The organism is Peptococcus simiae (assembly GCF_046569735.1).
Lineage (GTDB): Bacteria > Bacillota > Peptococcia > Peptococcales > Peptococcaceae > Peptococcus > Peptococcus simiae_A.
The window spans coordinates 1-42,666 of the sequence record NZ_JBKICG010000018.1 but is presented as its reverse complement, the minus strand read 5'-3'; the positions used below and the strand labels follow the sequence as shown (position 1 = coordinate 42,666).

Genomic DNA, 42,666 nt, shown 5'->3' with positions numbered 1-42,666 from the left:
TGCTGCCTGTACAGGGGTAGCACTGGCCAAGAGGGCTACTGCTAATACAGCTGCTGTTGCTTTTTTAGTTAAGCTTCCTTTCATGGGTAATCCTCCTTTGCTTGGTTAGCGATTATTCGTTAGATATATAATACCACGCACACTAGATATAGTCAACTAACAATGTATATTACTACATGTAGTACAAAGGGATTATTTGAGGCTAGGGATAGCGGCATAGAAAAAGAGCCGGGCAAATGCTCGGCTCTTGGTGTTTCTTAGATGGATACGGTTTTATTCAGGTCTGTTGCAATCCATACTTCTCTGTCTTGGTTATCCAGGACGTAGTTGTGCCATACGGCGGATTCTGTTACGGCTGGGTCTCTAGTGTCGGAGAAGGTCCGGGTTGGTAGACCGTTGGTGTTGGGTTGGGTGTCTCTACCGGTGATTTGTTCCAGTTCTTTAATGAAGTCTAGGCGGTGGAGACGGGTCCCTGTTCTGTCTGTGCTGTAGTCGTAGCCGGGTAGGCCGGTGAGGCCGCAGGCTTTGAGCATCCGCCCGATTTGGTTACGGGTGGCTACAAAGCGGAACTGGGCGTTCTCTGTGCCGAACTGGACGTAGTCTTTGGTTTCCTCTAGGGGTGGGGTTGGCAGGAGTTCGTATTGTTTGAGGGCGCCAATGCCGACCATGAAGCGGACGGGGTTACTCGCCCAGGCGTTATTTAAGGTAAGGGTGTTGCTGGCGTAGTCTCTCCCCTGCATGAGTTCTTGCCTTTTTTCGGCGGTAATGGACCGGGCGATAAAGGCGGCTGCTTCTTCGGTAGAGAGGAAGTTTTTATCTGTGGTTGCGTAGGGTCCCCAGGTCCCATCTGTGTATCCGGCAGACAGGACGTGGTGGATCTTAGAGACGGGTTGTGGGTTATTGAAGCTAACGGTTACGTCTCCGGTAACGGGGTCGTGGGACTTGCTTTCTGCTGTGGCCTGGTTGACGTAGGGTTTGTCTGCTCCGTCGTTGGCGTGGAGGACTTTGAACTGGATAATAGCAGCTTTTCCGGGCTGGATGTCGCCTACCGGGATGGTGAGGGTATCTAACATGGAGCTGCCATTGGGTTTGTAGCTAAAGTCTGTCCCCCAGGCTTTAGGGACGCCATTAATGGTGAGGCTGTCCCGGTAGAAGGTCAGGCGAGAGGTATCTAGGACGTCTGTTACCTTAATATCTTTCCAGACCTTATCTGTATCGTTGGTTAGCTTAATGGTGTAGGTGTTTCTAGCGCCGTCTCTGGTGGAGAGATCTATACGCTCGGTTTCAGCAGTCTTTTCGAGGGTGGGTTGGTCGTCCGGTCTGTCCGGCTTACCCGGTACACCACTCCCTCCCTCTTCCGGTACTAATACCGGGGGGACTTTGACTTTATCGTCGGTGGCGCCGCCTGTACCGTTTTCACCGGTGGCGTTGGCGGTGTTAATTAAGGTGACAGCGTTTTGCTTACGGAGCTTGTCCAGCTCGCTTTCGCTGGCCCCTTTCTTGTAGCTGACTTCCTTGGCAGTCCCTTTCTTGACTTGGACGGTATAGGTGACCTTTACGCTTTCACCGGGGGCAATATCCCCAATGGGCTGGGTCACTGTGCTACCACCGACCATGGCTAGGCCTTCTCCGTCTGTTTTCCCTTGCAGGGTGGGCTGGCCAATGAGCTGGACTTCAGAAGGTAGGGTATCTACCAGGGTAACATTTTTCCAGGTGGCATTCTTGGACCGGTTACCTACTTCTACGGTGTAGGTGAGGTATTCAAGGTCTCCGACTTTATCCTGGTCGTGGGTCTTGAGTACATAGGGGCCGGCCTTGCCTTCAGGTACGACTACCGGGGTAGAGGGTAGGTTCCGGTCAGGTTCACCGGGGGTTTTCAGGACGGCCACGTTAACAATGGTCTTCCCTTCTGCTGCTTCTTTGACTTTAACGTCAAATTTGTAGACAGCTTTTTCACCGGGCTTGAGGGCCTCGGGCTTTAGGGTTAGGGTATTGGTCTTGCTGTCGAAGGAGCCGTCGTTGGAACCCTTGCCGTTCTTTTCTAAGTGACCAACATATTCCAGTTCTTCCGGGATAGGGTCTGTAATGGTTACGTTTTCCCAGTCGGCGGTAGCACTGGAGCTGTTGGCTACTTCGATTTCGTAAGAGAGGGTGTCTCCTACCTTGGCTTGGCTCTTATTAACAGACTTGGCCCCTACTCTGCCGTCAGCCTTGCCCTTTTCTACTACAGTAGGCCGGTTGACCTCTGCTTCCTTGGGGTTGGCATTGTCGGCAGTACCGGTTGCCTTGTTGTAGATGGTCTTACCTTGGGCGGTGTCTTTGACTACGGTGCGTAAAACGATTTCCGCTTTTTCACCTGGCAAGAGGCTGCCTACCAAGACTTCAATAACGCCTGTTTTCATGTTATACACGTACTTGGCACTTACGCCAGGTTCGCTTTTACCTTGAGCGTCTGTCTTAGCAATGGTGGCGATACCGCCCCATTCAAGGCCTTGGGGGATAGGGTCTGTGACCTTTACGTTGTTGGCTGCTACTTCTGCGTTAGCGTCATTGGCAACGGTAATGGTGTAGTCTAAATTATCTCCTACCTTGGCTTCGGTTTTGTCAGCTGTTTTCTGGATAGAGAGGTTAGCCTTGCCTTCGTCAATTTTAGAGACCTTAGAGCCGCTTGAAACTCGCTCGGCATTGGTCCCTTCTGCGGAGGCAATATTTTCTACTTCCTTGCCATACCCGGTCTTATTAACAGTGACCTTAAAGACCACCTTTTTGGTCTGGTCGATCTTCACGTCACCAAGGTTGACAGTAAGGAGCCGGGCTTCTTCATCATAGGAGAAGTCGCTATGGCCCTTGCCATCTACAGTGACAGAGCCTGCAAAGTCTAAGGCCGGGTCAATGGGGTCTGTTACAACAACGCCCTTGGCGTCATTTTTAGACTTGCCATCCGTCTTAACCTTAACGGTATAGGTCAGGGTATCTCCTACCTTAGCTTCTTTCTTATTGACCTCTTTAGAGATATCGAGATAGGCTTTACCATCTTTTACCTTGGTAATAGCGGTATCGTCTTTGCTCTTCTTGGGGTCAGTATTGGTCCCCTTCCCAGTAGCCACGTTTTTAAGCTCCATATCGAAGGCATCTTTAGTGACCTGAGCATCAAAGGTGATGGTCTTGGATTTTTCAACCTCAATATCACCTACAGGGACTTTTAATTCTCGGCTATCGGCATTATATTCAATGTCACCAAAGAACTTGCCGTCTACCTGAAGGGTCCCCGGCTTAAACTCTAATCCCATGGGGATGGTGTCAGTGACAACCACGTTTTTAGCCCGGGTTTTAGACGTTTTATCCGCATCCACCTTGATGGTGTATTTAATGGTATCGCCTACTTCAGCTTCCTTCTTATCTACGACCTTATCCATGTTCAGGTAGGCCTTGCCTTCTTGAACGACAAAGCCCTTATCGCCGGTTTCAATCCCCGGCGGGATAGAGTCGTTCCGCTTTGGAAGTGGCTTATTGGGGTCGTTTTTCGGGTCTTTATCGTCAGTCCCCAGCTTAGGATCTAACTGGTTCGCACTCTTTAAGTCAACAATATTGTCCCCGGTTAAAACCGCAATGTTTTTGACTTCCTTGTTAAAGGCATCTTTATCGATTTTAGCCTTAAACTGGATGGTTTTACCTTCCCCGGCTTTTACATCACCGAGGGAAATTTCAAGCTGTTTTTGACCGGTTTTGACGGCCTCAGCAAGAACGAAGTTCCCTTTTTCGCTAACCATGTAGTCAGTCATTTCATAGTCATGGCTCTTACCATTAACTGTGACAGACCCGTCTACAAAGGTCATGAATTTAGGAATCGGGTCATAGATTTTGGCGTTTTCAATGGGGCTGGTAGCTTTTTTGTCGTTCTGCACCTTAATGGTGTAGGTGACTTCATCACCGGGGAAGAAGGCTTTGCCATCTTTACCCTCAGCCTCAGAGGTCTTGCTCACGCTAGGTACTGGAGTACCCTTTTCGTATACATAGGTGAGAACTTTAACGTAACCAACATAGTTAAAGCCAACAATGTCTTTAGGAGATTTTACTTCCTTGCCATCACTGACCTTTTTCTTTCGGATGACGTTGCCCTCAGTATCTACGTACTTTTCAATGATGACATTGTACTTGCCGCCATTGTAGTCGAAGCCGTGCCATTTCCCCCGTTCCTTCTTGTGGTTAATGGTCGCTTCAAGAGCATCTGCATAGTACCAGTCATCTTCTTTGATGTCCGTATAGGGGTTTTTAACACCCAACTCCCGGAGTTTTTCTGTGGTCATTTGGCGGTCTAAAACCCTGTTAATGATAGACATGGTTTCAGTCCGGGTAATATAGTTATTCGGCTTAAAGGTCCCATCCGGATAACCGCTTACCCACTTATTGGCAGCTGCAAGAGCAACGGCACTGGAATACCATTGACCGGTAGAAACGTCTGCAAAAGCACCATCATCTTTTTTACCACCGAACTTTTCAGGGTTAAAGCGAGTGGCCAAGCCTGCTAATTCAGCCCGGGTAATGGGTTCGTCCGGTCGGAATTTACCCTCAGACCCGGCGATAATGCCACTCTTGTACATCTGCTTAACCGGCTCGATATACCAAGCATTTTCAGGCACATCTTTGAAGGTATCTTTCGACCAAGTGTTAACCTCTTTCGGGTAATCCCCGTCATACAGGCGGTGGAATACTGCTGCCGCCTCAGCACGAGAGATGAACCGTAGGGGTCTGACCGTTTTGTCAGGATATCCGACAATGTAGGGGATATCCTTGGTTAAGTAGACGTTGGTAATTTCTTTTTCATAGGTTTTGAAGGTGTAGCCGGGAATTTTCTCTTCTCGAACGTCCCGGTCGTTGTCATCATTGTAGGTCTTGGTTTCGGCCAGCTTTTTACCGCCGGAACCGTTTACAAAGTTTTCGGTTACTCGCACCATCTTAGTCTTATTGGTGTCGTCTGCCTTAGCCGCTTCTTTCTTGGTCTCCGCTGCACCAGCGGCAGGAGAAAGAATACTGGTTAAACAAAACGAGGCCAACAAGCCGGCTGCAAGAAACCGTTTAAGTTTTTTCTTTGGCATCTCGAGATCCCCCTTTAATAGGAAATATTTGAACGTTCAATTCAATCTAAAATAGACAGTATTTGCCGCTCTGTTTTACTTAATTTCCAGCTAAAGGGTCTACGGGCCGCTTGTTTTCAATGTAACCACCTCCTCTTAGTAGGAAGCAAAACCCGTTACATATGGATATTTATATGGTTTACTCTCAACAAATTGATATATTTTGGGGGACTCACCTCTTTTTATCAGTTATTTATATACCTACTACATTCTACCATATTTAAATTTTAACATCAACAACTTCTTATTATTTCTTATACAGAAAAACCCCTGCAAATGGACTGACCATCTACAAGGGATTTTCTGTGCAGTGGCGATAGAAGAACTTGTCTCTAATATCCCAACTGCCTTATTAAGCTAAAGGGGAGGCTAAACTACCGATACCTATCGCTGAGTCTCTCCACAGCTAAAGCCAGAAGTTTTGCAAGGTATTCGATAATATTTGCTCTCAATATCATTATACAACATTTGATACTTATTGTCAACTTATTTATGAGCGCACCCAGAAGTCCTGAGCCCGCTTGCGGTTATTTTACTCAAAATTTTCCTCTTGACTTTTTCATACGAACCTGTAATTCAGTCCGCCAGATGATATAATGTACCAAAAGGAGTGATTTTACTTACCACTCCTCATAGCTAAAGCAAGGGGAAATAGTCAGAAAAAACCTGAAGGGAGGCAAGAGCATGAATACAGAAATTATTGACTTATTTTGTGGAGCTGGAGGATTAACCCATGGACTAGAGCAGGCTGGACTTAATGTCATATTGGGTATAGACAATGAAGAGACATGCCGATTTGCATATGAAGCTAATAATAGTTCTATTTTTTTAAATTCCGATATCACTGAAATTTCCGCTTCTGAAGTAGACCGCTACTTTAGTGATAAGGCGATAAGGATTTTAGTTGGGTGTGCACCTTGCCAGCCTTTTTCCAACTACAGCAATAGGTACAGAAAAGATGGGCACAAAGATAATAAATGGAGTCTCCTTTCCTATTTTGAAAGACTAGTGACACAGATTCAGCCCGAAATAGTTTCCTTAGAGAATGTTCCTAGCTTGAGAAATGAGGAGATTTTTAAAAATTTTATTAAAAGCTTAGCAAAGATGGGATATCATACCACTTGGAAGATAGTCAATTGTTTAGATTACGGCATTCCACAAACCCGAAGTAGGCTAGTTCTTTTAGCCTCTAAGTTGGGCCCCATCAAATTACTACCTCCCACGCACACACCCGAAAATTATTGCACTGTCAAAACAGCAATAGGACACCTGCCCCCTCTAAAAGATGGTGAAGTAGATAAAATAGACCCCTTGCATCAATCTTGCAAATTATCGCCTATTAATAAAAAGCGAATACGCCAATCATTGCCAGGCGGTACATGGCGTGATTGGGACGAAGCTTTACAATTAAAATGCCATAAGAAATCTACAGGAAAAACCTTCCCTTCTGTTTATGGACGCATGGAATGGGACAAGCCCTCCCCTACTATTACAACTCAGTTTTTTGGTTATGGAAACGGGCGATTTGGTCATCCTGAGCAAAATAGAGCATTGTCATTACGAGAAGGGGCTATTATTCAATCTTTCCCTGACGATTATAAGTTTATTGATCCTAATCGTCCTCTCTCCAAAAGGCAAATAGCAACACAAATTGGAAATGCTGTTCCTGTTATTCTAGGAGAGGTAATCGGGAAAAGCATACTGCAACATTTAAATAGGGGGAACGACGATGGAGCTTTCCGAAGAGAAAATTGAGTTATCACGTAAACAAATAAATTTAAGGAAACAAGACGTCAAATACGATACGAGAGATTATGTAATTAAGTATCTTATTGAACAATTTAATGAAGGTGAGTTTTTTATACCCATAGAATACCAGCGACAGTTTATATGGAAGCAAAAAGACAAATGCAAATTTATTGAATCGATTTTAATGGGATTACCAATTCCTTTTATGTTCTTCTCTGACTCTGATGATGGCAGAATAGAAATTGTTGACGGCGCTCAAAGAACTCAAACTCTTGTTGAATTCGCCAATAATGATTTAGAATTAAACGGGCTAACTGTCCTTGATAAATCAAATGGCTTTAAGTTCAAGGATCTCGACATCAGCATACAAAGAAGGTTTTTAAACACAAACATTAGAGTTGTTTACTTGGATTCCGGAACAACCACTTCTGTTCGCCAAGAAATATTCAATAGAATTAATACAAGCGGCCTATCTGCAAAAAGTTCAGAAATCCGCCGTGGATCTTCTGACGGGAAATTCTCTAACTTCTTGTCTAACTGCACAAATAATGAATTGTTTAATAAACTAGCCCCTAGGACAGCTGAAACAGAAAAGCGGTATGAAGGTTTAGAATTAGCTACTAGATTCTTTGCTTATTCAGATAATTATGAAGAGGGGTTAACCGACTACAACGGAAATGTATCAGAGTATATGGATAAATATGTAAAATCAAAAGACAAGGAGTGGGAAAATCCGGAAGTTTATGAGGAGCAGCACCTTAAATATCTTAACCGCTTTACAGATATGCTTTTCTTTGCGCAAAACTTCTTAGGGGATCAGGGTTTTAGAAAAACACCTACTTCCAAGTCTACTCCGCGAGCCCGCTTTGAGGCATTATCAATAGGTATTTATCTTGCTATAAAAAGCAAACCCGACCTAAACCCACAAACCAAGGATTGGTTAAACAATCCTGACTTTTTAAAACTAATTAAGTCCGATGCGGCAAATAATAAATCCAAATTATTCGCCAGAATTAATTATGTCAAAGAACAGCTTTTAAAGGATTATCTATGAATTTTTTGGACAAGTATAACGAAAGAAAATCCGAATTAACTATTTTCCTAAATATCATGAAGACCCTCTATGAAAAGGAGATGTGTAGAACAAACGGAAAAACAGAGTTCGATATTTTTTTTGGTTCATCCTCAACTGAAGAAATTTCTTATACTCAGCTAAGTAATATTTTAAAATCAAATGCCTGTCTAATGATTTATAACCTGATTGAGTTTACCGTGGTTCAACTTTTTACAGAAATATACGATCTAATCCAGCAGAATCAATTGGGATATAAAGCTGTTAATGATAGTATAAAAAAAATCTGGATAAAAACGCAACTAAAGTCAGCTAAAGATCCTAGTATAAAATTAAGCACCTTAAATAATAAAACAGAACAAATTATATCATATGTTCTAAAAAATACGACTATTACTCTAAACACTAAGGATACTCTGAATGTAGGCAATATGGATTTAACTGTGATAAGCGAAATTTTTGAAGAACATAATATTAAGTTCAGCTTATCACCAGAAATTCACCGCCCAGATAAATTCTCTACAATCAAGTTACACCGGAATAATCTTGCTCACGGATCCTCTTTGTTTTCTGAGGAACTAGCAGACAGCACTATCAATGATATAGAAAAAGACTACCACTTAACAGTTAAAATTTTAGATTCTCTAATTCTACAAGTATCTAACTATATTAACAATGAAAGCTTTAAAATCAACTAATTATACCCAAAAAGGGGCTGTGTCAGAATGAGTAAAATCATTCGACACAGCTCCTTGCTTATATACAAACTTAGTCCTAATTAATTTATAAAGCCCTCATTAGATATATATTATAAGCTTGCATGGATATATCCATAAACAAAGTCCCTCCTCATTTTTTGAGCTGGGGCTTTGTTTGTTAGAGGGGCTATTTTGCAGCCCCTTTCTATTTATACTATTTTATACCACTGCTACAGCCTTTCCTGTTTCCCTATTTTCTCTATTTTTCCAAAGGCCAAAGCCTTCTTTTCTGGGCTGCTTAGAAAGGTCTGCAAACACCTTTTCATACTTGACGTCTGGCGGAAAAGTAGCTGGTGCAGCATATCCCTTGCTGACCAAGATGCCATTTAGCATACCTGCCTGAACATCCGCTTTACCCATTTGGTTGCCAATAGGGGAATTGATCCATACATACCTAAGCAGCCTTCCATAGCGGTCAGTGTCGGACACATCCCTTTCCAAGAATACCTCCTGCCCCTCTTTTAAGATGGATTTGACGTAATCCGAGGCCTCTCGTCCGTAATATTCCTGTTTGCCATAGACTTCCGGTGTATCTACACCGATAAGCCTAACCTTGTATTCAGATCCTTTTATTTCAACTAAGAGGGTATCGCCGTCTACAACCTTAACGACACTGGCTTTCGTCAGTTGGTCTACATATTCTCCGGTGGCTTTTGGTCGCTCACCAATGATATTCATAGACTTGGCTGTGTCTACTGCCTTTTGTACTGTTCTTACACTAGGGTGGTCTATTTGGTTCAAAATATCTGTATTAGCACTAATATAGCCTGCCGGCAAGAGAATGAGGCACAAAAGAACGCCTGCAAATTTACTTGTTTTACGCATACAAAGGGGCAGAAGCTATTAACTCCTGCCCTGCCTCCTTTCTTATATTGCTTGGATAACATAGCGCATTCATCTTAAAAGGACTGGTTAAGCTTATTTAACGTCCTTAAAGATATTCACAACACGGTCTTTATCATGCCATACAATGGTGTTTTGCCAGTCCCTATCGCCTTGGCTGGCACCAAAAAGGGCGGCTACCCGGCTAACCGGGAAATAAATATGTCCATCAATATTATCCGGTCTGGGAATATCTATTTGCAGGGCATATCGTTCTCCTTTTTCGTTATACAGTCTGTACCGACCGGTATCAATATTAATGACGAGTTTACCGGGGGAGAGGGCATTGGCTCCGGTATCGTTATTGACGAAGGTGGCAGTCCGGGTCCGGTCATCATAGGAAACCTCCATACCTAGCGTATAGGCTACGAATCGCATAGGGAGCATGGTCCGACCTTCCTTGATATAGGCTTTACCGGTCATGCCAACAGTACGCTGGTGGTCGCCTTTAATGTAGCGGTAGTAAGGGGCGTCAATGATAAACTGGGCGTATTCTTTGGTATGGGCCTGGCCAGCCTGAGGGGCTTCTTTTTCGGAAGGCTCTTTTTGCAGTGTCTCGATATTTTTCTCTAACTCTACAATCTTGTCGTTGTCGTTATGGCCATCTCCTGCAAAGGCTACCGGTGAAAATGCACTGGTTATTCCAAATGAGGTTAACATAACAGCTGCCGCAACTCGTTTTACTCTGTCTGAAATAATTTTGTCTGACATGATATTGCTCCTTTCTTATTCATGCGCCTCATTTACAGTGAAGGACATGGGGTTGGAGTAGGCAGTTGGATCATCTTTCATGACAGCCTTATAGTCAAAGCGGTGACCTGGTTGGGCTGAATACCTTTCACTGGTCATTTCACCGGCGCTATCAACCTTGTATAACTTGATGTTTTCAAAATCATCAGTGGTGTTTTCCTGTCTACCCTTAGCCACCAAACGCCCTTGATTGTCATGAACCTTAACTTTCACAATAGCACCAAGAGGTGCTTTTACAGAAGCGAACTTCATATTCCGAACAGGTCTGTCAGCTTCAACAACAATGACTTTCGTTGCCTTATATTCCGGCTTAATCACCCTACTATTGCCAAACTTATCTTCCAAGGTAATCCTAAAATTCTCGAAACCTTCTCGCTCCAACCCTTCAATGAACAATTCTTTCTCGAGCTTAGGATTAAATTCACGGACTTGTTCACCATTTGAATCGGCATACTTTACGAGTATGGTCCCATTTTCTTCCGTAAAGTCGGCTAATTTGAGGTTGACCCAGAACCTCCATTTACTATCTTCTGCCTCAGCTTTAACCTCAATAGCTTTTGCATTAGGAGCTACTGTATCTAGGCTTACCAGGTCTGAATCCGCAAACGCCAAATACTTGGCTGCCTGTCTCTCTTGGGAGCGGATAACTAATTTTTTGCCGTCCTGAAGCTTAGCTTTGGGGATGGTAAATTCTCTGAGCAAGGGCTCTTCTTCGCCGGGTTGCATATCTCCGTCTAAAACAATTGAACCAGCCACCGGAGTGAAGTTATCACCATCTACATAGCCAAGGGTATACTTAGATCCTGCCTTATAAGGGGATGGCACTTTAAACTCCAGTTTAGCATTACCCTCGGGGTCATTTTTTACTTGCTCAAACTCTGTAACCTTGCGGCTTTTTTTGTTTGTCTCCTTATCTACCTTGCTAGAACTGCCGGAGTAGACAACCCCCTCGTAGATATACTTAACAACCCGGGCCTGACCAATGTATTTCACACCGGTAAAGTCCTTATGGCCTCTCCCGACCTTATCTTCACTCCGGACATCTTCAGCAATGGCATTGCCATCCTCATCTACATACTTTTCTACGACCACATTCACATCATCCGAACTGTACTCTTTACCTTTCCAGTCCCTAGGATTAGGGCTGTGATCTACAGTGGCCTCAAGCATATCTGCAAAGAACCAGTCGCTTTTATTGAGGTCTGTATAGGGATTATCTGCATAGTACTTGTCTGCCTGCTCTTCTGTTAACTGTCTACCGGTCACCCGGTTAATAACAGAGACCGTCTCCGCCCGGGTAATATGGTTTTCAGGCTTAAAACTGCCATCAGGATAACCGCTCACCCATTTATTAGCAGCTGCAAGAGCAATATCATTGGCATACCATTTGTCCTTATATACATCTGAAAAACTAAAGCTCTTGTTGGTAACCTTGTCATTGCTATCGTTAAACTGCTTTGGATTAAAGCGGTTGGCTAGGGCGGTTAACTCAGCCCTTGTAATGGGGTCATTGGGCCTAAATTTACCGTCTTCTCCGCCTGCAATACCGCTCTCATACATTTGCTTTAAGGGCTTAATATACCAAGCGTCCTCGCTCACATCTGAGAACATCCCCGGTTGCCACTCTCTTGTTGCTTTAGGAAAGTGTCCATCATATAGCCTATAAAAGATAGCCGTAGCCTCAGCTCGGGTCATGTATCTAAAAGGCCTGACCGTCTTGTCCGGGTAGCCTACAAGGTAGGTTAAATTCTTGTTGAGGTATAGGTTCGTGACGTCTTGCTCATAGGTCTTGAATTCGTAACCGTCAATATCCTTGGCCTTGTATTCGGCATCCGGCTTTTCCTTGTAGGTATCCGGCTCGGCCAACTGTTTACCACTCACTCCGTTAACATAGCTCTCTACAACCTTAATCGTCTTCTCCGGATCCTCTTTGTCGTTAGCTGCCATAGCAGCAGAGGGCAAGATGCTTGTCAGCCCAAAGGAGGCAATGAGAACGGATGCAGCAACTCGTTTAATTTTGTTTGACATAGTGAAGCTCCTTCCTTTGTTTTGTGCAATTTTTATATATTTATCTCAACACCAAGATGAAACTAATCCTCCATCAAGCAAACTATAGCCCTTTCATCATTGCTACGATTGGAGCAGGTAGAAAGGATAATGGTCTGCTTGTTTTCGTAAAGGTCTGCTTCAACCTGAATAGATGACCTATTCCTAAGCATTTCGATGTAATTCGCATAATCGTCATCCGATACATTCCGGTAGACTGCATTAACATCAGCCCTATTATTGGTGTCCAGCATAAAGGCTGAGAAAACCTTATACCGGCGTTTAATGCCACCCTCAGCCTTATAGAACTCAAAGACCGGGTGGTCATGGACATAGTTCGATTCATCTAGGTACTTATGCAAGAGAGAAAACTTGACCGGATTAGCATAACTTTGGTTGTGGCCATAAAGGATAATGTTGTTTCCTGCATAGATCTTAGACCGGTGGTCTGCAAAGATCGTTCCATACTCCGTTGCAGCCCCATCAAAGCGCTTGTATAGATAGGTTTTATTATCCTCAGCCTGAACGACAGGGTAGTTAATAATTGTCCCCGGCAGCCTTATCCAGCCTACTGTGTCCGGATTGCGCTCCTTTAGGGCTGCAAAGTCAATATCCAAGAGGGAGTCCTCTGCTTGTTGAGTCACTTCCTTGCCCAGCCCCTTGTCAAAGTTCATATCCTGCCTGTTTTGCAAATGAGCATACCCGGCAAAAGATAGGGCAACCACAGCCAGTAAAAGACATAGCATTGAAACCCACTTAAAAACGGAGGCCACGGCAAATATTCCTTTTAGCGTACTTTTGGTAGATGGTGTAGGAAAGGCCGCTTAGAGCAATAAGGATGGCGCTAATAACGCCGAAGACCTTAGCCTTGTCTGTAAGGCCCGTTTGCGGCACATTTTCTCCGCTGCTAAAGAGACCGCCACTGCTACCGCTTGTTGGCGTACCAGTGTTACCAGTCTGTCCGACCACCTCTTGTTGGTCGCTTTTAGTGGCTTCTGTAGCTGTAGTGGTTTCCCCGGAAACGTTGAAGTCGGGATCAATGCTCACTTGGTATTTTTTATCATCCTTGGCATAGCCTTGGGCCGGTTTCGTTTCTTGGTAGGTATAGGTTCCGGACTGGTCAGGAGAGAAGTACACCCGACCCTTGTCATCCGTAACACCTTTAAACACTTCTTTATTGTCCTTATCCCACACGGTGATTTCGGCGCCCTTAATAACAAAGCCTTCCTTGTCAGTCCGAGTGAGAACGATAGTCCCCTCTTTGATGCCTTGGCTGGCTTGACCTTCCTTTGTTTCGGAGGCTTCTCGTTTTTCCTTGAGGTCTGCCTTATTTTCCTTGCTATCTTTATTGTCGGTTACGCTCGCTGCCTTGTGTTCCTCAGCCGTTTCCTTCGCAGCATCTCCGTTTGAAATTTTTTCGTATTCGTCCGGCACGCCTTCAGTCATGCCATTTAAAAGCTCCCGATAGGCCACAAGGGTGGCATATTTCTGTTCCCCGGCGAGTTTTTTAACGGTGTCCTTATGAGCTTCTAGGTCAGTCCTAGACCCACCAGTAATCTCTTCTTCAATCACCTTAGCTGCCTCTTTCAGACTTTCCTTTTCAGGAGGACTGAACTGACTTTCCTTAGCAAGCGTGTAGTAATCAAGGGTTTTATTGAGCTTATCTTTGAGTTCGCTTGTACTCACTAGATTGGCTTTAACCTCTTCCTTGCGAGCCTCCTTGCCTTGTTCTTGGTCTGTAGCGGCTCTATCTGCATGGTGTTCTGTAAGCTCGCTACTTGTTTTCTCCAGACTTGCTGTCGCATCCGCCGCTTGAGCAGGTAGGCTTAAAATCGGCGCTAGGCCCAGCATAAGGGCAAGTACAGCGGCAGGGATCTTCTTTCTTGTAGACATGACAAATGCCCCCTTCCTTATTCTTGGATAAGTCTGTCTAACATGAACGCCCTATCTTGCCGGCGCTTATAAGCATATTTACTAACTGCCGCACAGAAAATAGCGAGTGCGACAACTTTTTTCTTGGTCATAGCCACTGAACAACTCCCCCTCTCTAAAAGACTTCTTTAGGCTTTACTTCCCGGATTTATCTAAAAAGGCTAGGACTGCTGAAGAAGCCTTGGAAAGCTGCAAGAGCCTATGTCGCAAATCCGGTATGTCTACGTGTTCCAAGTTATCCCACGGGATATCTACAAGGCAGTCATACTGATCACAGACGTCATTCAAAAACACGCCCAAGTCCATATAAAAATCTTCTTGACGAGAAACGTTAAAGTTTTTCACCTCGTTATAGCTGGCACCTAGGATATCTGTATAATCAAACCAATTTTTCATTAAAAATCCTCCTTTATCCAATCTCGAAAATCTCGATTTCCTTAACCTCTTCGGACTGCATAAGCAGCTTTTCTGCTGCAAGAGACATATCCCCTACAACCTCGATATTATCCGCCTGACCTGCACTTTCAACCAGAAAGCGGCCGGCTGTTTCCCGGTCTGTCTCCAGCTGGATATCCCCAATGAAATCGACATCAATGCCCACAACGACCTTGCCCGGGTGAGCCGACCAATCGTAGTCAAAAAGCGGAGCAAAGGAAAGCGGCTCTTCAACCAGTCGGACTTGACCGGACACGGTTAGGGCGTATTTGACCATCCGCTCGACATATTCTTCGGCAAAAGTGCCTTCGATATTTTTGTCTATAGCCTCGTCAAACTCGTTGGCGAGAGCTTTAAAGATATCCAGCTCAAGCCGAGCATAACCGCCGACACGCAGGGTTAAGGTAACTTGTTTATTATCCATGCTTCCTCCTCCAGCCCTTAAAAGGGGAGCTCGTCCGGATCGTAATCGATCTCTGTTCCGGCGGTAGCTTGGTCACTGCCAGCCCCCCGGTTTTCTTTCGACCGGCTGTCTAAGAACTTGATATTTTGTGCTAGAACCTCCGCCTTGAGCCGTTTAATGCCCTTCTTATCCTCGTAGCTATCTAGGTGCAGTTCGCCCTCGACAGCGACCATACTGCCCTTTCTCATGTACTCGGCTAGGTTTTCAGCCAATTTTTTCCAAGCCACAATGGGGATAAAGTCCACATCCGGTTGACCTTGGGCTGCAAACCGGCGGTCTACAGCAAGCGGCACATTAACAACAGCGTGCCCACTTTGGGTGTAACGCAGGTCCGGGTCCTTGGTGAGGCGTCCGATTAAGATAATTTTATTCATGGGTGTTGCTCCTTTCGCTATGTAGCGCACTAAAGTATTTGTATTTATCTCAGGGGACTGGATTAACCTATTCCTCGAGGATGTCATAATCCTCCGGTGTATGGTCCTCAAAATAAACGTTTGACAAGGTTTTTCCAGTCCGCTCATTTAGCCCTCGCTTAGGCTTAGGCACACAGGCCTCATAGTTTTCGTCTAGGTAGTCTACAAAGCCTGAATTGAAGAAGGTGCTGCCGTTCTGATAGCACTTCTCAAAGGGTGCCTCGGCAACCTCACGAGTGTAGCGGTTAATGGCCCTCACAAGCTGGTCATAGCCGTATTTGAGCAGGGCCTGTTTTTTGGTGTCGCTAACACGCCCCTTTCCCCGTTTGAGCGGATAAAGTTGCCACAGGCGTTCAAAGTTTTCTTGAGCCTCCTGCTTTCTAGCAGCGACCTCTGTTTCTTGCTTACGCTCCTCGCCATCCTCAACGGACTTGTTTTTAGACGCACCTATCCCGTCTACTTGCTCTTGGTCTGGATGGTTTAAGGCAGAGGGACTGGAAGACAAAGCAGTGGTCTGGTCAGAATGGTTGTCATGTGCATCCGGTTCACAGTGTGCATCTTGCACACGTGAACAAAGGGTTTGTTGTACTTGTGTGGTACTAGTGTGGTACTTGTGTGGTAATGGTTGGTGCAAATTGCCCCAATGGACCAGTCGGACTTGACCGGACACGGTTAGGGCGTATTTGACCATCCGCTCGACATATTCTTCGGCAAAAGTGCCTTCGATATTTTTGTCTATAGCCTCGTCAAACTCGTTGGCGAGAGCTTTAAAGATATCCAGCTCAAGCCGAGCATAACCGCCGACACGCAGGGTTAAGGTAACTTGTTTATTATCCATGCTTCCTCCTCCAGCCCTTAAAAGGGGAGCTCGTCCGGATCGTAATCGATCTCTGTTCCGGCGGTAGCTTGGTCACTGCCAGCCCCCCGGTTTTCTTTCGACCGGCTGTCTAAGAACTTGATATTTTGTGCTAGAACCTCCGCCTTGAGCCGTTTAATGCCCTTCTTATCCTCGTAGCTATCTAGGTGCAGTTCGCCCTCGACAGCGACCATACTGCCCTTTCTCATGTACTCGGCTAGGTTTTCAGCCAATTTTTTCCAAGCCACAATGGGGATAAAGTCCACATCCGGTTGACCTTGGGCTGCAAACCGGCGGTCTACAGCAAGCGGCACATTAACAACAGCGTGCCCACTTTGGGTGTAACGCAGGTCCGGGTCCTTGGTGAGGCGTCCGATTAAGATAATTTTATTCATGGGTGTTGCTCCTTTCGCTATGTAGCGCACTAAAGTATTTGTATTTATCTCAGGGGACTGGATTAACCTATTCCTCGAGGATGTCATAATCCTCCGGTGTATGGTCCTCAAAATAAACGTTTGACAAGGTTTTTCCAGTCCGCTCATTTAGCCCTCGCTTAGGCTTAGGCACACAGGCCTCATAGTTTTCGTCTAGGTAGTCTACAAAGCCTGAATTGAAGAAGGTGCTGCCGTTCTGATAGCACTTCTCAAAGGGTGCCTCGGCAACCTCACGAGTGTAGCGGTTAATGGCCCTCACAAGCTGGTCATAGCCGTATTTGAGCAGGGCCTGTTTTTTGGTGTCGCTAACACGCCCCTTTCCCCGTTTGAGCGGATAAAGTTGCCACAGGCGTTCAAAGTTTTCTTGAGCCTCCTGCTTTCTAGCAGCGACCTCTGTTTCTTGCTTACGCTCCTCGCCATCCTCAACGGACTTGTTTTTAGACGCACCTATCCCGTCTACTTGCTCTTGGTCTGGATGGTTTAAGGCAGAGGGACTGGAAGACAAAGCAGTGGTCTGGTCAGAATGGTTGTCATGTGCATCCGGTTCACAGTGTGCATCTTGCACACGTGAACAAAGGGTTTGTTGTACTTGTGTGGTACTAGTGTGGTACTTGTGTGGTAATGGTTGGTGCAAATTGCCCCAATGGGATTGGTGCAAGCTGCCCTCCTCCATTGGTGCAGATTGCCCTAATGCACTGGTGCATTGTTCGTCAGGGTGTGCAAAATCCTCTTCCATTGGTGCAGATTGCCCCAATGCACTGGTGTACTCTGTTTCATAGTAGGCAAAGTCATCTTCCATTTGTGCAGATTGCCCTGATGGGTTGGAAGCCTCTTCCTCTCGTGCTTTTTCTAAGGCCTCGGCTTCTTTAATGGCACATTGCCTCTCGTATTCATCATACAGAGCGTCTAACTTTTCATCATTGACGGTGTACCAATTGGTCCTGTCCCTTGGATCCTTGTTGTAATTCCCTACAATGAGCAGGTCCATTTTTCTTAACTTGGCAAAGGTTCTTTTGACCGTATCTACGCTGTAGCAGGCAAAACAATGTTCATGCCAAGCCTGAATAGAGTTGTAGGTCCAATATTTACCATCTCTATAATTTCTGCCCCTCTTGCGGTTCTCATTGACCCAATATTGTACTTTTTGTACAAATGCAGCTTCTCTAGGGCCAATTATTTTGGCAAGGGTGTAGTTGATGATAAGTGGCGGCTCATCAAATAAAAACCGGGCCATGACAATTCACTTCCTTTCTGCATATATATTTATGCTAATCTTTCTGATAGCTTGTCTACTTTTTCTTTATTGATTTCGTACCATGTTTCAACGGGACGGCCGGGAATGTAATGCCTGTGCTTAGTTAATAAGCCCTTTTTTACGAGCTTCTCAACCTCTTTTTTTAACTTCTTAAAGTCAAAGTCAAGAAAATCAATATTTTTCTGATGCCATTTTCTTAGGGATTTGCAGGTAGACAATTGACCGGGAAAACTCTGATCTTCCGTGTCCCACTTGAATTGAGTTAAGACAATTGCCTCCCCCACTCCTATATTGCCTGCCCTTACTTGATGAAAAAAGAAGGCGGTTTCGTCAAAGAAAATATTATCCATGGTATGTATCCCTTTTCTATGTCCTACCGGAAATCTTTCCCGGTGACTTCGCTAATAATCCGCTTGAGATAGCTATTCTCATCTCGGCTGACAGATCTCACACTATCGTTTTCATAGGCGAAGATAATCATCCGCCCAGCAAGGGTCCCTAAAAGCAGGGTACTGCCAATTAAATTAATATTGGCCTTTTTAGCCGGCTCAGCAGCGACTAGGGCAACAAACTTGTCTTTCACGTCACCATGCTGGAGCCGGATCATCTTACACTTGCCCTCCGGTGAACCGGTTAGGTAGTCAGCGGCTTCTTCTAAACTGCTATACCGCCACGAGCCGTACTCGCCGAACTCGTTAATCCTGAATCCGAAAAGATAATCTCTATATTCCATGCAATACCTCACTTTCTTGCTTGAAAGCGGCGTTTTCTAAACAGCGTCCGCTTAGCTTCTTCAAAACCCAATACGCCTACAGTAGCCAGAATAAGCCACATGGCCATCCTTCCTAGTCCACCTAAAAGGGTCAGGCTACCGCTATCCACCCGGAGGGCAGAATAGATAAACATAAGGGCTGAAACATAGAATAAGGCACGCAGGGCAAGCATCTGAGGACTTGCTACCATATCTGGCTTTTTGCTCTTTTCAGGCCCGCTTTTATCTGCTAAACTATCTCCGGGTATTCGAGCTAATATCCTTTGCTTTGCTCCACGCTGGCGGCTACCGGCGTGGGGCTTTTTTATTTGATTAGTCATCTGCCGGCCCTCCTCTTGGTTGTTAGAGGCCGTCTCCGCTTTTTCATAATGTCACGGCGCTTAGCAGCAAGAGAGTCTAAGTAGATAATGTCGTTTCTCTTAACAGCCATGGCCTTATTTTCAAAGCACCGCCAAATGAGAAGTCTGCCATAGATGGGCAATCCGGCAAACCAGCTGCCAATTTCGTTATAGGCTCTGCCTTTGGATTTACCGATCGAATCGAACCATCCAATATACAACCCAGCCAATTCGTCATTTTTGAGTTGCATGGTTTTGATATTCCCGTACTTAGAATCCATCAGGAAGGGAACAATCTCGTGGGTCTCTTCAAACTCCATGGCTTGGGTAGTCCCATCTTCATAGACTGCATAAGCAATGTATTCCTGTGCTTGTTTATCTGCTGACAATAGAAACACTCCTTTATTTTTCTTTCCGGTCTAGCCACATCCGTAAGTCACTTGACCGGACCATTACTTGACCATTAGGCCCCTCATTCTTTATGACAGGTAGCCCATCCTTAACCCAGCGGTCAAAGGTGGACTTAGAGCAACCAACGTATTGCTCAATATCTCTACGCTGGATATACTCGGGCCAGCCTTTATGGACTAGCTGATCAAGTTTAGCTTCAATGTATTCATCTATGAGTGGCTTCATTTCCTCAAACAAAGATTCCTTTAGTAGGTCTGCAAAAGAACTACTAGCCACTCCCGGGGATTCGGTATTCCCCCTGTTTCTTAAAGCCTGCATGGCTCCTCCTTCCTCTTTGGATCAGTCCCTCTATGCTACCGTGTTAGACATAAAGCGAATACCATCTAAAAAGGCTCTTAACTGTTCTTTTTGTTTTTTGTCTAACTCGTGCAAATAGGCGAGAACCTTATCTTTTTCTTCCAGCTCTTCCTTTTGTAGAATTACTTTTACATCTGCCATTGAAATCGCTCCTTTTGTCATTTGTAATAACATTATAGTCCATTTAATTATTATTATCAACATTTTTGTTATTCCGAATAACTTTCTCTTGATTATTTTCATTCTTCCTCTTATACTTAAATAAAGGAGGGAAAAATGTGAATAAAAGAATTAAGGAGCTGCGAAAGTCGCTTGGATTGTCCGGAGAAAAATTTGGAGAAAAGCTAGGTGTTACTAGAACAGCAATTTCACTTCTAGAAACCGGCAAAAACAATCTCACCGAGCAGATGATCAAGGCCATCTGTAGAACCTACCACGTTAATGAGGACTGGTTACGTACAGGCGAAGGCGATATGTTTGCTTCCACCTCCGAACTTTCCCTTGATGAGCTTGCCGGCGATGCCGATCCGCTGGAACTGGATATCCTGAAAGCTTATTTCTCTTTAGATAAAGACCTCCGACAGCAAGCGTTAGAACACTTCAAAGAAGAACTCAAAAAGTAGGTAAGATGACCTACTTTTTTCTTTTTGCCGTGAATAAAAGGCCCTGCAAAAAAGAGATAAGGTAATCTTGCTCTTTCCTCGAAGCTATATTAAGAAATTCATCCACCAGCTCATGTATTTGGGCTTTTTTTGTTTTTTGCATAAAATAGCTCCTTTAATTTTGTTTACCTGATGTAAACACCCTACCTAAAAAAAATATTCTCTACGGATGTATTAAAATATACGGCTATCCGTCTTTTTATCTCGTCTCTCGGAACTCGCTCATTATTTTCATACATAGAGATAGCAGACTTTGTAACACCAATTGCTTTAGCTACCTCTTCCTGAGTCCTGTCTCCTCTTAATGCAACGAGAATCCCTCCAAGGTTATCTGACATGCGAGTGACTCCTTTCCCTCTTTGTTTACTTCATGTGTACAATAAGATAATACATCATTGTACACCTCTTGTCAACAGTGATGCTTGATTAAGTACACGTTTTGTGTATAATGGAGGAAAAGGAGGTGCCTTATGGCAAATTTTGGAGAAAGGCTCAAGGAATTAAGAATAGATTCTGAATTAACACAGCAAGAAATAGCCGACACTCTTAACCTCTCGAAAAGCACGATTAGCATGTATGAAAACGGGAAGCGTTTACCAGAGTATGAGACCCTAGAAGCTATTGCCGATTTTTTTAATGTGGATATGGATTACTTAACAGGTAAGTCAGATTACGAGAATATCCATGCAGAGATGATGAAGTTAAAAGAAAAAGACGGAGATATGAAGGGGCTTTCTTCTTTTTCGTCTGCAAACGGGTTGACCTTGGAGACCTCTGATATGAACGAAATTCGACATCGGATAAAGCAAAGGCGAGAAGAATTAGGACTTTCATATCAAAACCTAGCCGAGAAAACCGGGTTGAGCAAGTCAACGTTACAGCGCTATGAAACCGCATCTATCAAGAACTTGCCACTCGATAAACTAGAAGCGTTAGCTAAAGCCTTGTCCGTCTCCCCCGCATATCTTATGGGCTGGCAAGAAAATGACAACATAGTTAGCGAAGATATAGACCTCTCCTCATATGACAATATTTTACCAATCAAGACAAAAAAAATCCCCCTATTAGGGGAAATCGCCTGTGGTGTGCCTATTTACGCTGATGAAGACCGAGAGAGTTATGTCGAGGTTGGCACGGATATACGAGCTGACTTTGCTTTACGAGCTAAAGGAGACTCCATGATAGGTGCTTATATCCGGGATGGGGATATTGTTTTTATTCGCCGGCAACCGACTGTAGAAGAAGGCGAGATTGCGGCTGTCATTATAGATGACGAAGCCACGTTAAAAAGGGTTTATTTCCACAAGGAGATTGATGCTGTCGAGCTTCGGGCTGACAATATTGCATATAAATCCTTAATTTACTCAGGTCCGGAGCTTGAACAATTACATATCTTGGGCAAGGCGATTGCCTTTCAAAGTGATGTCATATAAAAAGTTACATTATTTTTCCTAAAAAGATTGAAATTCTGCCATAAATGGTATATTATTTATGTACTAATCCATCCTTGGCAGTAACCCCCTCACAATCAGAGGAGCGGCGAACCCAAGGATTTTTTTATTTTTAAGGAGATATATCTATGAAACGTGTAGCGATCCTTGTTGATGGCGGATTTTACAGGCGTCAGATAGTCCGCTTAGAGGGCGAACTGCCAGCCGCTAAAAGTGCAGATAGACTAGTTCAATATTGCAAGCGACACCTGCATGAGCATGAAACAACGAATGACTTGTATCGCATCTTTTATTATGATTGTCCACCCTCGGCAAAAAAAGTTTATCATCCCTTCCTAAAAAAACAAATTGACCTAGGCAAAAGTGATTTGTTTGAATGGACAAATATATTCCTAAACAGTTTAAGGAAGAAGCGGAAGGTCGCTTTGCGGCTAGGGGAGCTCTCTGAAGAGCAGGCCCGATACATGCTATCTTATGACGCTCTTAAGAAAGTTTGCAATGAACGGTTAACGCTTAATGACCTTACAGAAAATGATTTTTACTTGGACATATCTCAAAAAGGCGTTGACATGAAAATAGGGATCGATATAGCCTCCCTCTCTTATAAAAAGCAGGTTGATCAAATTGTTCTTATTTCAGGTGATTCCGACTTTGTGCCAGCTGCAAAGCTCGCCCGTCGTGAAGGCATAGATTTTATTTTAGACCCAATGTGGGCGCCCATAAAAGATAACCTAAACGAACACATTGATGGGCTGCGCACAAAAACACCCAGAAAAAATATTCGTTAGGCAAGGCGATTACCTTAAAAAGATTGATTAATTCCAAAAACAAGGTATAGTTCGTCACAAGTAAAACCACCTTGGTTTTGTAGGGGGCGTATCCTATACGCCCCCGATTTTTTATACCCTCATCTGCAAAGCATAAAAGCAGATAAAAACACACACTTCTTTACAACGTGTTTAACTTGCTGGTAACTTTCACACGAAACTACTTGTCAGAGGAAAAAGGAGAAAAAAATGAAAAAGAAAATAATTGCGGCTGTTGCTACTGGGGCCCTGCTCTTTTCAGCCCTCCCTGCTCACGCCGCTAATGTTGTTGTTAAAGATAAGCCCCTTTACCTATCCCAGCCGGCTTTTATTGAAAGTGGACGCACATTCGTGCCAATGAGGGCGATTTTTGAAGCCCTAGGAGCCACAGTTAACTGGGACGGAACCACTCGGACAGTTACCGGTATCTTGAATGGCAAGGTTGTTACCCTAAATAATCCAAAAATTGTAAACGGGCGCACCATGGTGCCACTAAGGTATATTTCAGAGACCCTAGGTAGCCATGTAGACTGGCAGCAAGCGACCCAAACAGCCTACGTAGATAGCCAAGTACCACAGACCTATTCTCGTGTCGTATATAGCCCACATTCTCTTCAGGACCCCGGCCAATGGACCCTAACCCTACTGGGGCAATCAAATAATACAGCCCTCTTGGTTGCTAAAAATGCTCCCTTTGACCAGCCCTTCCCAAGAACTAGCTATTCTGCTATTTTGCTCACTTGGGATGGCCAATACTGGCGTGGAGATTATGGCAGTCGCTGCTGGATTAGCTACCAATTTAACAATCTAGCAGGGGCAGGGAACAAAGCAACCTTTAATCTCATGATGAACCAATATCCGGAACTAGTTGGAAAACAGGTTCAGTTTAATGCCGTCCCAGACCTTGGGCCGGGTAGAGACCGACTTGTTACTATTACAGATTCAGCCTTAACTATTAAGCAAGATATGAACATGACACCTAATGCTGGATCCGGCGCAGAACTACCCTTAGAAAGAGATAATCAGCCGAATCCGGCAATAGGCATAACCGTCCCACAGGCCTGAGTGCTAGGAGGCATATCGAATGGCTAAACCGATACCTTATACAACCACAAAGGGTGAAAAGAGATATAAAATAAGCCTTTACGCTGGACTGGACAACCAAGGTAGGCAGGTGACGCTCAAAAAGCAAGGTTTCAAAACAACTCGTGAGGCAAACCTATGGGCTGCTAGGACACTTACTGAAATCGAAGAAAATGGCCTACCCGATCAAATATCCGAAAACCGCACTGTAGAAGAAGCCTTTAATATTTGGTTCAATCAATACAAGATGACTGTCCAAGAGGTTAGTTACGCAAGGGTCGAAAAGCTATATAGAAACCATATCTTACCCTTAGTAGGGCATAAAAAGATAAGTGAGCTAAAAAAAGAAGATATACAAGAACTTATTTTCTACCTCTTTTCAGTTCAGCCTAAAACCTATAGGAAAAATTATAACTACTTTACAAAGATGTTAAAGGAAAGTGGCTATCCTATAAGTGAAAGCTATTTTTTCCCCGTATCTATTAAATCTAAAGGGCAGAAGAAAATCTTCACCCGAGAAGAATTAAATACAGTCTTGGAAGCACTAAAGGACAATCCCAACGAAAGAGCCTACCCCTTCCTCCGCCTGATTGCCTATACAGGTCTGAGAAAGGCAGAGGCCGCAGCTTTAGAAAAGAAAAACGTAAACGTCAAGGACGGATATATTGTTATAGATCAAGCTTTTTCTAGGGATGCTAATAATAAAATAATCATGGGCGCAGGTAAAAACGAATCTTCAAAAAGAACCATCCCGGTAGATAAAGAAACGCTAGACGCCATCCTCGCCCTAAATTATGACAGCCCACTCGTCTTTGGAGAGTTTGATTTCACGAACAAACCCCGAAAATGGCTGCGAGAAGCCTGTGCTAAAACGAGTGTAGAGCCCATAAGTATTCACGGTCTTAGGCACACACATTGCAGCCTCCTCTTTGAAGCAGGCGCCAGCGTAAAAGAAGTACAAACCCGGCTCGGTCACTCTACACCACAAATGACCTTAAACGTCTATACACATATCACACAACAGACCGCCAAGAAAACAGCTTTAAAATTTGTTAATTACATGGATGGGAATTGAAGGTGAACTACTCGGCTATTGAATAGCCGAGGATTAGGCGGTGAGATTCTTAAAGTGGACAATACTCTGGAAAAGTTATAAATTTCAAGTCGGTTTACCTAAATTGCGCCGTAAAGCCCTTGGTTTTAACTATAGGGATGTAGGGCGTATGCAGAATGACCACGCTGTGCGAGTCGTAAATACACGGTGCGTCTTTTGAGGCGTTACCGGGGAAGTATCTTGCAGCGGCAATAGGCTCGTAAAGCTCTTAACAAAAATGCTAGGCCTAGGTGACCACTCGAGGAAGCCGCCTAGGACAAGCTGCGGCAAATACCGAACCTTTAAGAACCCCCTTGCTTTAGCTATGGGGAGTGGTCAGCGCCTCTATATCGACCAAACTCTAGCTGTCTAGTGCTATAGCATTAGGCAGCAATCTTCATTTGAGTAGCAGTTTTTAACCGTTTTTTTGTTAAGACAAAACTAGCAAAATACGGCCTAAAAAGTCGGTAGAAAAGTCGGTAGATAATATGACAAAAACTGCTTTCAAATGATGATACGAAAAAGAAAAAACCGCTCAACAGAGCGGTTTTTGATTACTCGTGATTATACATAACGAGTTATTATCGAGGTGACAGGATTCGAACCTGCGGCATCTACGTCCCGAACGTAGCACTCTACCAAGCTGAGCTACACCTCGAATGTCAACAAAAACTATTTTAGCAGATATAAATAAAAAGTCAAGACGTTTATAATTCTGTAAAAAATTCTTTCTAGGGGTGTCAAACATTTGTGACACAAGCCATCTGGTAAAATGTTTTAAGCTTCTTTCATAAAATAGGTCTGCACCATTTCATTTAGCGTTTTAAAGTTCAAGATTCTTCTTGCTATGTTATTGGTTCTGCTACTATATCTCTGAAATGCTCTATACATTTCTTCTTCACTGCTAAACCTTCTTTTGCTGTAAAACAGGTCATTATCCATCTTATGGCTTCTTTCTACTAGTCCATTTTGCCAAGGCGAATAGGGTCTTGTCCGTATATGGTCTATCTCTAGAGCTTCTAGGGTCTTTTCGAAGATGGACTTCTTTTCTTCTCGATCGTTGCAGAATTCTCTCCCATTATCTGTCTGGACTGTCTTTATCTTGAAGCCGAGGTCTTTCTCCAGGTTTTTTACCATCTCGGATGGTTCGTAGCTGCTCTTTTCTTTTACCAGCTTTAGCACTCTTTTTCTGCTGGATAGGTCTATTGCTGTTATTTGATAATATCGGTTGTATTTGCTCTGGAAACCGATGCATTCCAGGGGCACATATCTTGAGCTTGTTGCCTGCTTGTATCATATCTTCGGGCTGCTTTTGCATTATTGTTATGTTTTATGGCATATTCGACTGCTTTCTGGCGAAATCTCATTTCTTTGTTATACTTTTTTCATAGGAAACCTCTTTCTGGTATTTTGTTTTGTCTGTGAATCCATTTTACCAGAGGGCTTTCTATTTTTTGTTTTTTGTCACATATGTATTATCAGCTAATATTCCTATTTCAGATGCTCTTTTAAAAAGTTTAAGCCGTCTGCCAGCATCCCATCTGTCACAATATGGCCGACGCCCTCATAGATTTCGTGTTTAAAGACACCCTCTTCGCTATTATGGACCTGCAAATAATCAGCTAGTCGAAGGTTGCCTGCAAGGGGAATGGTTTGGTCCTCTGCCCCATTGGTCAAGAAAAGGGGGCGGTTAACCAGCTTATCCGCTGCCTGCAGGGGCTTGTATTGACTGGGCTGATAGGTTACTTCGCCTAGGGGGGACCGGCCGGCCTTGATGGCTTCAGGGGTTGTCCGGTAGTTCATGGCCAGGTTTTCCTCAATGAAGGACCAGTCGCTAGCGCCATTATAGCCAATCCCACAGCTGATGTAGGGGTATTGGGTCATGAGGGCTAGGCTGATAAAGGCCCCCATGGAGTGGCCCATAACGGCCAAGCGGTTAGGGTCAGCTGCAAAGGTTTCCAGCAGTTCTTCATATATGACTGGAAACTCTGCCACTTCCTGGTCAATGACCTGCCAAAAATAGCGCAAAATATTCTCCGGGGTGTCTTCGACATGGCCACGCTTACCATGCATGGGACCGTCAAAAATAAAGACCTGGTAGCCAAAGGCAGCCAGAACACCGGCCCGAAAACGTTGCCGGTCAGCATTAGACTGCCAGCCATGGTAGAAAATGAGGGTGGGGTAAGGTTTCCGGCAGGCCTCTGCTTTAAAGCGATAGCCGGGAATGCCGGCAATTTCTATGCTTTCAGTCTGGACATGGGGGCTAAGGGGAAAAGACATATCATCACCTCAAATGCGAAAAGCTGTCTTGGCGCAAGGCTTCAAATAAGGCAATCCCAACGGATGTCGCGATGTTTAGGCAGCGGGCTTCTGGGATATCCAGCATAGGGATGCGCCATTCGTGTGCTTTAAGGGCTTCATGAATCTCAGGGGTGACCCCTGTATCCTCTCGGCCGAAAAATAAATAATCGCCATCCTGAAAAAGGGCTTCCGTATAGGCCGTCTTCCCCTTGCTGGATAAGAGATGGACAGTGCCGGGCCCCTTACGCTGGATAAAGTCATCAAAGTTCTCATATTCATAAATATCCAATATATCCCAATAGGTCAAGCCGGCCCGTCTCAGGTTTTTCTCCGTGATGGTAAAGGCGTAGGGTTTGATGAGGTGCAAGGCTGTACCGGTAACGGCACAGGTCCGGGCAATATTACCGGTGTTTTGCGGGATTCTCGGTTCAAATAAGACAATATTATACACGTTCCAACTCTTTTCTTTGACTGTTGACTGGTTTCAAGCTATGCTTATTGTAACATAATCCCTAGGGCTGCGTACAAGAGAAAGGGTGATCCTATGCATCCCGAACTAAAAAAACTCATAGATACACATGATAATATTGTTTTCTTCGGCGGGGCCGGTGTCTCGACAGAAAGCGGTATTCCTGATTTTAGAAGCCCAGATGGCCTCTACAGCCGAAAAGACTTTAAGTATTCTCCGGAGACCATGCTCTCCCACTCTTTTTACGAAAGGCACACAGAGGAATTTTTTGACTTTTACCGGTCTTTTTCCCTAGCCCCTAACAATGGACCCAGCTGCGCCCATAAAAAGCTGGCTGAATTAGAAGCCCAGGGCAAACTCAAGGCCGTTATCACTCAAAATATTGATGGCCTCCACCAAATGGCGGGCAGTAAACGGGTTTTTGAATTGCACGGGTCTGTCTTGCGAAACTACTGCACCCAGTGTGGCACTTTCTATGACCTGGATTTTATCGCCGGCACTTCCGGTATCCCCCACTGTCCTAAAGATAATGCGGTAATTAAACCGGATGTCGTCCTCTATGAAGAGTCCCTGGATTCGACGACCTTAATTGAATCGGTCCGGGCCATTGAAACGGCAGATATGATGATTGTTGCCGGGACCTCCCTTGTGGTTTACCCGGCTGCCGGCCTCTTGGACTACTTCAAGGGGGATACCCTAGTCTTGATTAATAAAGAAGCCACGCCCCGAGACGGCAAGGCTGACCTGGTCATCCATGCAGGCATTGGTGAAACCCTCTGCGGCGACTAGATGGACAAGCAAAAGTCCCAAAACTGGTGAGCATCCAGTTTTGGGACTTTTACTATTTAGACTTGTGAATGAGAAGTCAGCAGGCGGTAGAGCATGTCAAAGATATCTGCCCGACTGGCGACCGGGGTAATGATACCACTGGTGCGGCCGCTGCTTAGGAGGCCTTCTGATACAGCAACCTGTTCGGCTGAATCCCAGGTATAGGTCTTGGCCGGAACTTGCTTCAGGCGCAAGACAATGGTTGCCAACTCCCGCTTGCTGACTGGGTTGGCCCCCTTAAAGCTACCGTCAGGATAGCCAATCATATAGCCCTGCTGCCGGCAGAGCTGGACACTCTCCTGGGCCCAGTCGGACACATCAGGGCTGGGGCTCAGATCGCTTGGCTTATGCCAGTTTTTACCGGCAATGCGGACAATAATCGCGGCCAACTCTTCTCTGGTCAAGGGGGCCGCACTGGCAAAATCAGCCCCGCCCCGACCGACAATAATCCCATCCTTCCGGAGAAAGTCCAGTTGCCGGCCGATCATATAGGGAAAGCGAATATCCTTAATGGCCTGGGATTTTTCCGGGCTCCACTTATAGCCATAGTGCCTCAGTTGGTCATCTGTTATCAGGAACAAGTGGCTTTTAAAATGATCCGGCACCCTAGCCTCTCCCGGATCGTTGTTGGTCACATCAACATTGAGCCAGTCTTGGATAGACTCTATAAAGACACTATTCCAGGTATGGGGAATCCCATTCAGTTCACCATTTACCTTGACGCAGGGAAGCCCTAACTGGTCACAGATGAGCATAAAGGCGCCGGCATAGCCTTCACAAACAGCCTTGCCGTCAACCAGGGCCCCCTTAGCTGACCAGGAGGACAGGTCTTCAATCTCTTTGCCGGCGAGGAAGTCTTGGTAGACAGCCTCATCGTAGGCAATGTGCTGGATTAAGTAATTATTAACAAATTCCAGCTGGAGGACCGGTCCCGGCATGGCTAAGGCTTCTGAACGGATTTTTTGAATGCGGTCGAAAACAGCCTGGCGAGTTTCACCTTCATTGGGGTTGAGCATGACGTGGACGTAATACTCTTCAGGCTTTTCCTTGTAATAGTAGTACTTTAGGCTATGCTTGTAGCCGTCAAAGGCCGCATAGGTCATGCCTAGGTCGTTAAGAGACCGGTCCAAGTCTTTGGCCGGGAGCTCTAACTTAACGATATTATGTTGCAAAAGGGTGTAGACGGCTTCTTCTGTGGAAGAATAAGTCGCCCAAGCCGGATAAGGAAGCATAAAAAAACCGATGAGGAGAAAAATAGGTAAACAAGACCATCTCAATTTCATATCATCACGCCCTTGCACTTGAGCTATTTTTGAATGTAAAAAAGCCAGCAAAAATCCAATGATTTCTGCCGGCTTGATGATCAATTAATGACCGGATGGGCAATTTCCGCCACAGCCGCTGGCGCTGGAGCAACTGGAACAATCGCTTTCATTACCGTTTAAGGCGTTGGTAATGACCATATTAACAGATTCCAAAATCTGGTTTAACTCTTGGTTCGCAGACAGATATTCATTAATGATATCGTTGTCGTTCATTTGTTTTTCCAGTTCTTGAAGACGCTGTTTGGTCTCTTCCGGCAAATCTTCGTAATTTAAGCCCTTACCAATGGCATCGGTTTGAATGCCTTGGTATTCTTCAACAATTTCACGGGCATCCATATTAATCATGATACGGAGTTCGGTTTCTTTTACCCGACGAAGTTCCGGGCTTTCAGAAATGGCATCCGCTAATTCTTTGGCTTTATCTAAAATACTCAATGTTATACCTCCGCTTACTTGACTGCTTTTCCTTTGAGGACCCAGGTTTGGGCACTCTCTACTTGAATGTCGGCTAGGGTACCGATGGCTTCTTCATTGCCGGCAAATAAGACAATCTTCCCAGTATCGGTTTTACCACTAAGCACGCAATCGTTACTTTTACTTACCCCGTCTACCAAAACTTTAACCGTTTTCCCGAGATAGGCTTGATTTTTCTTCAAGGACCATTTGGCGAGCAGGTCATTGAGACGGGCCAGCCGGTCCTTCTTTTCTTCCAGAGGAATTTGGTCGGTCATCTTTTCTGCCGGGGTCCCGGCCCTGGGAGAGTAGGCAAAGGCAAAGGCATTGTCAAAGCCAACCCTTTCGACTAAATCCAGGGTTTCCTGGAAGTCCTCTTCCGTTTCACCTGGAAAGCCTACGATGATATCCGTTGTCAGCGCTGCTTCAGGCATGGCCTTACGAATGGCTTCAACCAAGGTCAGGTAATGGTCCTTCGTATACCGGCGATTCATCCGCTGGAGAATCCGGCTGCTGCCAGCCTGGACCGGCAGGTGGATATAATGACAGATATGCCGGCTATCGGCGATGACATCAATCAATTCCTGGCTCAAGTCCTTCGGGTGGGAGGTCATAAAGCGGATTCGCTCTAGGCCTTCAATTTGGTCAGCAGCCCGTAGAAGGCCGGGAAAATGGGCCTCCGGATCATCCAAGTCATTCCCATAGGAGTTAACATTCTGCCCTAAAAAGGTCACTTCTTTCACGCCATCTGCTACTAGGGACCGGACTTCATTTAAAATATCCACCATATCCCGGCTCCGTTCTCGGCCGCGGACATAGGGAACAATGCAGTAGGTGCAGTAATTATTACAGCCATAGGTGATATTGACAAAGGCCTTGAAGGGGAATTCCCGCATAGTGGGCAAGGCTTCTTCAATCAAAAGCTCATCAGTCGGAATATCGCAAATGGTTTCATTACTTTCCCGAATCCGGTCAATGTATTCAGCAATCCGGTGAAAATTATGGGTTCCGATAATGAGCTTGACGTGGGGACAGGCCTTGCGAATTTTAGGAACAATATCTTCCTGCTGGACCATACAGCCACACACAGCCACTACCTTATTCGGGTCGGCTTCAATTTGCCCCCGGAGTTCACCTAAGAGGCTTAAGACCTTATGCTCCGCCTTCTCCCGGATACAGCAGGTATTGATAATAATGATATCGGCCTCATCCCGTTGGTCTGTCGGGGTATAGCCTTGGCCGGCTAAAAGGCCCGCCATAATTTCAGAGTCATGCTCATTCATTTGGCAGCCATAAGTTTGAAAGTAAAAAGATCCCTTGCTCATTATTGACCGGCCTCAGCAACGGCCTTAAAGGCTTGATCGGCTGCTTTCAGCGTGGCTTCGATGTCGCTATCCTGGTGGGCTGTCGAGATAAACCAGCATTCAAACTGGGAGGGCGGTAAGTGGATGCCTTCTGCTAAAAGGCTTTCAAAGAAAATCCGGTAGGCTTCTGTTGAGGAAGTTTGAGCATCTGCATAGGAATGCACCGGTTGGTCCGTAAAAAAAACGGTGAGCAGAGACCCCAGGTGGTTAATGGTGACGGGCACACCGTGTTTTTGAGCGGCTTCTTCCAGGCCCTCTTTTAATTGCTTACCCTTCTCTTCCAGCTGGGCATAGGGGTCTCTTTTTTGCAATTCACACAGGGTGGTGTAGCCGGCTGTCATGGCCAGGGGGTTCCCGGACAGGGTTCCAGCCTGGTAGACCTCCCCAAAGGGGGCCAAGTGGTCCATGATTTCGGCCTTACCGCCAAAGGCCCCAACCGGCAGGCCGCCACCGATAATTTTACCCAGGCAGGTCAGGTCGGGTAAAATATTAAACCGCTTTTGGGCCCCGCCTAAAGAGGCTCTAAAGCCGGAAATGACTTCGTCAAAAATAAGGAGGGTCCCATTGGCTTCGGTTAAGGTGCGCAGGTCTTCTAAAAAGCCCTGGTCAGGCAAAATAAGGCCCATATTCCCGGGAATGGGCTCGATGATAACGGCAGCGATTTGGTCCTTATAGGCCTCAAAGAGCTTTCTAAAACTATTAATATCATTATAGGCGGCCGTCAGGGTCTCTTTGGCGATGTTTTCGGGTACACCCGGGCTAGAGGGCACACCAAAGGTCATGGCCCCAGACCCGGCTTGAATTAAGAGGTGGTCAGCATGGCCATGGTAGCAGCCCCCGCACTTAACAATCTTTTCCCGGCCGGTATAACCCCGGGCCAGGCGTAAGGCGCTCATAGTTGCCTCGGTCCCGGAAGAAACCATCCGGACCTTCTCAATGGAGGGTATGAGTTCGATGATTTTGGCTGCCATGACGGTTTCGATTTCAGTCGGCATGCCAAAGGTGGTCCCATTTTGAACGGCAGATAAAACAGCCTCTTGAACGGCCTGATCGTTGTGACCAAAAATAAGGGGACCCCAGGAGCAAATATAATCGATTAGTTCGTTGCCGTCAATATCGGTCACATGGGCCCCTTGGCCACTTTTAATAAAGACCGGATGGTTACCAACTGCTTTAAAGGCACGGACAGGGCTATTGACCCCACCGGGGATGACCTTTTTTGCCTCTTCATAGGCGGCTTGTGATTTTTTGAAACTGAGACTCATTCTTGTCCCTCCTTGAGCCAAGTGGCTACATCAATTGCATGATAGGTGATGATAATATCGGCTCCGGCCCGTTTAAAGGCCTTCATCATCTCCAGAACAACCTGTTTCTCATCGATCCAGCCCTCTTGGGCGGCTGCTTTAACCATGGTATACTCACCGCTCACATTATAAGTGACAATCGGCTGTAAAAAGTTTTCAGCTGCCTGGTTGACTAGGTCCAGGTAAGCCAAGGCCGGCTTGATAATGATAAAGTCTGTTCCCTCATCTACATCGAGGGCGATTTCCTGTAAGGCCTGGCGGGTGCCTGAAGCCGGGTCCATCTGGTAGCTCTTGCGGTCGCCAAATTGAGGGGCCGAGTCCGCAGCATCCCTAAAGGGACCGTAAAAGGCTGAGGCAAACTTGGCACAGTGGGCCATAATGGATACATGCTCGAAACCGGCTTCGTCCAGGGCCTGGCGAATGACCCCGACCCGGCCATCCATCATATCTGAAGGAGACAGGATATCTGCCCCGGCCCGGGCATGACTGACGGCGGTTTTAGCCAGTAAATCAAGGGTAACATCATTTTGCACTTGACCTTCGGAGCTAATCAGCCCACAGTGGCCATGGCTGGTATATTCACACAGGCAGACATCTGTGCTGATAATGAGGTCCGGATAGGCTACCCGGATTTTCCGAATAGCCTGCTGGACAATCCCGTCTTCAGCATAGGCCTGGGTCCCTTGAGGGTCTTTTTCAGCCGGCAGGCCAAAAAGCATAATGGCTTCGACGCCGGCCTTGACGCAGCGGTCAACCTCGCTAAGGACATGGTCCAGGGGGAACTGGTAAACGCCGGGCATAGAGCTTACTTCCTGGGGTTGGTCGGCCAGTTCGGTCACGAAAATCGGATAAATCATATCTTCAGGGTGAATGTACACATTTTGTACCATACGACGAATGGCCGGGGTCCGACGCAAACGCCGCATGCGATGAGTCAATTTCATGGAGCTTACTCCTTTTTATAAAGTCTTTAAGGCGTTTACAACACCATCTATCGTATACACTTCTGCCTCCACATCAGGCTTCAGGTCATATTTGGCCAAGGTACTGGTCGTGATCGGCCCAATAGAGACTAATTTAAGATTTTCAAGCAGGTCTAAGCGGTTGCCAAGGAGTTTCATAAAGTTGTGGACCGTTGAGGAGCTGGTAAAGGTGACGGCGCTCAGGTCCCGGGCTTCCAGGAGGCCAATAAGACCACCTTCAGGTAAATCCGCCTCGACAGTTTCATAGGTCACCACGTCATGGACGGTAGCGCCCATTTTTTCCAGCTCATCGATAAGGACTTGCCGGCCCAGGCTGGACCGGGGAATCAGCACTTCATCTCCGCTGGCAATCCGGCCTTGTAAGGCTTCAGCAATAGCTTCAGCCCGGAAGACTTCCGGCACCACTTCTACCCGTAAGCCCTTGTCCAGGAGGACCTGGGCGGTCTTGGTCCCAATGGCGCAGAGTTTGGCATCGGCCAAGGCCCGGACGTCTTTGCCGTTGGCCATCAAGGCCTCTAGGAAGCAGCGGACGCCATTGGTGGAGGTGAAAATAATCCACTGGTAGCGGGCCAGGTCTTCTATGGCTGCCAACAGAGGCGCCTCATCCTTGGGCTTTTGAACATGAATCATCGGGGCTTCAACGGCCTCGCCGCCCAGGGCTTCAATTTGTTCAGATAAGGCACTTGCCTGCTCTCTGGCTCGAGTCACTAGAATCCGTTGTCCAAAGAGGGGCTTTTGCTCAAACCAGGCCAGGGTGTCCCGCATCTTCACCACTTCGCCAATGATAATGATGGCCGGAGAAGTAAAGCCAGCTTTTTCAACGATATCGACAATGGTATCTAGGGTACCGGTAACGGTCGCCTGTTCCGGTCTGGTCCCCCAGCGAATCAAGGCCACTGGGGTTTCCGGCACCTTGCCGTACCGCATCAGCTGCTGGACAATCCCCTGGAGACGACCGACCCCCATGAGGAAAATCAAAGTGCCCGGGTCTTCCCCTAGACGCTGCCAATTGATTTGGCTGTCATCCTTGGTAGGATCTTCATGGCCGGTGATGACCGTAAAGGTAGAGGTCAAATGGCGGTGGGTAACCGGAATCCCTGCATAGGCCGGGACAGCAATAGCAGAAGTAATCCCCGGTACTACTTCAAAGGGATAACCGGCCCGGTAAAGGGCCTCCCCCTCCTCTCCGCCTCGCCCGAAAACAAAAGGGTCCCCACCCTTCAAGCGGGTGACGACTTGATGCTTGCCGGCTAGGTCTACCAGGAGAGCATTGATTTCTTCCTGTTTTAAGGTGTGGTGGTCTGGGGTTTTCCCGCAATAAATCATTTCACAGCCCGGCTTGGCAAAGCTCAGTAAGCGGGGGTTTGCCAGGCGGTCATAAACGATGACATCCGCCTCTTGGATGGCTTTTAGGCCCTTCAGGGTCAATAAGCCGACATCACCGGGGCCGGCACCAACTAGGTATACAATTCCTTTATTCATAACCACTCCTATCCTTTGCGAATATCATTCAAAATGGCTTGTCCAGACCCGGCTAGCATCTCTTCAGCCAAGGCCCGCCCTAGGGCTTCCGCCTCATTCACTGTGCCCTGTCTTTCCTTGATGATGGCCTCAGACCCATCGACCCGGCCTAAAAAGCCCCGTAGGGTCATGGTCTTCCCTTCGATACTGGCCAAGGCCCCTATAGGCACTTGGCAGCCCCCTTCGAGACGCCGCATAAAGGCCCGTTCTGCTGCAGAACAGGTTTGGGCCTCCTTGTCATTAATTTGGGCCAGCATATCCAGCATCAGGTCATCGTCCAAGCGGGACTCAACAACGACAATCCCCTGGCCGACAGCCGGGATGAAGTGGCCAAGGGGCAGGTAGGCTGAAATATGGTCTTCCATGGCCATCCGGTGTAGGCCGGCGCCAGCGAGTATCGCGGCGTCAAAGGGCCCCTCTTCGAACTTCCGAACCCGGGTTTGAACGTTACCGCGCAGGTCTCTCACGTCCAGGTCCGGGCGTTTGGCCAAAAGCTGGGCCTTCCGTCTCAAACTGCTGGTCCCAACAATGGCTTTGGCCGGCAGGTCCTCTATGGACTTAACATTATTTTTAGCCAAGAGAGCATCTCTTGGGTCTTCTCTTTTTAGCATAGCGGTCAGGCCTAGCCCATCCGGTAAGATAGAAGGCATATCCTTTAGGCTATGGACGGCAAAGTCAATGGCCCCGGAGTGCATGGCCTCTTCTAAATCACGGGTAAAAAGCCCCTTGTCCCCAATGGCCGATAGGGCCTGGTCTAAGATCCGGTCCCCCTTGGTGGACATTTCCACCACTTCAAATTCAGTTTCCGGAAAATGAGCCTGCAAGGCTTCAATGACGTGATGAGTTTGCCATAAGGCCAACTGACTGGACCGGGTCCCTACCCGGCATTTATTTTTAGCTATCATACGCTTCCCCCTACGATTTTAAATCCCAAAGGTCATTAATGGCTTGAATATAACAATCTATTTCATTAATCCGCCGACCGGCCAACCGTTTCATATTGGTCATCGGTGTGTGCAGCCATTGGTTGACGATGCCATTGGCCATTTGCTCAATAATCTTTATTTCACGGTCACTCGGGTGGTCAATCCGGTTGAGGGCCTTACGAATTTCTTTTTCTTTGATTTCTTCCAACTGGTCCCGCATCCGGACAATGGTCGGAATAACCCAAAGGGTGTCCAACCAAAAGAGGAAGTCTTCTAGCTCCTCTTGTACGATATCCCGGGCAGCTATGGCCTCCTTGGCCCGGTAAGCCTTATTGCGGTTGACGGCCGTTTGTAGGTCATCAATATCATACAGGGTGACCGCCGGCAAATCACCGACTGCCGGGTCAATGTCCCGGGGCACAGCAATATCAATAACCAAGAGGGGGTCCTGCCGCCTCTGAATATGAGGGGCCAGGTCCTTGGCCTCGATGAAGTATTTTGGTGATGCCGTCGAACTGATGATCAGGTCGGCTGTCGGCAAGAAGCTCTGCAGGTGGTCTAAGCGGACCGCCTGGCCGCCAATCTCTTCAGCCAGCCATTGGGCTCGTTCAAAAGTCCTGTTGGCCACCATGATGCTTGAAATCCCATTGCTGACCAAGTGCCGGGAGGTCAGCTCACTGGTTTCACCGGCACCAAGAACCAGGACCTTTTTCCCCTCCAAGGCCCCAAAAAAGGCCTTAGCCATTTCGACCGCTGCACTGGAGATGCTCACCGCCTGCCGGTCCACCTGGGTTTCTGTCCGGACCCGCTTGCCAACGGTCAGGGCATTCATAAAGAGCGTATTGATAATACTATCGGAAAGATGTTCCTGGAGAGCGATATCATAGGCATCTTGGACCTGTCCCTGGATCTGGCACTCACCAAGGACAAGGGAATCCAAGCCGGCAGACACCGTAAAGAGGTGCTTAACGGCCTCCTCGTCTTGGAATATGTAAATGTATTGGCGAAGCTCCTCTATGCTAAAGCCACTTCTCTGAGCCACCAGGTCCATAATATCCTGGATGGCTTGGTCGATATTATCTGTATTACAATAAATTTCCGTCCTATTACAAGTGGATAAAATGGCGCATCCACTCAAGGACGGAATATCACGCACGACCGGGCTATGCTTGATGATTTGGGGACGCGACAAAGAAACCCGTTCCCTCACTTCTACCGGCGCACTTTTATGATTTAAGCCTATTACAATAATAGACATTCTATCACCCTTCTATACACATCTTCCTTTGACCCTGCCTCCATCGCTTTGATTAAATCGGCAAGGGATAGCTGCCTTAAGAGCTTTTCACGCTCTGTCTGGCCCTGAACCTCCTCTTTTACCCTATCGCGCACAGCGCACCAGATATCCAGAGCCTCTAAAAAGCTGTCGTCAATCTGATCATTTAAGTAGGCTTTTAGGGCCCGGGAATAGCCGGGGTTTTTACCGTTGGTGGCGATGGAAATCAGCAGGTCCTCTTTTTGGAGGAGGGCCGGCACAATAAAACTGCTTTCCAACCGACTATCCGCCACATTAACAGGAATGTGCCGGTCCCGACAGGCAGCGGCAATCTCTTCGTTCAGCCCTCGATCATTGGTTGCTACAAAGACAAGGTCCCGGTTGGCCAGGTCATCCATCACAAAGGGCCGCTTGATGCAGTGTAACTGCTCATGCTGGATGCCTGCCAGGTCCGATAAAAAATCCGGTGCAACAACTGTGACCTGGGCCCCGGTTTCCAGGAGGGTCTGCACCTTCCTTAAGGCCACCCTTCCTCCACCAACAATCAAACAGTTGGCAGCGGCCAAGTCACAGTGGATAACATAGTTAAAGGACATTAGTAGGCCCTTTCATAAATAAAGTCAGCCCCGTCCCGCATCAGGCCCACGATAGGCTTGGCTTCCAGTTGGCTTAAGACTTTTTTAGCCTCGGAGATATGGTTTAGGATAATGGCTTCTGTCTCCTTAAAGGCATTTTCTCTTTTAATCAAGTGAACGATGAAGTTAATATCGGCTTCGCCGTTCGGGAAGCGCTGGTCAATAAGGTTTTTCACCTGGTCTTTTTCAGGGAAGTCTTTATTTAAAAGCAAAATGGTGGGCAGGTTAATAAGGCCTGTTTCCAAGTCCTTGCCCGTCGGTTTGCCCACTTCAGCATCGCTATTTAAGAGGTCAAGGAGGTCATCTTTCATTTGAAAGGCCATGCCCAGGTGGTAGCCGTATTGGTAGAAGGCCTCCTCGTCCTTCTTGCCGGCATGGGCCATCACAGCACCCATCTGGCAGCAGATGGCAATGAGGAGGGCCGTCTTCCGTTCTATCCGGTAATTATAGTCAGAAATGCTTTGCTCAACATCAAACATGGAATTCAATTGGGCAATTTCGCCCTTGCACATTTCAACAGCCGTATCAGCAATTAAATCTAAAATCCGGTCAAAGTCCGGCACATCGAAAATATGTCTAAGGGCCTTGATCAGGATATAATCACCAACATGAGCTGCCACATCATTGGTATAGCTGGCATGAATCGTTTGACGTCCCCGCCTTAAATAGGCATTGTCATTAATATCATCATGGATAAGGGATGACATATGTATTAACTCTAGCATCGCAGCTACTTTGATTATGTTGCCGTCAAAACGATTGTAATACTCTGAAGACATAAGCACAAAAGCCGGCCGCAGGCGTTTACCACCGGCAGCTAAGTTACCTCTAGCCTGGACACTGATAAATTCCGGATCAGTTGATAAGAACGTCATAAGATAGTCTTCTACTTTCCGAAGTCTATTTTTCAAAAATTTATGTTGAAGGATATTCTTCATATCGTCTGTTCGGCCTCCAGTGCAGGTATAGAAAATTGAACAAGCGGTATCTTTTGGTACTCCTCTTGCAGGCGAATGAGTTCTTGAGTGGCTTGATAAAGAGATGGGGTTTGCCTGACCGCCGACAAAAAAAGCTCCCAGTTGCCATGAACCAAGCCCTGGACCAAATCTTTAATATGGTCTTGGACAAGCTGAGGGGTCCTACCAAAATCATCCAGGTAATCAGCAGCGATGGCTATTTCATAATTTAGTAATGCTTCTGGATAGGTCAGCATTCGGATGGCTTTTGGGACCCTTTCCAAACTCATCTTCGTTAGCTCAGTATAGAAGGGAAGTAGGCGTTCCAACCAGCCCCTAAGCAAGTCAAATTCCCCTTCTGCAATCATTCTTTGCGCAAACCGGCTGCTCAATAAATCGCCGGTTAAAATAGCCATTTCAAGCTTAGTACTACTTTCTGAATAGGCCAACTCCATAGTTAGAATGTGCGACTTTACAGCTAAAAAGACCAATGAATTATTTGCAACAAATCGTAAGGCCCGGTCTGGGCTTTTGGCTTCGGGAAATAGGAGTTTGGGTATCTGTAAGGCACTCATGACCTCAAAGCAGGTGAATTCCTCTGGAAATTCAGCAAAGATAGACTTTCCCGTTACAATAAATTCCCTTTGTAATGATTTGATAATAGGCGTGTTCATTTTTGTCAGCATGACTACCCCTCCTTTTCCACTATTGATTAATTGTAACACAGCAGGGTAGAAAAATAAATTATATACCTGTCCTTTGCAAAATAAAGACCGTCCTGGCCCACCGTTCAAGGGCAGCCATTTCTTGAACCGCTTCCATTGCCGACTGGCCCCAGGTAATGGCCCCATGGCTGGCCAGCAGCAAGGCATTGGCCGACAGGCTGGCCTTAGCAACAGCCCTGGCCAGGTCTGCGCTGCCCGGGGTTATCTTTTCGATATACCCCAACTGGGGAAAGCGTAATTCAGCATCAAACAGGAAGCGTTCATGCCTAGCCAGGTCTTGGGAGGCCAAGGCGGTCACAAAATCCGGGTGGGCATGACAGATGGCTAAAACCTCAGGTTTGGCCATATAAATAGCCCGATGAAAGGCCCATTCCCGGCTGGGACCCGGGCCTTCAAGGATTTCCCCATTCGCATCCAAATAACAGAGGTCCTTACCTTGCAGAAGGGCCTTTGCCCGGCCTGTAGGGGTAATCATTAAGCCCTGGTCAGTACGCTTGCTCAAGTTACCATCTGTGGCCGTGACCAGACCGGTCTCTGCCAAAAGATGGCAGGCCCGGATTAAGTCATCTTCAGCTGCCCAGTTAACCATGGCTTGCCTCTGGCTTCCAAAAGCCGTGTTCCGTAATAATTCCCCCTGTAATCAACTGATAGGGAGTGACATCAAAGGCCGGGTTATAGTAGGTCACGCCATCTACCTGCATGTCTTCTTTAAACCAGAGCTGGGTAAGTTCTTCCGGATCCCGCTCTTCAATGGGAATCATGCTGCCACTTGCCAAGGATAGGTCAATGGTGCTGGTCGGGGTGCAGACATAAAAGGGAATGCCATGGGCCTGGGCCAAAACGGCCAAGCCATAAGTGCCAATTTTATTGGCTACATCGCCGTTGGCAGTGATCCGGTCTGCACCGACAAAGATGCCCTTAATAGGCTCTGTCTTCATGCAGATTCCGGCCATGCTATCGGTAATCAGCCGGACCGGTACCTGGCTCTTGGCCAATTCAAAGGCGGTTAACCGCATCCCCTGCAGGACCGGTCTTGTTTCGCAGGCAATCACAGAGACAGCCTTTCCCTCTTCCTTAGCCCTGTAAATGGGGGCCAAGGCTGTGCCTTTGACCCCTCCTGTGGCCAGGACCCCCGCATTACAATGGGTCATAACCAGGTCACCGTCTTCCAGAAGGCTGGCCCCGGTCCGGCCGATGGCCTCTTCAGCTAGCTTAATGGCGCTTTTTAGAAGGCTTGCACAAAATTCAATATCATTGATGATTTTATCGACTGGCGCCCCAGCTAACCGCTGGAAAGCAGACATGACCACATCGACATCCCGGGATAAGTTAACCGCTGTTGGCCGGGCACTTTTAAGATAGGTTGCTGCCCCCCGCATTTGCCCCCAGAAAAATAGGCGGTCATCCGTGCGGATGGTGTGGGCATATAAGACCAAACCGTAGGCAGCGACCAAGCCAATGGCCGGTGCCCCCCTCACTTCAAGATTTTTAATAGCCAGGTAAACATCATCAATGGTCTTGAGGTCCTTTAAAAGCAGGTCCATGGGCAGCCGCCTTTGATCAATGATGGTAATGGTATTGCTTTCACGGTTATAGTCGATCACAGCTGGTAATCCAGCACCGCTATTCATGCTACCCCTCCAGGTCTTTAATCGTTTCAATAATAAGGTTCGAGAATTTTTCTTCGACAGCCTTGCCGGCCCGCAGGACATCCTCTTCCGTCAACCGGTCGGGCAGGATACCGGCTGCCATATTGGCAATACAGGAAATACCAACGACTTGCATTTGCAGGGCATTGGCTGCTGTCACCTCATGGACGGTAGACATGCCCACTGCGTCCCCGCCCAAGATGCGAAAGGCCCGGATTTCTGCCGGCGTTTCATAGCTCGGCCCGGAAGTCGCAACGTAAACCCCTTCCTGGAGGGGCATGTCCAGGCGAGCGGCGGCTTGCCGGACTTTATCACGCAGCGCCGGTGCATAGGCATAGGTCATATCCGGAAAACGGAGTTCCCCTTCAGCAACCGGCCCAATGAGGGCGTTGTTGCCGGTGAAGTTGATGTGGTCGGTAATCAACATGAGGTCACCGACGGAAAAGCGCTCGTTGATGCCACCGGCGGCATTGGACACAATCAGGGTCTTAATGCCCAGCTGCTGCATCAGACGAATCGGGTAAACCACATCAGTTAGGTCATAGCCCTCATAGTAATGTAACCGGCCCTGCATGGCCAGGATGCTTTGCCCGGCCAATTGACCGCAGATGAGCTGGCCACGATGACCGGGGGCTGTAGAGGCCTTAAAGCCGGGAATATCTGAATAAGGGATAGCGCGGGCCTGGTCAATCCGGTCAGCGATACTATTTAAACCGGACCCTAGGATGAGGCCAAGGGTCGGCTTTTGGTCAGCGATGGCTTGTAAAATTTGCGGGACGGGCTTTTCCATGGTCTTTT

46 protein-coding genes and 1 tRNA gene are annotated in these 42,666 nt (G+C 46.6%); 9 read left to right on the top strand and 38 right to left on the bottom strand.

Annotated elements, in window-relative coordinates; translation table 11 throughout:
• Positions 1-257: 257 nt before the first annotated feature.
• The gene (locus ACLGL1_RS07865) at positions 258-5,096 is read right to left on the bottom strand and encodes an isopeptide-forming domain-containing fimbrial protein (protein WP_411008148.1); all 4,839 of its coding nucleotides are present in this window, start codon (positions 5,094-5,096) and stop codon (positions 258-260) included.
• A 723-nt stretch (positions 5,097-5,819) separates the two neighbouring features.
• On the opposite strand from ACLGL1_RS07865, the gene ACLGL1_RS07860 reads away from it, so the two are divergent.
• From ACLGL1_RS07860 to ACLGL1_RS07850, 3 genes are read left to right on the top strand one after another with little or no spacing between them, the layout of a single operon-like run.
• Positions 5,820-6,890 carry a DNA cytosine methyltransferase gene (locus ACLGL1_RS07860; RefSeq protein WP_411008147.1) on the top strand — a complete coding sequence of 357 codons (1,071 nt, stop codon included), beginning with the start codon at positions 5,820-5,822 and terminating at the stop codon, positions 6,888-6,890.
• The gene (locus ACLGL1_RS07855; RefSeq protein ID WP_411008146.1) at positions 6,865-7,938 is read left to right on the top strand and encodes a DUF262 domain-containing protein; all 1,074 of its coding nucleotides are present in this window, start codon (positions 6,865-6,867) and stop codon (positions 7,936-7,938) included. The genes ACLGL1_RS07860 and ACLGL1_RS07855 overlap by 26 nt, the downstream gene beginning before the upstream one ends.
• Positions 7,935-8,654, top strand: a complete 720-nt coding sequence (locus tag ACLGL1_RS07850; RefSeq protein WP_411008145.1) for an MAE_28990/MAE_18760 family HEPN-like nuclease — start codon at positions 7,935-7,937, stop codon at positions 8,652-8,654. Before ACLGL1_RS07855 ends, ACLGL1_RS07850 begins: the two co-directional genes overlap by 4 nt.
• A 219-nt stretch (positions 8,655-8,873) precedes the next feature.
• Here ACLGL1_RS07850 and ACLGL1_RS07845 read toward each other — a convergent pair whose 3' ends face one another.
• From ACLGL1_RS07845 to ACLGL1_RS07765, 17 genes are all read right to left on the bottom strand, one after another.
• Positions 8,874-9,539, bottom strand: a complete 666-nt coding sequence (locus ACLGL1_RS07845) for a thermonuclease family protein (protein ID WP_411008144.1) — start codon at positions 9,537-9,539, stop codon at positions 8,874-8,876.
• A 93-nt stretch (positions 9,540-9,632) separates the two neighbouring features.
• Entirely contained in the window at positions 9,633-10,307 is a 675-nt protein-coding gene (locus tag ACLGL1_RS07840; RefSeq protein ID WP_411008143.1) for a copper amine oxidase N-terminal domain-containing protein, read from the bottom strand.
• A gap of 15 nt (positions 10,308-10,322) precedes the next feature.
• Positions 10,323-12,374: an S-layer homology domain-containing protein gene (locus ACLGL1_RS07835; RefSeq protein ID WP_411008142.1), complete on the bottom strand. Its 2,052-nt coding sequence runs from the start codon at positions 12,372-12,374 to the stop codon at positions 10,323-10,325.
• A 62-nt stretch (positions 12,375-12,436) separates the two neighbouring features.
• A complete protein-coding gene (locus ACLGL1_RS07830; protein WP_411008141.1) occupies positions 12,437-13,138 on the bottom strand; it encodes a class B sortase in 702 nt (233 codons plus the stop codon).
• Between the two features lie 10 nt (positions 13,139-13,148).
• Positions 13,149-14,285, bottom strand: a complete 1,137-nt coding sequence (locus ACLGL1_RS07825) for a SpaA isopeptide-forming pilin-related protein (protein ID WP_411008140.1) — start codon at positions 14,283-14,285, stop codon at positions 13,149-13,151.
• A gap of 174 nt (positions 14,286-14,459) precedes the next feature.
• Complete coding sequence (locus ACLGL1_RS07820) at positions 14,460-14,720, bottom strand: hypothetical protein (RefSeq protein ID WP_411008139.1); 261 nt, start codon at positions 14,718-14,720, stop codon at positions 14,460-14,462.
• A gap of 13 nt (positions 14,721-14,733) precedes the next feature.
• Positions 14,734-15,183: a hypothetical protein gene (locus ACLGL1_RS07815; protein WP_411008138.1), complete on the bottom strand. Its 450-nt coding sequence runs from the start codon at positions 15,181-15,183 to the stop codon at positions 14,734-14,736.
• Positions 15,184-15,200: 17 nt separating this feature from the next.
• Positions 15,201-15,596, bottom strand: a complete 396-nt coding sequence (locus ACLGL1_RS07810) for a single-stranded DNA-binding protein (protein ID WP_411008136.1) — start codon at positions 15,594-15,596, stop codon at positions 15,201-15,203.
• Between the two features lie 67 nt (positions 15,597-15,663).
• Positions 15,664-16,473 carry a hypothetical protein gene (locus ACLGL1_RS07805; protein ID WP_411008137.1) on the bottom strand — a complete coding sequence of 270 codons (810 nt, stop codon included), beginning with the start codon at positions 16,471-16,473 and terminating at the stop codon, positions 15,664-15,666.
• 17 nt (positions 16,474-16,490) lie between these two features.
• Positions 16,491-16,886: a single-stranded DNA-binding protein gene (locus tag ACLGL1_RS07800; protein ID WP_411008136.1), complete on the bottom strand. Its 396-nt coding sequence runs from the start codon at positions 16,884-16,886 to the stop codon at positions 16,491-16,493.
• Between the two features lie 67 nt (positions 16,887-16,953).
• On the bottom strand, positions 16,954-18,159 hold the full coding sequence (locus tag ACLGL1_RS07795) for a hypothetical protein (protein ID WP_411008135.1): 1,206 nt from the start codon (positions 18,157-18,159) through the stop codon (positions 16,954-16,956).
• 29 nt (positions 18,160-18,188) lie between these two features.
• Positions 18,189-18,530: a hypothetical protein gene (locus ACLGL1_RS07790; protein WP_411008134.1), complete on the bottom strand. Its 342-nt coding sequence runs from the start codon at positions 18,528-18,530 to the stop codon at positions 18,189-18,191.
• A gap of 23 nt (positions 18,531-18,553) precedes the next feature.
• Positions 18,554-18,913, bottom strand: a complete 360-nt coding sequence (locus ACLGL1_RS07785; protein WP_411008133.1) for a hypothetical protein — start codon at positions 18,911-18,913, stop codon at positions 18,554-18,556.
• A gap of 8 nt (positions 18,914-18,921) precedes the next feature.
• Positions 18,922-19,272, bottom strand: a complete 351-nt coding sequence (locus tag ACLGL1_RS07780; protein WP_411008132.1) for a hypothetical protein — start codon at positions 19,270-19,272, stop codon at positions 18,922-18,924.
• On the bottom strand, positions 19,269-19,679 hold the full coding sequence (locus tag ACLGL1_RS07775; RefSeq protein WP_411008131.1) for a hypothetical protein: 411 nt from the start codon (positions 19,677-19,679) through the stop codon (positions 19,269-19,271). Before ACLGL1_RS07775 ends, ACLGL1_RS07780 begins: the two co-directional genes overlap by 4 nt.
• Positions 19,680-19,692: 13 nt before the next feature.
• Positions 19,693-20,019, bottom strand: coding sequence for a helix-turn-helix transcriptional regulator (locus ACLGL1_RS07770; protein ID WP_411008130.1), 327 nt, complete (start codon positions 20,017-20,019; stop codon positions 19,693-19,695).
• A gap of 30 nt (positions 20,020-20,049) precedes the next feature.
• Positions 20,050-20,199, bottom strand: coding sequence for a hypothetical protein (locus ACLGL1_RS07765; protein ID WP_411008129.1), 150 nt, complete (start codon positions 20,197-20,199; stop codon positions 20,050-20,052).
• A gap of 137 nt (positions 20,200-20,336) precedes the next feature.
• Here ACLGL1_RS07765 and ACLGL1_RS07760 point away from each other — a divergent pair, with 137 nt between their 5' ends.
• Positions 20,337-20,681 carry a helix-turn-helix domain-containing protein gene (locus tag ACLGL1_RS07760; protein WP_411008128.1) on the top strand — a complete coding sequence of 115 codons (345 nt, stop codon included), beginning with the start codon at positions 20,337-20,339 and terminating at the stop codon, positions 20,679-20,681.
• Between the two features lie 10 nt (positions 20,682-20,691).
• Here the strand turns inward: ACLGL1_RS07760 and ACLGL1_RS07755 are convergent, their stop codons facing one another.
• Both ACLGL1_RS07755 and ACLGL1_RS07750 read right to left on the bottom strand, forming a co-directional pair.
• A complete protein-coding gene (locus ACLGL1_RS07755; RefSeq protein ID WP_408977969.1) occupies positions 20,692-20,823 on the bottom strand; it encodes a hypothetical protein in 132 nt (43 codons plus the stop codon).
• Positions 20,824-20,863: 40 nt separating this feature from the next.
• Entirely contained in the window at positions 20,864-21,058 is a 195-nt protein-coding gene (locus ACLGL1_RS07750; protein WP_411008127.1) for a helix-turn-helix transcriptional regulator, read from the bottom strand.
• Between the two features lie 132 nt (positions 21,059-21,190).
• Here ACLGL1_RS07750 and ACLGL1_RS07745 point away from each other — a divergent pair, with 132 nt between their 5' ends.
• The 4 genes from ACLGL1_RS07745 to ACLGL1_RS07730 all read left to right on the top strand — a co-directional run bounded on the left by ACLGL1_RS07745 (position 21,191) and on the right by ACLGL1_RS07730 (position 25,135).
• The gene (locus ACLGL1_RS07745) at positions 21,191-22,153 is read left to right on the top strand and encodes a helix-turn-helix domain-containing protein (protein ID WP_411008126.1); all 963 of its coding nucleotides are present in this window, start codon (positions 21,191-21,193) and stop codon (positions 22,151-22,153) included.
• Positions 22,154-22,299: 146 nt separating this feature from the next.
• Positions 22,300-22,959 (top strand): NYN domain-containing protein, encoded by a 660-nt coding sequence (locus tag ACLGL1_RS07740; protein ID WP_411008125.1) that lies wholly within the window; start codon positions 22,300-22,302, stop codon positions 22,957-22,959.
• Positions 22,960-23,187: 228 nt separating this feature from the next.
• Positions 23,188-24,042, top strand: coding sequence for a copper amine oxidase N-terminal domain-containing protein (locus tag ACLGL1_RS07735; protein ID WP_411008124.1), 855 nt, complete (start codon positions 23,188-23,190; stop codon positions 24,040-24,042).
• A gap of 19 nt (positions 24,043-24,061) precedes the next feature.
• Entirely contained in the window at positions 24,062-25,135 is a 1,074-nt protein-coding gene (locus ACLGL1_RS07730) for a tyrosine-type recombinase/integrase (RefSeq protein ID WP_411008123.1), read from the top strand.
• 602 nt (positions 25,136-25,737) lie between these two features.
• Here the strand turns inward: ACLGL1_RS07730 and ACLGL1_RS07725 are convergent.
• From ACLGL1_RS07725 to ACLGL1_RS07710, 4 genes are all read right to left on the bottom strand, one after another.
• Positions 25,738-25,811: transfer RNA gene (locus ACLGL1_RS07725), tRNA-Pro, on the bottom strand.
• A 119-nt stretch (positions 25,812-25,930) separates the two neighbouring features.
• Positions 25,931-26,419 carry a DDE-type integrase/transposase/recombinase gene (locus tag ACLGL1_RS07720; RefSeq protein ID WP_411008122.1) on the bottom strand — a complete coding sequence of 163 codons (489 nt, stop codon included), beginning with the start codon at positions 26,417-26,419 and terminating at the stop codon, positions 25,931-25,933.
• Between the two features lie 225 nt (positions 26,420-26,644).
• Positions 26,645-27,433 (bottom strand): prolyl oligopeptidase family serine peptidase, encoded by a 789-nt coding sequence (locus ACLGL1_RS07715; RefSeq protein ID WP_411008121.1) that lies wholly within the window; start codon positions 27,431-27,433, stop codon positions 26,645-26,647.
• 4 nt (positions 27,434-27,437) lie between these two features.
• Complete coding sequence (locus ACLGL1_RS07710; protein WP_411008120.1) at positions 27,438-27,905, bottom strand: tRNA (cytidine(34)-2'-O)-methyltransferase; 468 nt, start codon at positions 27,903-27,905, stop codon at positions 27,438-27,440.
• Positions 27,906-27,998: 93 nt separating this feature from the next.
• Here ACLGL1_RS07710 and ACLGL1_RS07705 point away from each other — a divergent pair, with 93 nt between their 5' ends.
• Positions 27,999-28,712 carry an NAD-dependent protein deacylase gene (locus ACLGL1_RS07705; RefSeq protein ID WP_411008119.1) on the top strand — a complete coding sequence of 238 codons (714 nt, stop codon included), beginning with the start codon at positions 27,999-28,001 and terminating at the stop codon, positions 28,710-28,712.
• 56 nt (positions 28,713-28,768) lie between these two features.
• Here ACLGL1_RS07705 and ACLGL1_RS07700 read toward each other — a convergent pair whose 3' ends face one another.
• From ACLGL1_RS07700 to ACLGL1_RS07635, 14 genes are all read right to left on the bottom strand, one after another.
• Positions 28,769-30,034: an S-layer homology domain-containing protein gene (locus tag ACLGL1_RS07700; RefSeq protein WP_411008118.1), complete on the bottom strand. Its 1,266-nt coding sequence runs from the start codon at positions 30,032-30,034 to the stop codon at positions 28,769-28,771.
• Positions 30,035-30,118: 84 nt separating this feature from the next.
• Positions 30,119-30,511: a YlbF family regulator gene (locus ACLGL1_RS07695; RefSeq protein WP_411008117.1), complete on the bottom strand. Its 393-nt coding sequence runs from the start codon at positions 30,509-30,511 to the stop codon at positions 30,119-30,121.
• Between the two features lie 14 nt (positions 30,512-30,525).
• Positions 30,526-31,854, bottom strand: a complete 1,329-nt coding sequence (gene miaB / locus ACLGL1_RS07690; RefSeq protein ID WP_411008116.1) for a tRNA (N6-isopentenyl adenosine(37)-C2)-methylthiotransferase MiaB — start codon at positions 31,852-31,854, stop codon at positions 30,526-30,528.
• Positions 31,854-33,158 carry a glutamate-1-semialdehyde 2,1-aminomutase gene (gene hemL, locus ACLGL1_RS07685; RefSeq protein WP_411008115.1) on the bottom strand — a complete coding sequence of 435 codons (1,305 nt, stop codon included), beginning with the start codon at positions 33,156-33,158 and terminating at the stop codon, positions 31,854-31,856. Before hemL ends, miaB begins: the two co-directional genes overlap by 1 nt.
• Complete coding sequence (gene hemB / locus ACLGL1_RS07680; protein WP_411008114.1) at positions 33,155-34,141, bottom strand: porphobilinogen synthase; 987 nt, start codon at positions 34,139-34,141, stop codon at positions 33,155-33,157. The genes hemL and hemB overlap by 4 nt, the downstream gene beginning before the upstream one ends.
• A 15-nt stretch (positions 34,142-34,156) precedes the next feature.
• A complete protein-coding gene (gene cobA / locus ACLGL1_RS07675; protein WP_411008113.1) occupies positions 34,157-35,662 on the bottom strand; it encodes a uroporphyrinogen-III C-methyltransferase in 1,506 nt (501 codons plus the stop codon).
• Between the two features lie 8 nt (positions 35,663-35,670).
• Positions 35,671-36,606 carry a hydroxymethylbilane synthase gene (gene hemC, locus ACLGL1_RS07670; protein WP_411008112.1) on the bottom strand — a complete coding sequence of 312 codons (936 nt, stop codon included), beginning with the start codon at positions 36,604-36,606 and terminating at the stop codon, positions 35,671-35,673.
• A 10-nt stretch (positions 36,607-36,616) separates the two neighbouring features.
• Complete coding sequence (gene hemA, locus ACLGL1_RS07665; protein ID WP_411008111.1) at positions 36,617-37,885, bottom strand: glutamyl-tRNA reductase; 1,269 nt, start codon at positions 37,883-37,885, stop codon at positions 36,617-36,619.
• Entirely contained in the window at positions 37,870-38,499 is a 630-nt protein-coding gene (locus tag ACLGL1_RS07660; RefSeq protein ID WP_411008110.1) for a bifunctional precorrin-2 dehydrogenase/sirohydrochlorin ferrochelatase, read from the bottom strand. The genes hemA and ACLGL1_RS07660 overlap by 16 nt, the downstream gene beginning before the upstream one ends.
• On the bottom strand, positions 38,499-39,413 hold the full coding sequence (locus ACLGL1_RS07655) for a polyprenyl synthetase family protein (RefSeq protein ID WP_411008109.1): 915 nt from the start codon (positions 39,411-39,413) through the stop codon (positions 38,499-38,501). The genes ACLGL1_RS07660 and ACLGL1_RS07655 overlap by 1 nt, the downstream gene beginning before the upstream one ends.
• A gap of 59 nt (positions 39,414-39,472) precedes the next feature.
• A complete protein-coding gene (locus ACLGL1_RS07650; protein WP_411008108.1) occupies positions 39,473-40,180 on the bottom strand; it encodes a hypothetical protein in 708 nt (235 codons plus the stop codon).
• Positions 40,181-40,238: 58 nt separating this feature from the next.
• Positions 40,239-40,808, bottom strand: a complete 570-nt coding sequence (locus ACLGL1_RS07645; RefSeq protein WP_411008107.1) for a class II aldolase/adducin family protein — start codon at positions 40,806-40,808, stop codon at positions 40,239-40,241.
• Positions 40,801-41,850, bottom strand: a complete 1,050-nt coding sequence (gene mtnA / locus ACLGL1_RS07640) for an S-methyl-5-thioribose-1-phosphate isomerase (protein ID WP_411008106.1) — start codon at positions 41,848-41,850, stop codon at positions 40,801-40,803. The genes ACLGL1_RS07645 and mtnA overlap by 8 nt, the downstream gene beginning before the upstream one ends.
• Before the next feature lies 1 nt (position 41,851).
• Positions 41,852-42,658, bottom strand: a complete 807-nt coding sequence (locus tag ACLGL1_RS07635) for a purine-nucleoside phosphorylase (protein WP_411008149.1) — start codon at positions 42,656-42,658, stop codon at positions 41,852-41,854.
• Positions 42,659-42,666: the final 8 nt, after the last annotated feature.

Coding starts and splice junctions, on each gene's coding strand:
- ACLGL1_RS07865 (WP_411008148.1), bottom strand. CDS start 5,096: ATGCCAAAGAAAAAACTTAAACGGTTTCTTGCAGCCGGCTTGTTGGCC.
- ACLGL1_RS07860 (WP_411008147.1), top strand. CDS start 5,820: ATGAATACAGAAATTATTGACTTATTTTGTGGAGCTGGAGGATTAACC.
- ACLGL1_RS07855 (WP_411008146.1), top strand. CDS start 6,865: ATGGAGCTTTCCGAAGAGAAAATTGAGTTATCACGTAAACAAATAAAT.
- ACLGL1_RS07850 (WP_411008145.1), top strand. CDS start 7,935: ATGAATTTTTTGGACAAGTATAACGAAAGAAAATCCGAATTAACTATT.
- ACLGL1_RS07845 (WP_411008144.1), bottom strand. CDS start 9,539: ATGCGTAAAACAAGTAAATTTGCAGGCGTTCTTTTGTGCCTCATTCTC.
- ACLGL1_RS07840 (WP_411008143.1), bottom strand. CDS start 10,307: ATGTCAGACAAAATTATTTCAGACAGAGTAAAACGAGTTGCGGCAGCT.
- ACLGL1_RS07835 (WP_411008142.1), bottom strand. CDS start 12,374: ATGTCAAACAAAATTAAACGAGTTGCTGCATCCGTTCTCATTGCCTCC.
- ACLGL1_RS07830 (WP_411008141.1), bottom strand. CDS start 13,138: ATGCTATGTCTTTTACTGGCTGTGGTTGCCCTATCTTTTGCCGGGTAT.
- ACLGL1_RS07825 (WP_411008140.1), bottom strand. CDS start 14,285: ATGTCTACAAGAAAGAAGATCCCTGCCGCTGTACTTGCCCTTATGCTG.
- ACLGL1_RS07820 (WP_411008139.1), bottom strand. CDS start 14,720: ATGAAAAATTGGTTTGATTATACAGATATCCTAGGTGCCAGCTATAAC.
- ACLGL1_RS07815 (WP_411008138.1), bottom strand. CDS start 15,183: ATGGATAATAAACAAGTTACCTTAACCCTGCGTGTCGGCGGTTATGCT.
- ACLGL1_RS07810 (WP_411008136.1), bottom strand. CDS start 15,596: ATGAATAAAATTATCTTAATCGGACGCCTCACCAAGGACCCGGACCTG.
- ACLGL1_RS07805 (WP_411008137.1), bottom strand. CDS start 16,473: ATGGATAATAAACAAGTTACCTTAACCCTGCGTGTCGGCGGTTATGCT.
- ACLGL1_RS07800 (WP_411008136.1), bottom strand. CDS start 16,886: ATGAATAAAATTATCTTAATCGGACGCCTCACCAAGGACCCGGACCTG.
- ACLGL1_RS07795 (WP_411008135.1), bottom strand. CDS start 18,159: ATGGCCCGGTTTTTATTTGATGAGCCGCCACTTATCATCAACTACACC.
- ACLGL1_RS07790 (WP_411008134.1), bottom strand. CDS start 18,530: ATGGATAATATTTTCTTTGACGAAACCGCCTTCTTTTTTCATCAAGTA.
- ACLGL1_RS07785 (WP_411008133.1), bottom strand. CDS start 18,913: ATGGAATATAGAGATTATCTTTTCGGATTCAGGATTAACGAGTTCGGC.
- ACLGL1_RS07780 (WP_411008132.1), bottom strand. CDS start 19,272: ATGACTAATCAAATAAAAAAGCCCCACGCCGGTAGCCGCCAGCGTGGA.
- ACLGL1_RS07770 (WP_411008130.1), bottom strand. CDS start 20,019: ATGCAGGCTTTAAGAAACAGGGGGAATACCGAATCCCCGGGAGTGGCT.
- ACLGL1_RS07765 (WP_411008129.1), bottom strand. CDS start 20,199: ATGGCAGATGTAAAAGTAATTCTACAAAAGGAAGAGCTGGAAGAAAAA.
- ACLGL1_RS07755 (WP_408977969.1), bottom strand. CDS start 20,823: ATGCAAAAAACAAAAAAAGCCCAAATACATGAGCTGGTGGATGAATTT.
- ACLGL1_RS07750 (WP_411008127.1), bottom strand. CDS start 21,058: ATGTCAGATAACCTTGGAGGGATTCTCGTTGCATTAAGAGGAGACAGG.
- ACLGL1_RS07745 (WP_411008126.1), top strand. CDS start 21,191: ATGGCAAATTTTGGAGAAAGGCTCAAGGAATTAAGAATAGATTCTGAA.
- ACLGL1_RS07740 (WP_411008125.1), top strand. CDS start 22,300: ATGAAACGTGTAGCGATCCTTGTTGATGGCGGATTTTACAGGCGTCAG.
- ACLGL1_RS07735 (WP_411008124.1), top strand. CDS start 23,188: ATGAAAAAGAAAATAATTGCGGCTGTTGCTACTGGGGCCCTGCTCTTT.
- ACLGL1_RS07730 (WP_411008123.1), top strand. CDS start 24,062: ATGGCTAAACCGATACCTTATACAACCACAAAGGGTGAAAAGAGATAT.
- ACLGL1_RS07715 (WP_411008121.1), bottom strand. CDS start 27,433: ATGTCTTTTCCCCTTAGCCCCCATGTCCAGACTGAAAGCATAGAAATT.
- ACLGL1_RS07705 (WP_411008119.1), top strand. CDS start 27,999: ATGCATCCCGAACTAAAAAAACTCATAGATACACATGATAATATTGTT.
- ACLGL1_RS07700 (WP_411008118.1), bottom strand. CDS start 30,034: ATGAAATTGAGATGGTCTTGTTTACCTATTTTTCTCCTCATCGGTTTT.
- miaB (WP_411008116.1), bottom strand. CDS start 31,854: ATGAGCAAGGGATCTTTTTACTTTCAAACTTATGGCTGCCAAATGAAT.
- hemL (WP_411008115.1), bottom strand. CDS start 33,158: ATGAGTCTCAGTTTCAAAAAATCACAAGCCGCCTATGAAGAGGCAAAA.
- hemB (WP_411008114.1), bottom strand. CDS start 34,141: ATGAAATTGACTCATCGCATGCGGCGTTTGCGTCGGACCCCGGCCATT.
- cobA (WP_411008113.1), bottom strand. CDS start 35,662: ATGAATAAAGGAATTGTATACCTAGTTGGTGCCGGCCCCGGTGATGTC.
- hemC (WP_411008112.1), bottom strand. CDS start 36,606: ATGATAGCTAAAAATAAATGCCGGGTAGGGACCCGGTCCAGTCAGTTG.
- hemA (WP_411008111.1), bottom strand. CDS start 37,885: ATGTCTATTATTGTAATAGGCTTAAATCATAAAAGTGCGCCGGTAGAA.
- ACLGL1_RS07660 (WP_411008110.1), bottom strand. CDS start 38,499: ATGTCCTTTAACTATGTTATCCACTGTGACTTGGCCGCTGCCAACTGT.
- ACLGL1_RS07655 (WP_411008109.1), bottom strand. CDS start 39,413: ATGACGTTCTTATCAACTGATCCGGAATTTATCAGTGTCCAGGCTAGA.
- ACLGL1_RS07650 (WP_411008108.1), bottom strand. CDS start 40,180: ATGCTGACAAAAATGAACACGCCTATTATCAAATCATTACAAAGGGAA.
- ACLGL1_RS07645 (WP_411008107.1), bottom strand. CDS start 40,808: ATGGTTAACTGGGCAGCTGAAGATGACTTAATCCGGGCCTGCCATCTT.
- mtnA (WP_411008106.1), bottom strand. CDS start 41,850: ATGAATAGCGGTGCTGGATTACCAGCTGTGATCGACTATAACCGTGAA.
- ACLGL1_RS07635 (WP_411008149.1), bottom strand. CDS start 42,658: ATGGAAAAGCCCGTCCCGCAAATTTTACAAGCCATCGCTGACCAAAAG.